Annotated in this window: 51 protein-coding genes and 2 pseudogenes (1 of these 53 cut by a window edge); 27 read left to right on the top strand and 26 right to left on the bottom strand. The window is 70.7% G+C overall.

The features are described from left to right. Both dnaE and AB0N07_RS19730 read left to right on the top strand, forming a co-directional pair. On the top strand, nt 1–2,789 hold the 3' portion of the coding sequence (gene dnaE, locus AB0N07_RS19735; RefSeq protein ID WP_365836632.1) for a DNA polymerase III subunit alpha. The gene continues 664 nt to the left of window position 1, outside the view; 2,789 of the gene's 3,453 nt are visible here — the last part of the coding sequence; the start codon falls outside the window, past its left edge; its stop codon occupies nt 2,787–2,789. Then, a pseudogene (locus AB0N07_RS19730) lies at nt 2,786–3,763 on the top strand (ImpB/MucB/SamB family protein); the annotation flags it as partial. The gene dnaE and the pseudogene AB0N07_RS19730, both read left to right, overlap by 4 nt. Nucleotides 3,764–3,838: 75 nt before the next feature. Here the strand turns inward: AB0N07_RS19730 and AB0N07_RS19725 are convergent. Beyond that, on the bottom strand, nt 3,839–4,213 hold the full coding sequence (locus AB0N07_RS19725; protein WP_365836630.1) for a cupin domain-containing protein: 375 nt from the start codon (nt 4,211–4,213) through the stop codon (nt 3,839–3,841). 93 nt (nt 4,214–4,306) lie between these two features. On the opposite strand from AB0N07_RS19725, the gene AB0N07_RS19720 reads away from it, so the two are divergent. Next, entirely contained in the window at nt 4,307–4,753 is a 447-nt protein-coding gene (locus tag AB0N07_RS19720; protein WP_365836628.1) for a MarR family winged helix-turn-helix transcriptional regulator, read from the top strand. A 173-nt stretch (nt 4,754–4,926) separates the two neighbouring features. Beyond that, complete coding sequence (locus AB0N07_RS19715) at nt 4,927–5,796, top strand: alpha/beta fold hydrolase (protein WP_365836626.1); 870 nt, start codon at nt 4,927–4,929, stop codon at nt 5,794–5,796. A 61-nt stretch (nt 5,797–5,857) separates the two neighbouring features. Here the strand turns inward: AB0N07_RS19715 and AB0N07_RS19710 are convergent, their stop codons facing one another. Next, nucleotides 5,858–6,832: a lytic polysaccharide monooxygenase gene (locus AB0N07_RS19710; protein WP_365836624.1), complete on the bottom strand. Its 975-nt coding sequence runs from the start codon at nt 6,830–6,832 to the stop codon at nt 5,858–5,860. A gap of 181 nt (nt 6,833–7,013) precedes the next feature. On the opposite strand from AB0N07_RS19710, the gene AB0N07_RS19705 reads away from it, so the two are divergent. Further along, nucleotides 7,014–7,463: a GNAT family N-acetyltransferase gene (locus AB0N07_RS19705; RefSeq protein ID WP_365836622.1), complete on the top strand. Its 450-nt coding sequence runs from the start codon at nt 7,014–7,016 to the stop codon at nt 7,461–7,463. 27 nt (nt 7,464–7,490) lie between these two features. Here the strand turns inward: AB0N07_RS19705 and AB0N07_RS19700 are convergent, their stop codons facing one another. Further along, on the bottom strand, nt 7,491–7,625 hold the full coding sequence (locus AB0N07_RS19700) for a hypothetical protein (protein ID WP_099927776.1): 135 nt from the start codon (nt 7,623–7,625) through the stop codon (nt 7,491–7,493). Nucleotides 7,626–7,764: 139 nt separating this feature from the next. Between AB0N07_RS19700 and AB0N07_RS19695 the strand changes: the two genes are divergently transcribed. After that, nucleotides 7,765–8,379: a class I SAM-dependent methyltransferase gene (locus tag AB0N07_RS19695; protein ID WP_365836620.1), complete on the top strand. Its 615-nt coding sequence runs from the start codon at nt 7,765–7,767 to the stop codon at nt 8,377–8,379. A gap of 4 nt (nt 8,380–8,383) precedes the next feature. Here AB0N07_RS19695 and AB0N07_RS19690 read toward each other — a convergent pair whose 3' ends face one another. Together AB0N07_RS19690 and AB0N07_RS19685 are read right to left on the bottom strand one after the other, a co-directional pair. Further along, a complete protein-coding gene (locus tag AB0N07_RS19690) occupies nt 8,384–8,884 on the bottom strand; it encodes a DUF402 domain-containing protein (protein WP_365836618.1) in 501 nt (166 codons plus the stop codon). Continuing rightward, nucleotides 8,865–9,797, bottom strand: a complete 933-nt coding sequence (locus AB0N07_RS19685) for a GNAT family N-acetyltransferase (RefSeq protein ID WP_365836616.1) — start codon at nt 9,795–9,797, stop codon at nt 8,865–8,867. The genes AB0N07_RS19690 and AB0N07_RS19685 overlap by 20 nt, the downstream gene beginning before the upstream one ends. 71 nt (nt 9,798–9,868) lie before the next feature. Here AB0N07_RS19685 and AB0N07_RS19680 point away from each other — a divergent pair, with 71 nt between their 5' ends. Next, nucleotides 9,869–10,237: a GntR family transcriptional regulator gene (locus tag AB0N07_RS19680; protein ID WP_365836614.1), complete on the top strand. Its 369-nt coding sequence runs from the start codon at nt 9,869–9,871 to the stop codon at nt 10,235–10,237. Here the strand turns inward: AB0N07_RS19680 and AB0N07_RS19675 are convergent. Continuing rightward, nucleotides 10,225–11,094 (bottom strand): DUF72 domain-containing protein, encoded by an 870-nt coding sequence (locus AB0N07_RS19675; RefSeq protein WP_365836612.1) that lies wholly within the window; start codon nt 11,092–11,094, stop codon nt 10,225–10,227. The two genes, AB0N07_RS19680 and AB0N07_RS19675, sit on opposite strands and share 13 nt — an antisense overlap. Nucleotides 11,095–11,117: 23 nt before the next feature. After that, entirely contained in the window at nt 11,118–12,212 is a 1,095-nt protein-coding gene (locus AB0N07_RS19670) for a DUF5925 domain-containing protein (RefSeq protein WP_365836610.1), read from the bottom strand. Nucleotides 12,213–12,331: 119 nt separating this feature from the next. On the opposite strand from AB0N07_RS19670, the gene AB0N07_RS19665 reads away from it, so the two are divergent. Continuing rightward, nucleotides 12,332–13,753, top strand: coding sequence for a xylan 1,4-beta-xylosidase (locus tag AB0N07_RS19665; RefSeq protein WP_365836608.1), 1,422 nt, complete (start codon nt 12,332–12,334; stop codon nt 13,751–13,753). 12 nt (nt 13,754–13,765) lie between these two features. Here the strand turns inward: AB0N07_RS19665 and AB0N07_RS19660 are convergent, their stop codons facing one another. The 6 genes from AB0N07_RS19660 to AB0N07_RS19635 all read right to left on the bottom strand — a co-directional run bounded on the left by AB0N07_RS19660 (nt 13,766) and on the right by AB0N07_RS19635 (nt 22,365). Then, the gene (locus AB0N07_RS19660; protein WP_365836606.1) at nt 13,766–17,611 is read right to left on the bottom strand and encodes a lipopolysaccharide biosynthesis protein; all 3,846 of its coding nucleotides are present in this window, start codon (nt 17,609–17,611) and stop codon (nt 13,766–13,768) included. Next, the gene (locus tag AB0N07_RS19655; RefSeq protein WP_365836604.1) at nt 17,604–18,404 is read right to left on the bottom strand and encodes a polysaccharide deacetylase family protein; all 801 of its coding nucleotides are present in this window, start codon (nt 18,402–18,404) and stop codon (nt 17,604–17,606) included. The genes AB0N07_RS19660 and AB0N07_RS19655 overlap by 8 nt, the downstream gene beginning before the upstream one ends. Next, nucleotides 18,401–19,387: a glycosyltransferase family 2 protein gene (locus AB0N07_RS19650; RefSeq protein ID WP_365836602.1), complete on the bottom strand. Its 987-nt coding sequence runs from the start codon at nt 19,385–19,387 to the stop codon at nt 18,401–18,403. Before AB0N07_RS19650 ends, AB0N07_RS19655 begins: the two co-directional genes overlap by 4 nt. After that, nucleotides 19,384–20,205 (bottom strand): glycosyltransferase family 2 protein, encoded by an 822-nt coding sequence (locus AB0N07_RS19645; RefSeq protein ID WP_365836600.1) that lies wholly within the window; start codon nt 20,203–20,205, stop codon nt 19,384–19,386. Before AB0N07_RS19645 ends, AB0N07_RS19650 begins: the two co-directional genes overlap by 4 nt. A gap of 346 nt (nt 20,206–20,551) precedes the next feature. Then, nucleotides 20,552–20,830, bottom strand: a complete 279-nt coding sequence (locus tag AB0N07_RS19640) for a hypothetical protein (protein ID WP_365836598.1) — start codon at nt 20,828–20,830, stop codon at nt 20,552–20,554. Nucleotides 20,831–21,156: 326 nt separating this feature from the next. Next, nucleotides 21,157–22,365, bottom strand: coding sequence for a S8 family peptidase (locus tag AB0N07_RS19635; protein WP_365836596.1), 1,209 nt, complete (start codon nt 22,363–22,365; stop codon nt 21,157–21,159). A 314-nt stretch (nt 22,366–22,679) separates the two neighbouring features. On the opposite strand from AB0N07_RS19635, the gene AB0N07_RS19630 reads away from it, so the two are divergent. Further along, on the top strand, nt 22,680–23,486 hold the full coding sequence (locus tag AB0N07_RS19630) for an SGNH/GDSL hydrolase family protein (protein WP_365836594.1): 807 nt from the start codon (nt 22,680–22,682) through the stop codon (nt 23,484–23,486). On the opposite strand, the gene AB0N07_RS19625 is transcribed toward AB0N07_RS19630, so the two are convergent. The 4 genes from AB0N07_RS19625 to AB0N07_RS19610 all read right to left on the bottom strand — a co-directional run bounded on the left by AB0N07_RS19625 (nt 23,487) and on the right by AB0N07_RS19610 (nt 29,938). After that, on the bottom strand, nt 23,487–25,109 hold the full coding sequence (locus tag AB0N07_RS19625) for a serine/threonine-protein kinase (RefSeq protein ID WP_365836592.1): 1,623 nt from the start codon (nt 25,107–25,109) through the stop codon (nt 23,487–23,489). A 63-nt stretch (nt 25,110–25,172) separates the two neighbouring features. Further along, nucleotides 25,173–26,837 carry a sulfite exporter TauE/SafE family protein gene (locus AB0N07_RS19620; RefSeq protein ID WP_365836590.1) on the bottom strand — a complete coding sequence of 555 codons (1,665 nt, stop codon included), beginning with the start codon at nt 26,835–26,837 and terminating at the stop codon, nt 25,173–25,175. Beyond that, nucleotides 26,834–28,315, bottom strand: coding sequence for a tetratricopeptide repeat protein (locus AB0N07_RS19615; protein ID WP_365836588.1), 1,482 nt, complete (start codon nt 28,313–28,315; stop codon nt 26,834–26,836). Before AB0N07_RS19615 ends, AB0N07_RS19620 begins: the two co-directional genes overlap by 4 nt. Nucleotides 28,316–28,405: 90 nt before the next feature. Further along, the gene (locus AB0N07_RS19610) at nt 28,406–29,938 is read right to left on the bottom strand and encodes a DUF4331 domain-containing protein (protein WP_365836586.1); all 1,533 of its coding nucleotides are present in this window, start codon (nt 29,936–29,938) and stop codon (nt 28,406–28,408) included. Between the two features lie 250 nt (nt 29,939–30,188). Here AB0N07_RS19610 and AB0N07_RS19605 point away from each other — a divergent pair, with 250 nt between their 5' ends. The 3 genes from AB0N07_RS19605 to AB0N07_RS19595 all read left to right on the top strand — a co-directional run bounded on the left by AB0N07_RS19605 (nt 30,189) and on the right by AB0N07_RS19595 (nt 31,945). Then, nucleotides 30,189–30,731, top strand: coding sequence for a sigma-70 family RNA polymerase sigma factor (locus AB0N07_RS19605; protein ID WP_266953822.1), 543 nt, complete (start codon nt 30,189–30,191; stop codon nt 30,729–30,731). Continuing rightward, nucleotides 30,728–31,549: an anti-sigma factor gene (locus AB0N07_RS19600; protein WP_365836583.1), complete on the top strand. Its 822-nt coding sequence runs from the start codon at nt 30,728–30,730 to the stop codon at nt 31,547–31,549. Before AB0N07_RS19605 ends, AB0N07_RS19600 begins: the two co-directional genes overlap by 4 nt. Nucleotides 31,550–31,675: 126 nt before the next feature. After that, entirely contained in the window at nt 31,676–31,945 is a 270-nt protein-coding gene (locus AB0N07_RS19595; protein WP_115909075.1) for a hypothetical protein, read from the top strand. Nucleotides 31,946–32,150: 205 nt separating this feature from the next. On the opposite strand, the gene AB0N07_RS19590 is transcribed toward AB0N07_RS19595, so the two are convergent. Further along, nucleotides 32,151–32,933, bottom strand: coding sequence for an ABC transporter permease (locus tag AB0N07_RS19590; RefSeq protein ID WP_365836581.1), 783 nt, complete (start codon nt 32,931–32,933; stop codon nt 32,151–32,153). Further along, nucleotides 32,930–33,878, bottom strand: a pseudogene (locus AB0N07_RS19585) (ATP-binding cassette domain-containing protein). The gene AB0N07_RS19590 and the pseudogene AB0N07_RS19585 overlap by 4 nt, the downstream one beginning before the upstream one ends. A gap of 63 nt (nt 33,879–33,941) precedes the next feature. Here AB0N07_RS19585 and AB0N07_RS19580 point away from each other — a divergent pair. Next, complete coding sequence (locus tag AB0N07_RS19580; RefSeq protein WP_365836578.1) at nt 33,942–34,661, top strand: TetR/AcrR family transcriptional regulator; 720 nt, start codon at nt 33,942–33,944, stop codon at nt 34,659–34,661. A 12-nt stretch (nt 34,662–34,673) separates the two neighbouring features. Here the strand turns inward: AB0N07_RS19580 and AB0N07_RS19575 are convergent, their stop codons facing one another. Genes AB0N07_RS19575 through hmgA form a run of 3 tightly spaced genes read right to left on the bottom strand, consistent with a single transcriptional unit; the run spans nt 34,674 to nt 38,013 of the window. Then, on the bottom strand, nt 34,674–35,834 hold the full coding sequence (locus tag AB0N07_RS19575; RefSeq protein WP_365836576.1) for a type ISP restriction/modification enzyme: 1,161 nt from the start codon (nt 35,832–35,834) through the stop codon (nt 34,674–34,676). Between the two features lie 40 nt (nt 35,835–35,874). Continuing rightward, on the bottom strand, nt 35,875–36,624 hold the full coding sequence (locus AB0N07_RS19570) for a GntR family transcriptional regulator (RefSeq protein WP_365836574.1): 750 nt from the start codon (nt 36,622–36,624) through the stop codon (nt 35,875–35,877). Nucleotides 36,625–36,651: 27 nt separating this feature from the next. Continuing rightward, on the bottom strand, nt 36,652–38,013 hold the full coding sequence (gene hmgA / locus AB0N07_RS19565; RefSeq protein ID WP_365836572.1) for a homogentisate 1,2-dioxygenase: 1,362 nt from the start codon (nt 38,011–38,013) through the stop codon (nt 36,652–36,654). 157 nt (nt 38,014–38,170) lie between these two features. On the opposite strand from hmgA, the gene AB0N07_RS19560 reads away from it, so the two are divergent. From AB0N07_RS19560 to AB0N07_RS19515, 10 genes are all read left to right on the top strand, one after another. Further along, nucleotides 38,171–38,776 (top strand): hypothetical protein, encoded by a 606-nt coding sequence (locus tag AB0N07_RS19560; protein ID WP_365836570.1) that lies wholly within the window; start codon nt 38,171–38,173, stop codon nt 38,774–38,776. Further along, entirely contained in the window at nt 38,773–39,390 is a 618-nt protein-coding gene (locus tag AB0N07_RS19555; protein WP_365836568.1) for a TetR/AcrR family transcriptional regulator, read from the top strand. The genes AB0N07_RS19560 and AB0N07_RS19555 overlap by 4 nt, the downstream gene beginning before the upstream one ends. A 127-nt stretch (nt 39,391–39,517) precedes the next feature. After that, nucleotides 39,518–41,779 (top strand): molybdopterin oxidoreductase family protein, encoded by a 2,262-nt coding sequence (locus AB0N07_RS19550; RefSeq protein ID WP_365836566.1) that lies wholly within the window; start codon nt 39,518–39,520, stop codon nt 41,777–41,779. A 133-nt stretch (nt 41,780–41,912) separates the two neighbouring features. Further along, nucleotides 41,913–43,325, top strand: a complete 1,413-nt coding sequence (locus AB0N07_RS19545) for a citrate:proton symporter (RefSeq protein ID WP_365836564.1) — start codon at nt 41,913–41,915, stop codon at nt 43,323–43,325. Nucleotides 43,326–43,400: 75 nt separating this feature from the next. Then, a complete protein-coding gene (locus AB0N07_RS19540) occupies nt 43,401–44,645 on the top strand; it encodes an MFS transporter (RefSeq protein ID WP_365836562.1) in 1,245 nt (414 codons plus the stop codon). Between the two features lie 102 nt (nt 44,646–44,747). After that, complete coding sequence (locus AB0N07_RS19535; protein WP_365836560.1) at nt 44,748–45,392, top strand: hypothetical protein; 645 nt, start codon at nt 44,748–44,750, stop codon at nt 45,390–45,392. Between the two features lie 142 nt (nt 45,393–45,534). Further along, complete coding sequence (locus tag AB0N07_RS19530) at nt 45,535–46,176, top strand: class F sortase (protein ID WP_365836659.1); 642 nt, start codon at nt 45,535–45,537, stop codon at nt 46,174–46,176. Between the two features lie 192 nt (nt 46,177–46,368). Next, nucleotides 46,369–47,712, top strand: coding sequence for an ABC transporter ATP-binding protein (locus AB0N07_RS19525; protein ID WP_365836558.1), 1,344 nt, complete (start codon nt 46,369–46,371; stop codon nt 47,710–47,712). 128 nt (nt 47,713–47,840) lie between these two features. Further along, the gene (locus AB0N07_RS19520) at nt 47,841–49,229 is read left to right on the top strand and encodes an aldehyde dehydrogenase family protein (protein WP_365836556.1); all 1,389 of its coding nucleotides are present in this window, start codon (nt 47,841–47,843) and stop codon (nt 49,227–49,229) included. 11 nt (nt 49,230–49,240) lie between these two features. Continuing rightward, nucleotides 49,241–50,323, top strand: a complete 1,083-nt coding sequence (locus AB0N07_RS19515) for a zinc-binding dehydrogenase (protein WP_365836554.1) — start codon at nt 49,241–49,243, stop codon at nt 50,321–50,323. On the opposite strand, the gene AB0N07_RS19510 is transcribed toward AB0N07_RS19515, so the two are convergent. From AB0N07_RS19510 to AB0N07_RS19500, 3 genes are all read right to left on the bottom strand, one after another. Next, complete coding sequence (locus AB0N07_RS19510; RefSeq protein WP_365836657.1) at nt 50,320–51,270, bottom strand: DMT family transporter; 951 nt, start codon at nt 51,268–51,270, stop codon at nt 50,320–50,322. The two genes, AB0N07_RS19515 and AB0N07_RS19510, sit on opposite strands and share 4 nt — an antisense overlap. A 173-nt stretch (nt 51,271–51,443) precedes the next feature. Further along, nucleotides 51,444–52,154 (bottom strand): winged helix-turn-helix domain-containing protein, encoded by a 711-nt coding sequence (locus tag AB0N07_RS19505; RefSeq protein WP_365836552.1) that lies wholly within the window; start codon nt 52,152–52,154, stop codon nt 51,444–51,446. A 47-nt stretch (nt 52,155–52,201) separates the two neighbouring features. Continuing rightward, on the bottom strand, nt 52,202–52,843 hold the full coding sequence (locus AB0N07_RS19500) for a TetR/AcrR family transcriptional regulator (protein WP_365836550.1): 642 nt from the start codon (nt 52,841–52,843) through the stop codon (nt 52,202–52,204). 91 nt (nt 52,844–52,934) lie between these two features. Between AB0N07_RS19500 and AB0N07_RS19495 the strand changes: the two genes are divergently transcribed. The 3 genes from AB0N07_RS19495 to AB0N07_RS19485 all read left to right on the top strand — a co-directional run bounded on the left by AB0N07_RS19495 (nt 52,935) and on the right by AB0N07_RS19485 (nt 55,109). Continuing rightward, a complete protein-coding gene (locus tag AB0N07_RS19495; protein ID WP_365836548.1) occupies nt 52,935–54,086 on the top strand; it encodes an acyl-CoA dehydrogenase family protein in 1,152 nt (383 codons plus the stop codon). 61 nt (nt 54,087–54,147) lie between these two features. Further along, on the top strand, nt 54,148–54,393 hold the full coding sequence (locus tag AB0N07_RS19490; RefSeq protein WP_030946212.1) for a YiaA/YiaB family inner membrane protein: 246 nt from the start codon (nt 54,148–54,150) through the stop codon (nt 54,391–54,393). Nucleotides 54,394–54,485: 92 nt separating this feature from the next. Further along, the gene (locus tag AB0N07_RS19485; protein ID WP_365836545.1) at nt 54,486–55,109 is read left to right on the top strand and encodes a TetR/AcrR family transcriptional regulator; all 624 of its coding nucleotides are present in this window, start codon (nt 54,486–54,488) and stop codon (nt 55,107–55,109) included. Nucleotides 55,110–55,125: 16 nt separating this feature from the next. Here the strand turns inward: AB0N07_RS19485 and AB0N07_RS19480 are convergent, their stop codons facing one another. Beyond that, nucleotides 55,126–55,587, bottom strand: coding sequence for a MaoC family dehydratase (locus AB0N07_RS19480; protein WP_365836543.1), 462 nt, complete (start codon nt 55,585–55,587; stop codon nt 55,126–55,128). 132 nt (nt 55,588–55,719) lie between these two features. Between AB0N07_RS19480 and soxR the strand changes: the two genes are divergently transcribed. After that, on the top strand, nt 55,720–56,190 hold the full coding sequence (gene soxR / locus AB0N07_RS19475; protein WP_351465849.1) for a redox-sensitive transcriptional activator SoxR: 471 nt from the start codon (nt 55,720–55,722) through the stop codon (nt 56,188–56,190). Nucleotides 56,191–56,282: the final 92 nt, after the last annotated feature.

Genomic DNA, 56,282 nt, shown 5'->3' with positions numbered 1-56,282 from the left:
GCTACGCCGACCCCGACCAGCACCGCCTCGCCGATGTCCTGGACGCCGCACGGCTGCTGAGACCGATCGACCGGCGCCACCTGGACACCGGGCAGCGCTGGCTCAAGGACGAGCGAGGAATGGAGACCGTCGCGCGAATGATCGTCGAATGCGCCGGAGGAGACATCCGTCGAACCCGCCGTCTGATGGCGGACACTGCCGCCACGGCGGCCGGATGCACCGTCGATCCGGTGGCGGACCTCGGGCTCGGCGCCAGGCACTTCCCGGAACCGTCCCTCTTCGGGGCGGAGCCCCGAGCGGGCGGCGCGGCGCAGGTGCTGCGCCGGCAGTGCGAGGCCGGCCTGATCCGGCGCGGCCTCGACCGTGACCGGGCGGCACTCGACCGGCTGGACGAAGAGCTCGATGTGATCTCCCGGCTCGACTACGACTCGTACTTCCTCGCCGTCGGCCAGGTGGTCGCCGACATCCGCGCCAAAGGCATCAGGGTCGCGGCACGCGGCTCGGGCGCGGGTTCGATGGTCTGCCACGTGCTGGGTATCGCCACCGCCAATCCGCTCGAACACCGCCTCCTGCTCGAACGGTTCATCAGTGTGCGCCGGGCCTCGCTCCCTGACATCGACATCGATGTGGAATCGGCCAGACGGCTGGAGTGCTATGACGTGATCTTCGAGCGTTTCGGCAAGGAACGGGTCGCGGTCACCGCGATGCCAGAGACCTATCGGGCGCGCAGGGCGCTGCGGGACACCGGTCTCGCGCTCGGGATCGCCCCGGCCGAGGTCGACCGGATCGCCAAGAGTTTTCCGCACCTGCGGGCCTCGGACATCACCGGCGCGCTCGCCGAGCTGCCGGAACTGCGGCAGTTGGCGGCCGAGGCGGATCGGTTCGGACCGCTGTGGGAGCTGGCTGAGGGGCTCGACTCCCTGGTCCACGGCATGGCCATGCACCCCTGTGGCGTGGTCATCAGTGACGCGACCCTTCTGGACCGGCTGCCGGTGCAGCCCACCCCGCAGGGCGACTATCCGATGGCCATGGCCGCGAAGGAGGAGATCGAGGCGCTGGGCAACATCAAACTCGACGTCCTGGGCGTGCGGATGCAGTCCGCGATGGCCCATGCCGTCGCCGAGATCGAACGCACCACGGGCAGCAGAATTGATCTGGACGACTCCGAGCAGGTGCCGCTCGACGACGTCTTCGCCTTCAAACTCATCCAGGACAGCCGCACCCTGGGTCTGTTCCAGCTGGAGTCCCCTGGCCAGCAGGACCTGCTGTCCCGGCTGCAACCGCGCAACGTGCAGGACGTCATCGCCGACATCAGCCTCTTCCGTCCCGGCCCGGTGGCCGGCGGCATGCCCGAGCGGTACATCGCCGCCCGGCACGGGGGCTCGCCGTCGTACGCCCACCCGGACCTGGAGCCGGTGCTCGCCGACACCTACGGCGTGACCATCTGGCACGAGCAGATCATCGAGACGCTGTCGGTGATGACCGGCTGCGACCGCGCACTGGCGGAGATCGCCCGGCGCGCGCTCGGTGAGAAGGAACGGCTGCCCGGCATCAGGGACTGGTTCCACGGCCTGGCACGCGCGCGTGGTTACAGCGCGGCCGTCCGGGACGAGGTCTGGAAGACCGTCGAGGCCTTCGGTGCGTACGGCTTCTGCCGGGCGCATGCGGTCGCCTTCGCCGTGCCCGCCTTGCAGAGCGCCTGGCTCAAGGCGCACTATCCGGCGTTTCTGCTGGCGGGTCTGCTCGAACACGACCCCGGGATGTGGCCCAAGCGTGTCCTGGTCTCCGACGCCCGCCGGGGAGGTGTGCAGGTCCTGCCCGTGGACATCAACCGCTCGAAGGTGAAGCACACCGTGGAGAAGGCCGATGGAGACCGGTGGGCGGTGCGGCTCGCGCTGTCCGAGGTGCGTGGCATCAGCGAGGAGGAGTCCGCGCGGATCGAGGAGGGACAGCCGTACGGATCACTGTCGGACTTCTGGCAGCGGGGCCGTCCCAGCAGGCCGGTCGCCGAACGCCTCGCCGAGATCGGCGCCCTGGACCGTCTCCATGACGGCCGCCTCACTCGCCGCGATCTGCTGCTCCAGATCGCCGAGTTGCACCGGCAGTCCCGCACCCGTTCCGCCCATGAGGGTCAACTGCCCATCGACACAGGCGCAGTTGGCGGTGCTGAGCCGAGCGGGCTACCGGAGATGACCGGACGCGAGGCCCTGAGCGCCGAACTGAGTACCCTCGGCATCGATGTCTCCAAGCACCTGATGGAGCACCATCACCGGCTGCTGCGGGAGATCGGCGCGACGGACGCGGCCCATCTGGCCGGGCTGCGGGCCGGGCAGCAGGTCCTGGTCGCCGGCGTACGCGCCTCGACCCAGACCCCGCCGATCGCCAGCGGCCGGCGCATCATCTTCGTCACCCTGGAGGACGGGTCCGGCTTGGTCGACCTGGCGTTCTTCGAGGACTCCCACCCGGCCTGCGCGCACACCGTCTTCCACAGCGGGCTGCTGCTGGTGCGCGGCACAGTCCAGGTGCGCGGCACCCGCCGTACGGTCGTCGGCACCATGGCCTGGGATCTGGACGAGATCGCCGCCGCCCGCCGCGACAACGGTCCCGAGGCCGCACTCGCCCTCCTCGGCGAGGCTCGCCCGCACCCCACCCCCGCCCAGTCGCACCGCACCCTGGTCAACGGCACCACCGGTGCTCGCCTGCACCCGTACGCCGACCTCCAGCCCGCCGGCACCCGATCGGCCGACCTGAAGAAGTTCGGCCACCGCAGTCCGGGGAGCGCAGGATGAACACGCGTCAGCGGCATATCGCGCACCTCCATCTGCATGCTGCGCTGACCGAGGCACAGTACGGTGACATAATCGAACTGATGTCTGGCATCACGCCCCATGTCCAGGCGGTTCCGCCCAACGCCGTTCAGCTGGACCTGACTTCGGCGCTCCGATATTTCGATCTGGCCCCTTACGACGTGGTCCAACTGGCGAAGATCAGGCTGAAGGCTCTCTACGGCATCGACAGCAGTGCCGGGCTCGCGGGCAACCGCATGCTGGCCTCCATGGCGGCCGACGCGTCCGCGCCGGGAGACACCACCTGGGTCCCGGCCGAGAGGGCCGCCGAATGGCTGTATCCCCGCCCGGTCACCGCACTGCCCGGGATCGGCCGTGTCACGACCAGCGCCCTCGCCAGGTACGGCCTGCACACCATCGGTCAGGTCTCCGACCTGCCCGCCGCGACCCTGCAGCGGCTCCTCGGCGCTGCTCAGGCGCGGCTGTTGGCCGAACGCGCCCGCGGCTACGACCCCCGCCCGGTCGCCCCGAAGGAGCCTGCGGCGCACCTGACCGCCGACCTTGTGCTCGACCGGGACCGTCTCGATCCGACACAACACCACCAAGCCGTCCTGGGACTCGCCGACCAGATCGGCCAACGCCTGCGCGGGGAGAATCAGATCGCGCGGAGGCTCAGTCTCACGGTGCGCTACGCCGACCGCAGCTCCACCACGCGTACGAACACGATGCCGGAGCCCACCAACCACTCACCCGCCATCGCGGCAACCGCCCTGGGCCTGCTGGCCGCACTGGGGCTGCAACGAGCCCGCGTCCGTGCCTACGCGGTCCGCGCCGACGACCTGCTGCCCGTCGGCAGCGCTTACCGTCAGCTGTCCCTGGACCCGGGCGACGACCGGGCCCGCGCAGCAGAGCGTGCCGCCGACCGGGCCCGCCGACGCTTCGGCCCGCAGGCCGTGCGGCCGGCGGCCCTCGCGAATTGATCGGGCACCACCTGCACCCGGACCGTCGGCTTCCTCTGGTACTACGGCATGTACGAGTTCCTGGCACAGGTCTCAGTTGGCCCACGGGGGAGTGATACGGGTGCCGTCGGCGAGCACCGCCTCCAGGCCGATGGACGTGGTGACCCAGGAGATCGCCGTGTGATCGGTGGGGTTCTCGACGCCGAGGGTCGCGCCGGGGTTGACGACGACCGTGTCGCCCGCGGTGATGCGGTCGGTGCGGCCGTCGAGGGTGATGACCAGTTCCCCGATGAGCAGATGGAAGATCTCCTCGCGACTGACGGTGTGAACCGGCGCCTTGGTCCCGGCGGGGATCTCACCGCGCCAGGCGCACAGCTCCTTGCTTCCGGTGAGCGGACCGGCGTACGAGACGAAACGGGCGCCGTGGATCTCGTGGGTGACGGCTTCGGACGTGCGGATGACGGGCATGGCTGACTCCGATCCATATGGTCAAGCTGCTTGACTACTTTCTTCTATGGTCAAGCTGCTTGACCATTCCGTCAAGGGTGTTTCAATGCCTCCGTGCACAACTCCGAGGCCATGGCCCTGTCCGCCGCCCTGCTCGCTGTCGCCGGCGAGCTCACGCAACGCATCAATGAAGGCGTCCTCGCCCGCGGCTTCGAGGGGGTGCGGCCCGCGCACGGCTTCGCCTTCGCGCGGCTCGCCCCGGACGGTGCAACGGTTACCGACCTCGCGGTCCATCTCGGCGTCACCAAGCAGGCCGCCAGTCAGCTCGTCGACGAGATCGTGCGGAAGGGGTACGCCGAGCGCCGGGCCCACCCCGTGGATGCGCGCGCCAAGTTGATCGTGCTGACCGAGCAGGGGTGGGCGTGTACGCGGGCCGCGGAGGATGCTGCCGCGGAGGTGGTGCGGGAGTGGAGTGCCGTGCTCGGTGAGGCTGAAGTGCGGGCGCTGGGCGGGCGGTTGGGGCGTATTGCGCCCTACGGGCCCATCCGGCCTGCCTGGTGAGGGTCCGGACCTCGGCTACTGGCGAGTCAGTTATCACTGGAAGTTTTTACTGACGCGTAACTTCACACTTGCACTACTCGCCCGTAACTTGACGAGTGAACAGCATCCTTCGTGATCCGGATCACAGGGCGTAAGGCCATCGCAACTCCCTTGAGCCGCAAGGAGATCACACGATGCTGCCCTGGAAACGAGTGCTCAGACCCCTGACCGCGCTGCTTCTGACCGCCGCGGTCGCCACTGTCCCAGCCACCGCCGCCCACGCCGCCGACACGGCCGCCACCCCGTCGACCGGCTGGAACGACTACTCCTGCAAGCCGTCCGCCGCCCATCCCCGGCCCGTCGTCCTGGTCCACGGCACCCTCGCCAACTCCGTCGACAACTGGCTGGCCCTGGCCCCGTATCTGGAGGACCGCGGCTACTGCGTCTTCTCCTTCGACTACGGCCAGCTGCAGGGCGTCCCCGTCTTCTACGGCCTCGGCCCCATCGACAAGTCGGCGGAGCAGCTGTCCGCCTACGTCGACAAGGTGCTCGCCGCGACCGGTGCCGCCAAGGTCGACCTCGTCGGCCACTCGCAGGGCGGCATGATGCCCCGCTACTACCTCAAGTTCCTCGGCGGTGCCGCCAAGGTGAACGCCCTCGTCGGCATCGCGCCCGACAACCACGGCACCGACCTCGACGGGTTCACCAAGCTGCTGCCGTACTTCCCCGGCGCCGCGGACCTGATCTCCGCCTCGACCCCCGGGCTCGCCGACCAGATCGTCGGATCCGCCTTCCTCACCAAGCTCAACGCCGGCGGAGACACCGTTCCCGGCGTCCACTACACCGTCCTCGCCACCAAGTACGACGAGGTGGTCACCCCGTACAGCAGTCAGTTCCTGAGCGGTCCCGACGTGCACAACGTGCTGCTGCAGAACCTGTGCGCACTCGACCTCTCCGAGCACGCCCTGATCGGGCTGACCGACCGCATCGCCTTCCACGAGGTGGCGGGCGCCCTCGACCCGGCGCACGCCACCGCCACCACCTGTGCGTCGGCGCTGAGCTGACGCACCTCCCGGGGCCTGTCCGACCTGAGCCGCCGGACAGGCCCCGCGCTCTTCGGCCGGGTCAGCGGCCGTGCCGTCCGCGGCGGACCGAGGAGACCGAGAGGAACAGCGTCGCCGCACCGAGCGCCAGCGCGGCCGCGCCGCCGATGGCGATGTACGAGCTGCTGTCGTCGGCGCCAGTTTCGGCGAGGTTCTCCGACGTCCCGGCCGCCTTGGGCTCGTTGGCCGCGGCAGCGGCGGTCGCCGGGTCCGCCGAGGTGCTCGCGTCGGCGCCACCGTGACCGTGGTGCTCGACCGCCGACTTGTCGGCACCCGCCTCGATCTGCTGGTCGGAGGGGGCGGAGGCGGTCGGCGCCGGGGACGAGCTGCTCGTCGTACCACTGCCGCCGGTGGCACCGCCGCCGAAGCTCACGTCCGAGCAGGAGTAGAACGCCTCCGGGCTGTCCGAGCGCTGCCAGATCGCGTACAGGAGCTGCTTGCCGGAGCGCTGGGGGAGGGTGCCGGAGAACGTGTAGAAGCCGCCCGAGGCGACCGGGTCGGTGGCCGTCGCCACCGGGTGGTCGAGGTCCAGGTCGGACCAGGCCGGCGGGCGCGCCGGGTCGTGGCCGGCCTTGGTGACGTACACCTTGAAGGTGCCTTTGTGCGGGGCGGTCACGCGGTACTTGAAGGTGTACGGACCCGCGCTCACCCTCGTCGCCGGCCAGTCGGCGCGGGGCAGGTCGAGTCCCTTGAACTCCTCGTTGTTCGCGCTGCACAGCTTGCCGTCCGGGATCAGCGTCCGGTGCTGCCCGTTCGCCTCGCCGATCCGGATGCCGTTCCAGTCGTAGAGCGCCTGGGTACCGCCCGCTGCGACCGCCGCCCGGCACGCGTCCGACTTCGGGCTCTCCGGGCCCTCCGCGTAGCACTGCGCGACCCGGCTGACCGGGTCGCCCATGGTGCCGTGCGCGGACGCCGGGGCCGCGGCGAGGGCGGTCAGGGCGAGCGGGGCGACGCCGAGGGCGGTGAGAGCGACGACCTTGCGGCGGCGTGCGGGCATGCGGAATCTCCTCGGAACGGTCCTGATGCGTGGGGCGGATCGCGGGGGCGAATCCCGTGGGGTGCGATCAGAAGCTAGCCCCAAGAAACCGTGAAACCGCCTGCTGGAGGCGGGTGATGGAGATCCTTATGGTGCCGTTAAGGGAGTGCTCAGCCTGGGATCAGGTAATACCGTGCGCGGCATGACCGACCAGGAGATCAGGGCGGCCGTCGCCGCCGACGTACCGGCCGTGAAGGCCGTGACCGACGCCGCCTACCACCACTACATCGAGCGCATCGGGGTGGTGCCGCGGCCCATGGAGGCGGACCACGCCGCGAACGTGGCCGCGGGCCGGGTGTTCGTGACGGGAGACCCCGTGATCGGTCTGGTCATGCTCGAGGAGCGAACGGACCATCTGTTCCTCGACAACATCGCCGTCCACCCCGAGGCGCACGGAAGGGGAGTGGGGCGACGGCTGCTGCAGTTCGTGGAGGCACGCGCGCGTGCGCTCGGTCTGCCCGAGGTCAGGCTCTACACCAACGCCATGATGTGGGAGAACCAGAAGATCTATCCGAAGTTCGGCTATGAAGTCGTCGAGCGGCGGGTGGACGGCCTCTACGACCGCATCCATTACCGCAAGCGCCTGGATTGACTTGACTGATGGGCTGGACCGGCTGTTTCAGCCGTCCGGCCACCACGTCCGTGCGATGTCCTTGCGGACCTCAGGGCGCCCGGAGGGGCGCTCGTCGGCCTCCTCGCGGACCTTGCGGGAGTCCGTCTTCCTCAGGGGCTTCTGCACGGTGGTGCGGCGCATGGCTGCCTCCTTCAGTGCCTACCGGGTTCCGCGTTCTCACGGAGGTAGACCCTTTCGGGGAGAGTGACTCATCGGTCGGGGTCTGTCTGTGGTGGCTGTCACGAATCGACTGTCAGTGGCGGGTGTCACTCTTGGGGGCATGACCAACGACAACGATGCGCTGAGCTGGGCGGCTGTGGACTGGGACGCGGAGGCTGCCTCCTTCGACGACGAACCGGATCACGGTCTGCGCGACCCACGGGTGCGCGACGCCTGGGCCGAGCGGCTTCGCTCCTGGCTGCCGGAGCGGCCGAGCGACGTCCTCGACCTCGGCTGTGGCACCGGCAGCCTGTCGCTCCTCGCATCCGAACAGGGGCACCATGTGACCGGCGTGGACAGCTCCCCGGCCATGATCGACCTCGCGAGAGCCAAGCTGGCCGGACGTGACGCGGCATTCCTGGTCGGTGACGCGGCGGCGCCGCCGGTGGGGGAGCAGCGCTTCGACGTCGTGCTCGTACGGCATCTGCTGTGGGCGCTGCCCGAGACCGGGCGGGTCCTGCGGCACTGGCGGGAGCTGGTGCGCCCCGGAGGCCGGCTCGTGCTGGTCGAGGGCGTGTGGGGGACGGTCACGCCGGCCGGCATACCGGCCGGCGTGCTCACGGGCCTCCTGGCGCCGCTCGCCGCCGAGGTCCGTCTGGAACAGCTGTCGCAGGATGCGCAGCTGTGGGCGAAGGAGGTGACGGACGAGCGGTACGCGGTGGTGGCGCTGGTGTGAGCCCTCAGGCCAGGAGCGCGTCGAAGCCGCCCTCGCGGGCCAGCGACTCCAGCTCGTCCAGGGCGGCGCCGGCGGCGGCCGCGGCCGCCGGGTCCGTCGCTGTCAGGGCGCTCTCGGCGAACTCGTCCTCGTCCAGCCGGAGTACGTCCGTGCCGTCGGCGGACCGCCACAGGTCCAGGTCGAGGTCCTCGACGACCAGTTCGGTGCCGGAGAGCGTGGCCGGGCGGGTGACGTCGCAGTACCAGCCCTTCAGGGTGCCCTCCAAGTCGCGGACCTCCTTCACGGCGTACCAGCGGTCGCGCCAGTAGTACTCCGTGAAGACGTCGCCCTTCTCGAAGCGGACGAAGCCGAAGTCGCGGACGCCGTCGCCCGCCCAGGGCGCACGGACGACGACGCGCGTACCGTCGTCGCCGAGCAGCTCCGCCGCGTAACGGATCTTCGTCCGGCCCGCCTTGACCAGGACGACGTCCAACTTTCGTGGGCCGTCAGGCGAGTTCGCGGACATACCGCACCTCCGATGCGCAGATCTCGTATCCGAACCATTTGTTGATCGCGAGCATGGGCTCGTTCCCGGAGTCGTTGCCCGTGAGTGCCACCGTGTATCCGGCGGCGCGGGCGCGGTGCAGGGAGTCGTTCTTGGCGAGTTTGGCCAGCCCGCGGCCGCGGTAAGCGCGGGCGGTGCCGGTCATGGCGGTGGCGTAGCGGCCGGTGGCGGTGTCCGTCCAGGCCACGCTGAAGGCGGCCGGGCGGCCCTCGACGAGCGCGATCGTGGTCAGCTCCCGGTCGAGCAGCGGGGCCTTCCAGCTCTCCTCGATCCAGGTCTCGTAGTCGCTGAGCTCGGCGTCGACATCGCTCGGTTCGTCCGACGTGGTCGCGGCGTCCAGCTCGAACAGCGGGCGCGGATCGTCCGCGAAGTCGGCCGCGGAGCGCAACTCGACGCCCGGCGGCGCGGACTGGAGCGGCGGGAGCGTCCTGCCGGTCAGATCGAGGCGGAGAAAATGGGCGGAGCGGCTGGCGCGGTAGCCGCGCCGTTCCGCGAAGGCCCGGTTGCCGGGCTCGTCCAGGACCCAGGCGAACAGCCTGGTCGCGCCGTGCTCGGCCAGGTGCTGCTCGGCCGCGCGGACCAGGAGGCCGCCGGCGCCGCGGCGGGTGCGGTCCGGGTGCACATAGATGTTGAGCATGCCCTGGCCCGGCTCCGGGCTGTCGTACGCCAGTTGCACCTGGGCCGTGCCGACGACTTCGCCGTCCTCCTCCGCGACCAGGGATCTGAAGCGGGCGTCTGGGTGGGTGTGGGCGAGGCGGTGGACGATGGCGTCCGGGGTCCAGAGGATGTGCGGGAGGGCCAGATGGCGGACATGGGCGAAGCCCTCGACGTCGGCCCGGTCGGCGGAGCGGAGATCGCGCACGGTCACTGTCACTGGGCGCACGCTACGGGGAAGGCGCACCCGGGTGCCTCTCATTTTCGGGCCCGTGCGGGACAATCGGCAGCGTGACCTTGAAGATCCACATCGACGACAGTGCCGCGCCGTACGAGCAGGTGCGGGTGCAGATCTCCGAGCAGGCGCGGTCGGGGGTGCTGCCGGTGGGGTACCGGCTGCCGACCGTGCGGGGGCTGGCCGAGTCGCTCGGGCTCGCGGCGAACACCGTCGCCAAGGCGTACCGGGCGCTGGAGAGCGACGGGGTGATCGAGACGCGGGGGCGCAACGGTACGTTCGTCGCTGCCGCGGGCTCGGCGGCGGAGCGGGAGTTGGCCTTGGCAGCCCAGGCTTACGTGGAGCGGGCTCGCCGGCTGGCGGTGGGCGAGGAGGCGGCGCTGGCCGCCGTGCGGGATGCCCTGCGGGCGGCTTACGAGGGGTGAGCAGTCCCCCCGGGGGCGCTTCGACTGGCACTGCGGTCGGCCCGTCGATCGTCTACAGGCCCGCTGTGGCTTGTCGCGCAGTTCCCCGCGCCCCTTTCAGGGGCACGTTTGGTGCGGGTCACCGTGAGCCCGGCCCTGTTCGCTGCTCGGCCGAAGGTCGCCGCGTCCTGCACCGCCGCCCCTCCGGGGTCGTTGTTGAAGTATGCGTACACGTCCCGGCGGTCGGACCAGGTGGTGGCGATCCGGTCCACCCAGGTTTCCAGGGAGCGGCGGCCGTAGTGCGGCCACGGTTGGGCGCGGCCCTGGTGGAAGCGGACGTAGCCCCAGTCGGTCGTACGCCACAGCGGAGTGACGGGGCGGGCCTGGACGTCGGCCCAGCACAGGGCGGCGCCCCGGGCCTCCAGGACCTTGCGTACCTCCTTCGTCCACCAGGAGTCGTGACGCGGTTCGACCGCGACCCGGGTCGACGAGGGGAAGCAGGCGAGGCACGCGTCCAGCAGCCCCGCGTCGGCCTTCAGCGTCGGCGGAAGTTGCAGAAGCACGGGCCCCAGGCGGTCGCCCAGGCCCGTCGCGTGGCTCATCAGACGGTCAACCGGCTCCTCGGGGTCCTTGAGGCGCTTGATGTGGGTGAGGTAGCGGCTCGCCTTCACCGCCACCACGAAGTCCCGCGGCACGCGCTCCCGCCACGCCTCGAAGTTCTCCCGTGTCGGCAGCCGGTAGAAAGCGTTGTTGATCTCCACCGTGGCGAAGTGCTCCGTGTACTCCTCCAGCCACAGCCGCATGGGTACCTCGGCGGGGTAGAAGACCTCCCGCCAGTCCTTGTACTGCCACCCCGACGTTCCGACGAACAGGGTCATACGTCCATCAAAACACCGGTCGTCTACAGATACAGCCCGGCGTCCGACCCGTCCCGCGGTTCCGGCAGCGCTGTCGGCGAGGTGCCGCGGCGCAGTGCGTACAGCTCCGCCAGCGTCGCGCCCTCGCGGCCCACGCCCTCCTCCGTCCCCAGCCAGTTCACCGCCTCCGCGCGGGTCAGCTGCCCCACCTCGATACGGGCCAGACAGCGGCCGGGGCGGACCACGGCCGGGTGCAGGCGCTCCAGGTCCTCGTTGGTCGTCACGCCCACCAGTACGTTGCGGCCCTGGCCGAGCAGGCCGTCGGTCAGGTTGAGCAGTCGCGACAGGGCCTGGCCCGCCGTGTGCTTGGCCTCGCCGCGGATCAGCTCGTCGCAGTCCTCCAGGAGCAGCAGCCGCCAGCGGCCCTTGCCCGTCCCGTCCTCCTCGCCGATCGCGATGTCCATCAGATAGCCGACGTCGGAGAACAGGCGCTCGGGGTCGAGCACGCAGTCCACCTGGCACCAGTCCCGCCAGGAACGGGCCAGCGTGCGCAGGGCGGAGGTCTTGCCGGTGCCCGGCGGCCCGTGCAGCAGGAGCAGGCGGCCCGCGATGTCCTCCGGTGTCGTCTTCATCAGGCGGTCCATCGCGTCCGCCACCGGTGCCGTGTAGTTCTCCCGCACCTCGTCCCACATGCCCGCGGAGATCTGCCGGGTGGTGCGGTGCGGGCCGCGCCTGGGGGAGACGTACCAGAAGCCCATCGTCACGTTCTCCGGCTGGGGTTCGGGCTCGTCCGCCGCGCCCTCCGTGGCCTGGTCGAGGACCTTCTGCGCCAGCTCGGCGCTGGTCGCCGTGACCGTGACGTCGGCGCCGCGGTTCCAGCGCGAGATCAGCAGCGTCCAGCCGTCGCCCTCCGCCAGCGTCGCGCTGCGGTCGTCGTCACGAGCCATGCGCAGCACCCGGGCGCCCGGCGGCAGGAGCGTCGCCCCGGAGCGGACGCGGTCGATGTTCGCCGCATGCGAGTACGGCTGCTCGCCCGTCGCGAAGCGGCCGAGGAACAGCGCGTCGACGACGTCGGACGGCGAGTCGCTGTCGTCGACGTTGAGCCGGATCGGCAGAGCGTCGTATGGGTTCGCAGACATGGCGCCCATGATCCGGCACATGGGCGCTCCGCGCACTGGATTTCCCCCGCTCTGTCCCGGGTGTCTGTTTGCTACAACCTCTGCCATACCTGGCATTCCGACGGTTACTGTTGCCCTCGATGGGACGTCATGAGTGGAATTCGGGGGCACGACGGTGGCGGCTCACCGCGCTGCTCGGCGTGGGCGTGGCCGCACTGGCTCTGATCGTGACCCTGATCAACACGCTTCCGGGGGGCGGCGGCAGCACCGCGGGCACCTCGCGCAACGGCGACACGGTGCACGGCACCCCGGTGACCCCGCCCGACCAGGACAGACCCGAGGTCGGCTGGGGCTTCACGCACACCCAGCACAGCGCCGACGAGGGCAGCTCCGCCGCCACCGAGCGGGTCGAGGGGCTGATCTCGGACGCCGGGGGGATGCCGCAGGACCAGGCGGTCATGGGCTGGGGTGCGGACAACCCCGAGCCGGTGAAGGGGCGTTACGACTTCGACGCGATGGACCGCCGTATCGACTTCATCCGCAAGTCCGGCGGCACCCCGGTGGTCACCCTGTGCTGCTCCCCGGACTGGATGAAGGGCGGCAAGGCCGGTGTCGACAACACCAACTGGAGCCAGTCTGCGCTGGAGACCGCCCCGCAGCCCGAGCACTACGCGGACTTCGCCGCGCTCGCCGCGACCGTGGCCAAGCGCTATCCGGACGTACGCCACTTCATCGTCTGGAACGAGTTCAAGGGCTTCTGGAACGACGCCAAGGGCCGCTGGGACTACGAGGGTTACACCAGGCTCTACAACCTCGTCTACCAGGCCCTGAAGAAGGTCGACAAGAACATCATGATCGGTGGGCCCTACCTGGTCATGGACAGCGTCGACCCGCGCGCGAACGAGGCCTCGAAGACCTTCAAGGGGCCGTGGGGTGCGATGGACCAGCGGGTCCTCGACGCCTTCGACTACTGGAACAAGAACAAGGCGGGCGCCGACTTCGTCGTCGTGGACGGCTCCAGCTACACCAACGACGACGAGATGCTGCCCAACGAGTTCGCGGCCACCGACAAGTTCACCGCCGTCGGCAAGTGGGTACGGCAGCAGACCGGCAACCTCCCGCTGTGGTGGTCCGAGTACTACGTCGAGCCCGCCGACGGCAACGACGACCGCAAGGGCTGGTCCGAGACCCGCCGCGTCGCCGTCCAGGCCGCCGGAATGATCGCCATGGTCAGGGGCGGCGCCTCCTCCGGCTTCTACTGGAACCCGCAGGACGAGAAGGGCAGCGACTGCGCGGGCTGCCTGTGGACGCCGACCGACAGCGCGGACGGCGGCAGGAAGTTGCCCATGTTCGACCTGGTCTCCCGCTTCCACCAGGCATTCCCGCCCGACACGAAGTACACGGCCGTCTCCGTCGCCGCGGACGACGTGCCCAATGTCCGCGTCCTCGCCACAGACAGGACCGCCCTGGTCGTCAACACCCTCGACCGGTCGATCAGCGCGAAGGTCGACGGGAAGCGGTTCGAGATGCAGGCGTACGAGGTGCGGTGGCTCACGCGCTGAGCCACCGCACGCTCACTTCATCGTCAGGAACCGCTGCACCAGCGAGGCCAGCAGCACCGCCAGCAGCGGCAGCGAGAACCAGAAGCTGCTCTGCAGCCACCGCAACTGCCGCACACCCGGCCGCACCGCGACCCGCACCACCTCGCGCGCCGTCAGCAGCACGATCAGCGCAAGGGCGGCCAGGGCGCCGACGACCGACCACGGCGTCCAGGTGATCATCGGTCCGATCGGACCGGGATTCGGCTTCGGCACCTTGCCCTCGGGCTGCGTCCTGAGGGCGTAGACGGTGGCGTCGTCGTTGACGTACACCTTCTTCAGCTCGGGCCGCTGGTCCAGGTTCTGGATGAGCCGGGGCTCCCAGGTGTCCGAGTAGCCCACGTCCATCTGGAGATAGGTCGTCTGGCCCGCGTTGACCATCAGATACGAGTTCGGGCCCGCGTCCTTGAGCGCCTTGACCAGGCCCGACACCAGCACCGGGTCGGCGGGCGCCAGCGTGGGCACGTAGTTGACCCGCTCCATGTCCTTCGCGCCCCACGGCATCGCCGGCGTCACGTCGTTGACCGTGTCGTTGCTCAGCCACAGCAGACGGACGGTCGGCTTGTCGTGGGCGTACACGTAGTCCATGGCGGCGACCTCGCCGGGCCGGACCCGCTCGAAGGGCTCGTTGCCCCAACGGGCCACCAGGAAGCCGCCCATGAGGACCAGGCCCGCCATCAGCGCGGCCAGCGGGGCGAGACTCACGCGGTCCTTGTCGCGTTCCTCGGCGGTGACGCCGGTACGCGGGAACAGGGCGAGGCCGCCCAGGAGGGCCGCGCCCGGCACCGCGAACATGAAGACGCGCAGGGCCATCTCGCCGCCGTAGGACTGCATGCCGAAGCCCAGGAACGGCACGAACGTCAGCACCAGCAGTGAGCGCTCCCGGTACTTGTGGTCGCGCCGCCGCCACCAGCCCCAGCAGGCGAACGCCATCACACCGCCGGCCAGCAGCACGCGTGCGTACAGGACGAGCTTGTGGGTCGAGTCGCCGCCCTGGATGCGGCCGGAGACCGAGGTGGAGACATTGCTGCCGACGCCGCCGACCCCGCCGAACAGCTCGTTGAAGTGGCCGGACCAGTACGGCTCGGCCATGAAGCCGATCCACACCGCCACCACCACGGCGAACAGCACGGGCAGACCGCGCAGTTCGGAGCGGCCGACCAGGACGAGCACCGCGAGCACGCCCAGCATCACGAACGGGGTGAGCTGGTGCGCCGGGACGCTCGCCATGAACAGGCCGATCAGCACCCCGAGCAGGACGGCCTTCTGGCGCCGGTCCACCGGCTCGACCTCCGCCTCGCCCGGCCGCTTCTTCGTCCAGATCACCCGCGGCTCACGGAACCACACCAGCAGGATGGCGACGAACGCGAGGTAGAGGAGGTAGGTGAAACCCTGCGGGGAGAAGTAGTCCTGGCCCACCCAGCTGCTGAGCACGAAGATCCAGATGCCGGTCCACTTGGCGCGCCAGCTCGCCCGCAGGGAGCGCACCAGCAGGAACATCGGGGCCAGGTAGAGGAGCTGGATGGTCAGCGGCCACCAGCGGATGAGGTCGGTGAGGTCGGTGACTCCGCAGGCCTTCGTGACGAACGCGGCCACCGCGAAGAAGCCCGGCCAGCTCCACCGCGCGTCCAGGTCCGGTACGGCGGACCCGGTGCGGTCGATGTAGTCGAGGAACCCGAGGTGCTGCCAGGCCGTCGGGAAGCGCGGCTCGGTCTCGATCACCGCGGGCAGCGCATGCAGCGACAGCACGGTCGCCACCAGCGTGACCAGCAGCAGCGCCTTGTGCTCACGGCCCAGCCACAGCAGCGAGGCGAACACCGCGACCAGCAGCGCCGCCCCGACCAGCGTCGGCAGCGGCAGCACCGAGATCAGGCCGAGCCCGCCCATCCGGTCCAGGTCGGCCTCACCCAGACGCAGCGCGGGCACCCAGTACAGCAGCAGCGCGGCCACCAGCAGACAGCCGAGGACGACTCCGAGGCGGCTGGGCTGCAGCCGCTCCCGCCAAGAGCGCGGCGGCGCTTCGGACCCTCGTAGGGGCGCCTCCTCCGGCACGAGCGACGCCTCCGCCTCTCGTACGACCTTCTCGCCCGCGTCGAAGCCCTTGTTGAAGCCCGCGGCGAAGCCGGGCTCGAACTCGGTCTCGAAGGGCGCGTCCACCTCCGTCTCGGCCGGTCCCAGGGAGGCCTCGGAACCCGGTTCGCGCTCTTCGACGGGCAGCCCGACCTCCGGGTTCTTCGCCCAGGCCGGCCGGTGGTCGACGCGTACCACGGGCGTGCCGGTGGGCGGGGTGCCCGGGCCCGGGCGGACGTCGGGACGGCGTTCCAGGTGGTCGAAGTCGACGTGGATGCCGAGAGCGAGGGTGTCCGTGTCCAGCGCCCAGGCGGGACCCCTCCTGCGGGGCTTCTCGACGGCCGGGACCTCGTTCGCCCCCAGGTCGGCGAGGTCCCCGTCGGGCGCCGCATCCTCGGGGACGGCATCGGCCGGCGCGGCCCGGACGGTCCGGTACAGCCTGGGGGCCGCGATGGTGACGATCACCGCGAGCGAGGAGATCTCGGCGACGCCCGCACCGGTCAGCCCCATGCGGGGGAGCAGCAGCAGCGTCAGACCGAGCACCAGGACGCACAACAGACCCTGCAGCCAGGCCAGTCCTGCGGTGCGGCTCTGCGCGCGCAGCACCGCGAAGTACGTCTCCATGACGACCCTGAGCAGTGCGCCGACCGCGAACCAGCGCAGCAGCGGCGTCGCCGCGTGCGCGTAGCCCTGACCGAAGACGCCGAGGATCCACGGTGCGCCGATGAACAGCAGCCCGCAGATCGGCAGCATGATCCGCGCCATCCGCTTGAGCGCCGCCCGGGTGTTGGCGGACAGCCGGCCCGGGTCGTGCGAGCCCTCGACGGTCAGTGAGGCGCCCATGTTGATGGCGAGCAGATTGACCGTGCCGCCGATCGTCGTGGTGATGTAGAAGTACGCGTTGTCCTCGGAGCTGACCTGCGAGGCGATGATGACCGGGACGAGGTAGACCACGGCGAGCGAGAACAGCGAGCCGGTGTAGTCGCCGGCGAGGAACCTGCCGATCTCCTTCAGGCTCGGCGGCTTCGCGTGGTCCGCCGTCGCCTCGATGTGCCGGGGGACCAGCTTTCGGAACACCAGCAGGCCGAGCGGCACCACGGAGGTGGCGATTGCCAGCACCCAGGAGACGAACACACCGGTCGTGGGCATGCTGACGGCGAGGGCGACCAGCAGCGCCAGCTTCACCGCCGAGAACACCGTGTTGCCGACCGGCACCCACGGCGCACTCCGCAGCCCGGTCAGCACCCCGTCCTGCAGCGTCAGCAGGTTCCAGGAGGCCACGGCCATGATGAAGCCGAGGCCCTTGATCGGCCCGTGCAGGAAGTGGTACGACGGCCCCCAGGTGCTGAGGGTCAGCAGGAAGATCCCCGCCGCGAACGACACGACGACACAACTCGCCGCGTACGTACGGAAGACGAGTCGTCCGGTGGCGCGCCCGGCGACCGGGATGAAGCGGGCCAGGGCGCCCGTCAGCGTCACCGCCGTCAGCCCGGCCAGCAGTTTCATCGCGGCGATCGCGGCCGAACCCTGGCCCACCGCGGACTCGGAGTAGTAGCGGGCGGCGATCAGCCAGTAGCCCAGGCCCAGCACCGCGGAGATGCCGGTGTTGAGCATCAGGGCGTAGGCGTTGCGGAACAGCGGGCTGCCGCCCTTGGACCCGCCCAGCCCGGGCAGCCGAAGACGGCGCCCCGACTGCTCGGGCGCCTCGGTCGCGGGCTGCTTCGCCTCGGTCGTTGTGGTCGTGTCAGACACGGGAACGGATGGCCTTCCGGCGGACCTGTCGTGCTCTGCGGACCAGGGCGTACCCCTTGGTGAGGGCACGGTCCCCGGCGAAGGTGCGGGCGATCGAACGGCCCTCGACCAGCCGCTCGAACTCCTCGATGCCCGTGCTGCGGCGCACGGTCACACGCTGCAGGGCGTACGGCCCCTGCCGGCGGCGCGCGAGGCCGTTGCCGACGGCGAGCGCCTGGGCGTACCCCGTCTCGCGGACCGCCTCGCGCACCCGGCGGCTGGAGTAGCCGTAGGGGTAGGCGAAGGAGGCCGGGACGCTGCCCAGCTCGTCGGCGACGATCTCCTTGCAGTGGATCAGCTCGTGCCGCAGCGACTCGTCGTCGAGCTGGTCGAGCTGTGGGTGGGTGTGGCTGTGCCCGCCGATCTCGACGTCCGCGGCGGCAAGTTCGCGCACCTGCTCCCAGTCCAGCATCGTGTCGAGTCCGCCCCCGGTGTCGTGCGCGCCCTTGATCCAGCCGGTGGAGACGAACAGCGTGGACGCGAAGCCGTGCTTGGCGAGGACCGGCAGGGCGTGCCGGTGCACGCCCTCGTAGCCGTCGTCGAAGGTGATCAGCACCGGACGCGGCGGCAGCGAGCGGACCGACCGCCAACTCGCCGCCAGATCGGCCGTGTTGACCGGGGTGAGGCCCAGGTCGCCGATCATCGCCATCTGCTCGGCGAACGCCTCGGGCGCGACCGACAGCGCGCGCGTGGCGTCGTTCGGCGCGGTCGCGACCGAGTGGTACATGAGAACCGGTACGGGCGCTTCGCTCATTGAGATCCCCCCTCGATCCCGACCACGGAGAACGTGGCACCGCCCTTGCGGGCCCGGACGCTCCCCACGACGTACCCACCCGCCGCCGTCAGCGCCCCGGCGACGATCGCACCCGCCCGCCCCGCACCGCCCGGCCGGGCCAGCACCGCGTCCCGCAGCCCCCGCACCACACCGGCCGGCAGCACCCGTGTGGTGTACCGGCGCTCGGACTCAAGTCCCTTGTCCGCTCCCACACTTCGCGCCACCAGCGCCTTGGAGAGGCCCTCGGCGTATGCGCGCGTGCGGAAGTACCCGAAGTGCTCGCGCGCCTCTGGCACCCGGTGATGGATCACCGCACGGTCGTCGATCAGCAGGACCGCGTCCGGTCTGGCGCGGGTGAGCCGGATGCACAGCTCCGTCTCCTCGCAGCCCAGCGGGCGCTTGTCGCCGTCCCGTCCGATACCGGTCGCGAAGCCGCCCGCGGCGTCGAACGCCGTACGACGGAACGAGGCGTTGCCGCCCAGGACGTTGCGCACCCGGACCAGGCCCGGCGGCAGCCCCTTGTACGTACAGCCCACCACCCAGTCGAACTCCTCCGGGAACCACGCAGGACGGCGGCCCGAGGCCCAGATCGGCATCGTGCGGCCGCCGACGGCCATCACCCGCGGATCCGCGTACCCCTCGGCGAAACGGCGCAGCCACTCCCGCTCGGCCACGGCGTCGTCGTCGAGGAACGCGATCACCTCGCCGCGCGCCGCCGCGATACCCGTGTTGCGCCCGGCGGACAGACCGCGAGGCCCCGCGTTGGCGAGCACCGTGACGTCCTCGGCCTCCTTGTACTCCTTGCCCAGCCGGTCCAGCAGAGCCGGATTGTGGTCGACGACCAGCAGGGTCTCCAGTGCGGGGCGGGACTGCGCGCGCACCGAGGAGACCGCCGCGAGGATGTCCTCCCAGCGGTCCTCGGTGTAGACGCAGATCACGACGGAGATGTCGAGATCGCTCAAGACACCTCTCCCCGCACCGAGTCGAGCATCGGCGAGTGGTGTTCCTGGCTGCGCAGCTCGCGCCGGTTCGACCGCTCCTTGAGGATCACCTTGAGCACCCGGAACCCGTCCCGCACCGCCCGCAGATTGCTCGCGCCATGGATGCGGAGGTACTCGTAGCTCGGGATCTCCTGCACCTTCAGCCCCGCCTTGACCACTCTGATGTTGATCAGGGTCTCGATCTCGAAGCCCGTGCAGTCCAGGGAGATCTTGTCCAGGCAGTGCCGCCAGAACGCGTTGTAGCCGTAGCACAGATCGGTGTAGCGGGCGCCGAACTTGCGGTTGACGATGGTGCACAGCGCCCAGTTGCCGAGCTTGCGGATGAACGTCATGTCGTCGGTGCCGCCGCCGTTGGCGAAGCGGGACCCCTTGGCGAAGTCCGCGCCGGAGACCAGGGCGGACACGTACGACACGATCTCGTTGCCGTCGGCCGAGCCGTCCGCGTCGACCATCACGATGATGTCGCCGGTGCACGCCTCGAACCCCGTGATCAGGGCATCCCCCTTGCCCTTGCCCTGCTGCTCGACGACCTTGACGTTCGGCCACAGGTCACGGGCCACTTCGACGGTGTCGTCCGTGGAATTGCCGTCCACCAGAACGACTTCGTGTATCCAGTCCGGAAGTGTCTTGAACACGTACGGGAGATTCTCCGCCTCGTTCATGGCGGGAATCACCACACTCACCGGCGGCGCGATGGCCAGGTGAGAGGAGATCGGCCGGTATTGGCCGGCAAGTGACGGACCTTGGTCCGTGGCCGCCGGCCGCAGAACAGAACTCATGAGTCTGGTCCCTCTCGTCCGGTGGACCGCCCGCCCCTGGGCGGCCCGGTTATGTGTCCGGTTCGAAAGGGGGGTTTCACGCCTGTGGCAATGACGAAATGGATCTCCGTGCACGCCGACGGCGAGCTGGCAAAGCTGCCCGGCTGCCGTTCCACGGCAGCCGGTCGCGCGGCACGACCCGGTCACAAGTGCGGTCACCGAGCACGGCACCCCCCTACCGCGCCCCACGCCGGGAACCATCGCGGTCCTGAGCCCTCCCCTGGGCCGCTCGATGATGGACCGATGCGGGTGAGATATACAACGGTATTGACGATTGAACCTGTATGGCAAGACCTGGAACGAGGCCTCACCTTTTTGTTGGTTTGACCGTTACACAACTTAGAAGAAGTAGGAAACTGATCACGGTCATTGCGATGATTCCGCCACGCACCGACCACCGGTGAACGGCCAACATGCCCTGTGCCACCAGCATGTTGAGAACGATTGCGCCCGCGACGGCGGCGAGTGTGCGGCCGAAGGGCTCCAGTCCGCGCAGCGCGGCCCCGATGGCCGTGGCGGGCGCGGCGAGCAGAAAAAACAGGGTGAGCGGCCCGCGCAGGGGCGAGCCCGAGTCGGCCAGCGCCAACAGCGCGCCGAATCCCCCCACGGCCGTCGCGGCGCCCGCGAGCAGTGGCGACAGGTCCCTCCCCGGTCCTGGTCGCGTCCGCTCGGCGCCGTCTGCCGGCGATCTGCCGTCCGTCGGAGGTCTTTTGACGAGTCTCTTGATACGGATGGTCTGCATTGGCGACTTTGCCCCCCAGCGCGCCGGATGCCGGGCTTCAATGTCGCGCAGCGCCCGAGGGGGCGTCAAGAGACGGAACCCTCCCGCACTCGTTCTCATCCACCTTTGAACATGCGTTCCCCGGAGGCGCCGACCGCCTCCGGGGAACCGTGATTCAGGCCGAGCCGGTGCTACGGCACGACCTTCAGGAGCTTGTTCGGCGAGCCGGAGCCCGCGCTGGTGACCACGCCGGAGGTGGCGCCGTTCACCAGGGCCGTGGCGACCTGGGCCGGGGTGGCCGAGGTGTGTCCCGCGAGGTAGACAGCCGCGGCGCCCGCGACATGCGGGGTGGCCATCGACGTACCGGAGATGGTGTTGGTCGCGGTGTCGCTGGTGTTCCAGCCCGCCGTGATGGAGGAGCCGGGCGCGAAAATGTCCAGGACCGAGCCGTAGTTGGAGTAACTGGCCCTGGCGTCCGAGCTGGTGGTCGCGCCGACCGTGATCGCGGTGGCGACCCGGGCCGGGGAGTACGAGGAGGCGTTGGCGGAGCTGTTGCCCGCCGCGACCGCGTACGTCACGCCGCTGGATATGGAGTTGGCGACCGCCGTGTCCAGTGAGGAGGACGCGGAGCCGCCCAGCGACATGTTGGCGACGGCCGGCGTGGTGTGGTTCTCGGTGACCCACTCGATGCCGTCGATGACGCCCGCGGTGGTGCCGGAACCGCTGTTGTCGAGCACCCGCACGGCCACGATCTTCGCCTTCTTGGCGACGCCGTAGGTCGACCCGGCGATCGTCGTGGCCACATGGGTGCCGTGGCCGTTGCCGTCGGAGGCGGTGGTGTCGCCGTCGACCGCGTCGTAGCCGTAGGAGGCCCGGCCGCTGATCTGGGTGTGGGTGATGCGGACGCCGGTGTCGATGACGTACACGGTCACGCCGCTGCCCGCGCTGTCCGGGTATGTGTAGGTGCCGGAGAGCGGGAGCGCGGTCTGGTCGATGCGGTCCAGGCCCCAAGGGGCGCTGGACTGCGTGGTGTCGGTCAGCCGGACGCGCTGGTTCTGCTCGACGGAGGCCACCGACGGGTCGGCCGCGAGTCTCTTCGCCTCGGTCGCCGAGAGGGTGGCGGTGTAGCCGTTGAGCACGGTGTCGAAGGTCTTCCCGACCGTGCCTCCGTACTCCTTGATCAGGCCCTTGCCCGCGCTGGAGGCCGCCTTGAGGCCGGCGCTCTTCTTCAGCGTGACGATGTAGCTGTCCTTGACCGCGGTGGGGGAGCCGGCGGCCAGGACCCTGCCCTCGGCCGGGGCGGCCTGGGCGGGGAGGGTGGTGAGTCCGCCGACCAGGGCGGCGGTCGCCAGGCCGGTGACGGCGGCGAACCGGAGCTTCCTGCTACGCAGTTGTGCCATTACGAGGGAGTCCTCCTCCAGGCGGCGCGCGCCTGGGTCGGGCGCACGACTGTGGGGGTGCGCGCGAGGTCGCACGCACGGCCCGGAACGTCGCGTTCCCGTCCCAAGCCGAAGTAAAGAATGGGTCATCCGTCGGTGTGGAACAAGGGGGTTGAGGGGTCGTCAACAAATCTGTCATGGGCACGTAATCAAAGAGGCCGTGAAGCGATGGTGATGACCTGTCAGGGACGGAAAAGCCTTGACATGAACACTTCCCATCGACACGTGTCATTGGTACGACGGTTACGGCAGAGATCCTGCTAAAGGGAGGTTCCATGAGACGTTCCCGAATTGCCGTTTTCGTGAGCTCGATCCTCCTCGCCGTCGGCACGGCCCTCACCGGGGCCACGACGGCGCAGGCGTCCGGGCAGGCCGCAGCCACCGGTTATGTGGCCCTCGGCGACTCCTACTCCTCCGGGGTCGGCACCGGCAGTTACATCAGCGCCAGCGGCGACTGCAAGCGCAGCACCAAGGCCTACCCCTACCTCTGGGCCGCCGCCCAATCACCCTCGACCTTCGACTTCACCGCCTGCTCGGGCGCCCGTACGGGTGATGTTCTGTCAGGTCAGCTGAGCCCGCTCAGCGCCTCCACCGGCCTGGTCTCCATCACCATCGGCGGCAACGACGCCGGCTTCTCCGACGTCATGACGACGTGTGTGCTCCAGTCCGACAGCGCCTGCCTCTCCCGGATCAACACCGCGAAGGCGTACGTCGACTCGACGCTCCCCGGACAGCTGAACAACGTGTACTCGGCGATCACCGCCAAGGCCCCGAACGCCCATGTCGTCGTCCTCGGCTACCCCCGCTTCTACAAGCTCGGCACCACCTGCCTCGGCCTCTCCGAGACCAAGCGCAAGGCCATCAACGACGCGGCCGACTACCTGGACACCGCCACCGCCAAGGTCGCCGCCGACCACGGCTTCACCTTCGGCGACGTCCGCACCACCTTCACCGGCCATGAGATCTGCTCCGGCAGTTCATGGCTGCACAGCGTCGAGTGGTTCAACATCGGCGAGTCGTACCACCCCACCGCGGCCGGCCAGTCGGGCGGCTATCTGCCCGTCCTGACCAGCGCGGCCTGATCACCCGGAGGGTGACGGCGAAGTACTGGAGGAGGCCCCGCCCGTCGGGGTCTCCGACACGCAGGTCACCGAGAACGGAACCGAGTCGGACGTCGCCTGCTTCGGTGAGCGCACCTCGACGCTGATCGAGTTCCGGAAGGTCCCGGTGTTGTTGTACGTCGTCACGAACGCCTTGTCCTGCTTGGTCTTTCCGCCGCCCTCGGGGAAGGACAGGGTCTTCCATCCCGGATCCATGATCTGCCCGTCCTTCGACAGCCAGCGGTAACTGACCTCCGCCGGCAGCTTCCCGACCGTGAAGGTCGCCGTGAACTCGGGCGCGTCGCTCCGGGCGGGCGGACAGGTGCCGGAGTAGTCGGTGTGGGAGCCGGACAGGGTGACGCTCACCGTCTGGGGGGCCTCCTTGGAGGCGCTGCTGCTCGGACTGGGCGTCGGGCTCGTACCTCCGCCCGGGTTGCTGTGCGTGGCGGTCGACGGAGTCGCGGTGTCCGAACGGGGGGTGTCGGCATTGTTGTTCCCGCCGCCGTGGTCGCGGTTCAGCAGCGCGTACGTCAGCCCCCCGATGGCCAGGGCGAGGACGACCACCCCGACGAGCAGGACGAGGCCGGCCCGGCGGTTGCGCTCCGGTGGCGGTGCGGCCGTCGCCGTCGTCGCGGGGCCCGGCGCGGGCTGCGTGTATCCGGCCGGGTACGGCATCGGAGGCGTCGGCGACTGACGCTGTGGGAACGCCGCGACCGTCGGTGCGTACGGCGACGCCTGCGCGCCGTACGCGGGGGGCGTGCCTCCCCCAGAGGGGGTACCCCCAGCTGCGATGATCCGCAGGTCCTGCTCGGCCCGGTCGGCCGGCAGCCGCTCGGCCGGGTCCTTGCGCAGCAGCCCCTCGATGACGGGGGTCAGCGGACCGGCCCGGTGCGGCGACGGCAGCTCCTCGTCGACGATCGCGCGCAGGGTGCTGAGCGGGGTGTCCTGGCGGAACGGGGAGTTGCCCTCGACCGCCGCGTACAGCAGCACGCCGAGCGACCACAGGTCGGACTCCGGGCCGGGCGTGCGGCCCAGCGCCCGCTCCGGCGCCAGGAACTCCGGCGAGCCGATCACCTCCCCGGTCATCGTCAGTGCCGAACTGCCCTCGACCTGTGCGATACCGAAGTCGGTGAGCACCACCCGGTCGTCGTTCGACAGCAGCACATTGGCGGGCTTCACATCCCGGTGCAGCACCCCGGCCTCGTGCGCCGCCCGCAGCGCGGCGAGCACCTCGGCACCGATGTGCGCGGCCCGCCGCGCATCCAACGGGCCCTCGGCGTCCAGGAGTTCGGCAAGGGAGATACCGCGGACCAGCTCCATCACGATCCACGGCCGGCCGTCCTGCGTCGCCACGTCGTACACCGTGACGACATTGCGGTTGGCGACCCGCGCGGCCGCCCACGCCTCGCGCTCCAGCCGGGCGTACATCCGCTCCACGTCCGAGGCCGGCAGACCGGCGGGCGCACGCACCTCCTTGACGGCGACCTCGCGGTGCAACACCTCGTCCCGGGCGCGCCACACGGTTCCCATGCCGCCCTCGCCGAGGGGGGACAGGAGACGGTAGCGGCCCGCGATCAGACGTTCACTGCCCGATTCTTCGGACACGGGGGTCCCCCATTCGCATCCGCGTGCTTTCTTCACTCCGCGCGTTTTCTTCCCAAACGTAGCTCAGCCGAGTGCGGATGCGGCCCCCTTGAGCACCAGTCCCACCCCGAGAGCCACGACGAGGAACGCCGAGCCCAGCGGCGCGGTCCTGCGGACGAGGGCCGCCATCGGGTGGGTGGTCCAGCGGGGGCGCCTGTCCAGCACACGGTTCATCCCGGTACCCAGCTTGACCACGGCGAACCCCGCCGCGGTGAGGGTGAGGGCGAGCCCGACGCCGTATGCGACGACGAGCAGCAGCCCGAACCATGCCTGGCCGAGCGCGGCCGCGCCCACGAGCACCACGACCGCGGAGGGACTGGGCACGAGGCCACCGGCGAAGCCCAGCAGGATCGTGCCGCGCAGGGTGGGGGCGACGGAGTGGGTGTGGGTGAAGCCGCCGTGGGTGTGCTCGACGGTGTGGGGGTGGGGGTGGGGGTGGTCGGAGTGGTGGGTGTGGCTGTCGTCGTGGTCGTGGCTGTGGGGGTGGTCGTGGTCATGCTCGTGTGTGTGGCCCGGGGAGTGCGTGTGGGGGTGGGCTTCGGCTGACGTCGAGGCGGTTTCGGTGTGGGCGGCGACCAGGACCAGGGCGCGTTCCTCGGGCTCGGCGGTCTCGTGCGGGTGGGTGTGCCCGCCGGGGCCGGGTACGGGTCCGGGGCCGCGGTTGCGCCAGGCCCGGCGTACGAGCGTGGCGCCCGCGCAGGTCACCATGACGCCGCTTGCGATGCCCAGCCAGATGATCACCGAGGGGGCCGCCGCCGAGCCGGCCGTGACCAGCAGGCCGAGGGCTACCACGCCCAGGGTGTGGGTGACCGTGACCGACGCGGCCAGGGGCATGACGTCCTTGAGGCGGGCGCGGCCGCCGCGGGCGGCTGCCGTCGCGGCCATCAGGGTCTTGCCGTGGCCCGGGGCGAGCGCGTGCAGCGCGCCGAGGACGACCGCGATGAGCAGCGAGAGCGCGGCGAAACCGAAGGTGAGGTGGTGACGGGCGACCAGGTTGTTGAGGGCCTGTGTCCAGCGGTCGGCGCCGCGTGGCAGCACGGAGGCGGCCGGGGCGTCCTGCCGCTCCTCGACCAGGGCCGGTCCGCCGGGGCGCACGCGCAGGGAGGCGGTCGAGGTGTCGGCGGGGGAGGAGAGCAACTCCTTCGGGTAGCTGGTGAGTTCGTGGGAGACAGACGTCCTGGGTACGTCCGTCGCGGTGAGCGTCATACGGTCGCCGCGCGCGGTGATCTCCCGCCAGCCGGGCCCGGAGGTGGCGCCCTCGCTGTGGAAGCCGAGGGCCACGGTGTCGCCCTTGGGGAGCGGCGCGGTCAGCCGGCACTCCACCCGGAGCGTGTTCAGCCCGGCCTGCCCGGGCCGCAGCTGCGCCTTGCTGCTTCCCACGGTCAGTGCGGTGGCCCGCCCGTCGACGGTGACCCTGCTTCCCTCGGCCGCCTTCGCGCACCGCTCCTTCGCCCACTCGCTCATGCCGAGCCGCCTGATGTCGGGCTTGGCCTGGGTGGCCGGGATCTCGGCGAGGTCCTCGACGTGGTCGACGCGGAGCTTGTCGGGTGCGGCGACCAGGCCGTCGTAGCGGTTGACGGTGAAGTTGCCGAGGGGGTGCGCGCTCGCGCCGGTGGAAGGTACCAGCGCGAGCGCGCAGGCCGCCGTGAGGACGGCCCCGGTGGAGGCGAGCAATCGACGGGGGTTCACTTCGCCGCCTCCAGGTCTGCGAGTGCCTTACGGGCTTCACGGGCGCCCAGCGGTGAGAAGCCGGGGTTGAGTTTCAGCGCCGCTTCGAGGGAGTCACGGGCGTCCTTGGTGTGGCCGGTGGCGCGTTCGATCATGCCGCGGTGGTAGAGGAACGAGGCGTTGCGGTAGCCGGTGGCCGTCGCCTGCCGTGCGTACGGGAGGGCCTCCGTGTCCTTGCCGTTGACGTGCAGCGCCCAGGCCAGGGCGTCCGCGGTGTGCACGGTGTGGCGGCGGGCCCACTCGGCGCGGGCGGCGCGCAGGGCCGCGGCCTTGTCACCGTGGTCGGCCGCCGCGAGGGCGGTGTCGAGGTCGGCGTTGACGCCGTTGGCGCGGGCCAGGGCGATCCAGGCGTCGACGAGGTCGTACTGGTCACGGGCCTTCGCCTCGTCGCCGACGGCGCCGCGGTCCTCGTACATCTCGCCGAGTTCCACGAGGGGCTGGGGCAGCGGGTAGCGGGCGACGAGCTGCTCCATGTCCCTGAGCCCGGTCGCCTTGTCGCCGCTCGCGTACTCGGCGCGGGCACGGCCCTCCAGCGCCGGCAGGTAGTTGTCGTCGGCGGCGAGGGCGCGGGCGTAGTAGCTGACCGCGGTCTTGTAGTCGCCCTGGTTCCAGGCGAGTTGGCCGAGCTGGAAGGCGACGTAGGAGATGTCGCCCTTGGTGCTCGCGGTGCCGAGGGCCTGCTCCAGGACCCGGCGGGCCGTCTGCACATCCCCGCGCAGCTCGTGCACATACGCGTACCGGGTGAAGACGGGGATGCCCGGGCGCCGCGAGTCCGCCGTGTCGGCCGCCTTCGACGCGTCGGCGTAGCGGCCGAGTTCGACGAGCGCGTCGATACGGGACGAGAGGGCGCTTTGGCTGTAGGGGTTCTCCTTCAGGACCAAGTCGGCGTGGTTCAGGGCGTCCTTGAAGTCGTGCCGGGCCGCGGCGAGGGCGGCCTGACCGGTGATGGCCTGCTCGTTGCCGGGCTTCACCTCCAGGGAGCGCTTCAGCGCCTTGTCGGCCTGCGGATAGCGAGAGGGGTCACCCTTGGTACGGGCCTGCTCGACATACGCCAGCCCAAGACTCGCCCAGCTTCCGAAGTCCCTGGGCTGCGCCTTGAGATGGGACTGCAGGGAGAGGATGCTCGCGTCGATGTCCCCGCTGTTCAGCAACGCCGGCGACAGCGCACTGGGCGCGTCGGCGACGGCTGTGGTACCACCGTCCCGGATGGCGCCGTACGCAATGGATCCACCGGTCAGCGCAACGGCCAACAGGGCGGCGATTCCCGTCAGTTGTCCGATGTGCCAACGCCGTCCCGCGGCAGCGACGCGACGCACGGCGGCGACTCGTTCGTCGGTGGAGGCCGTGGGCGCGACCGGCCCAGACGAGCCTGCAGACGAGTCAAGATCTTCCGTGGCACTCTCCGCGAAGCCTTCGTTGTCGTCAGTGTCCGGGGCCATGCCCTCTCCTCGTAGGTGTTTGGGCCGAAGCCCGCGGACCGGGCGGTGCCGCTCCGAAGAAGCCGCCCGGTCCGCCGGTTTGGGTGCGGACTAGTACGCGCGGCTCCGCATCCGGCGCCACCACATGAGGCCCGCGCCGATCAGCGCGATGCCGGCGGCTCCGCCACCGGCCGAGGCCGCGATCAGCGTGGTGTTGTCCATGCCGCCGGCCGACGCGGGCTGCAGCGCGTCACCGAGCTGGCTCTTGACGTCGCTGCCGCTGCTGACGCCCTTGGCGGTCGCACCGCGTGAACCGGACGTCGGGTCGGCCAGGTACGGGAAGTACTTGCCGAAGCCCTTGTCGTTCTTGTCGACCGCGTCGCCCAGGTCGTTCTTGGAGCCGACCAGTTCGCCCTCCATGACCTGGAGCGCCTCGTCGATCACGTCGTCGGTGAGCCGGCGCCCGTTCGGGAAGCCCGCGTTGTCACCGTCGAGGACGCCCAGCCGCTTCGGGGAGGCGGCCGGCTTGATGGAGGTGTTCAGGCGCAGCTCCTCGGCAGGGCGCACGTACGGCGGCTGGTTGAGGCCCTTGACGCCCTTCAGGAACACGTCGACGAGGTCGTTGCGCGGCTCCGACGGCGCCTTGATCTTGTAGATCGACTCGATGAGCTTCGGCAGCTCCGGGTTGGTCACGTTCTTCAGGAACTGCGCGTCGTACCGGGGCGACGACGCGTTGAACTTGTCCTTGTCCTTCAGCGGGTTGACGACCTCGTTGACCAGCGGGTTGCCCAGGCGCGAGACCTGCTCGTAGTAACCCCGGGTGTTCTTGCGCGAGACCGTCGACCAGACGCCGATGATCGGCTGCTTCCTGGACTCCGTGAGCATGTCCGTGGGCAGCTGCAGGGCGATCGAGTTGACGTTGTAGCCCGCGAGAGTGTCCCGGCCGACCTCGGAGAGGTTCCCGCCGTACAGCAGGTCGAAGACACGCAGGTCCGCGAAGAACGGGTCGTCGGCCTGGCCGGCGAAGGTCTGGCCGCCGTTGGGGAGCTTGTAGATCGCCTGGTCGCGCAGCTTGCCGTAGTCGGGCATCGACGCCTTGCCGACGTCCGACGGTGCCACCGGAATGTCCTCGGCGAGCCTGGTCTTCGAGACGGCCCTCCCGTACTTCAGCTTGACCAGGTCGACGTTGTACGTCTGCGTGATGTTCAGATCCGGGTCGGTCAGGTTGCTGACCACGCCCGTGTTGTACAGGAACGACTTCTTGTTCTTCGTCTGGGTGCGGAACGTGTAACGGAGCAACAGGTCATCCTGCGCGTCACCGTTGTTGTCGATGTGGATGTCGTACTGGGCGTCGTCGCCGAACTGGTAGAAGTTCGGGCCGCCCGCCGGTTCCTCGAACGGGATGAAGTTCGCGATGAGCGTCGTGGTGTCCGGCCTGTCCGGGCTGACGAACGCGTACAGGTCCGTGTTGTCGTACTGGGGCTGCCCCGAGATCAGCGGGGCCTCCCGGTGGCTGGAGGCGGAGGCCGCCCCCGGTTCCAGCGTGGCCACGCCGGCGGCCGCGAGCCCGCCGGCGGCCAGCGCACCAGCTATGAGGGTCGCGATGCTCCTGCGTCCCGCGCCGCTCCTGGAGTCAGATGTCATGCCGTCCGTCCTCAGTCCCAACTTGCCTGACGAACGCTGATTCGGAGCGGTCGCCGGAGTGGATTGGTGGAATCTCAAACGTCTTTACGGCGAACCCCTGATCTTGTTTCAGTCGAGCGGCGAAACTTCTTTGGTGCGGCGCCGACCCGCGTTTCGGGCGCGCTGATCCGTACCCCATCCGGAGGTGCGTTCGTTGCGAATGCCTGGTGTGACGGGACGGGGCCCATGCGGGCGGGGAAAGGGGGACCGAGTGGAGGCGGACGAGCTTCTGGTACTCGTGGCAGGCGGCGACCAGAAGGCATTCGAGGAGCTGTACGGCCTGGTGTCCGGTCCGGTGTTCGGACTGGTCCGCCGGGTGGTACGCGACCCCGCGCAGTCGGAGGAGGTGGCCCAGGAGGTGCTGCTCGAACTCTGGCGGTCCGCCGCGCGGTTCGACCCCGGCCGCGGCAGCGCCCTGTCCTGGATCCTCACCCTCGCCCACCGCCGCGCCGTCGACCGGGTGCGCAGCGCCCGCGCGGCCGTCGACCGCGAACAGCGCGAGGCACGCCGGGCCCACCACCCCGCCTTCGACCAGGTCACCGAGGAGGTCGAGGCGGGCCTCGAACGCGAGTGGGTGCGCCGCTGCCTGGACCGCCTCACCACTCTGCAGCGCCAGTCCGTCACCCTCGCCTACTACGACGGCTACACGTACCGTGAAGTGGCCGAGCGGCTCTCGCTGCCGCTGGGCACGGTCAAGACCCGGATGCGCGACGGACTCACCCAGCTGCGCAAGTGCCTGGGAGGTGTCGCATGAGTGTCGTCGCCCGACTGCTCGGCCGCGGGGATCTGCACTCGCTCGCGGCTCCCTATGCGCTCGACGCGCTGGAGCCCGCTGAGCGGGTCCGCTTCGAGCGGCACCTGAAGAACTGCGAGCGCTGCGCTGCCGAGGTGCGCGCCCTTGCCGAGGACGCCGTCCGCCTCGCCTGGTCCACGGCGGCCCCACCGCCGGCCGCGATGCGCGACCGGGTGCTGGCCGCCGTACGCACCACTCCGCAGGAGGCGGGGCCGGTGGCGAGGGAGCACACGCCCCAGCTGCCGCCGCATGTCTGGGGCACGCAACCGCCGCCGGGACGCTCCCGTGCGCCGCGCGAGCGCCGCCCCTTCTTCGTGCCGTTCGCCACGGCGACGGCCGCCGCGGCCCTCGTCGTCGCCTCGCTGTTCGCCGTCCAGGCGAACCGGACCCAGGACAGGCTGGACGCCGAGCGGGCCCAGGCACGTGAGATCGCCCACGTTCTCGCAGCTCCCGATGCGCGTGCGACCACCCGCAAGGACCCCCGGGGCCGAAGTATCGGAGCGGTCGCCTCCGCATCGGAGGGACAGGCGATCGTCACGCTCAGCGGATACGACGCCCTGCCCAGCGGACGCGTGCACCAGCTCTGGCTCATGCGCCCCGGTGCGCAACCACGCTCCCTGGGGCTCTTCGGGGGCGGCGACACGCCCTTGGTCGCGACCGACCTCAGCAGTTCGGCCACGTCACTCGCAGTGACCGTCGAACCCGACGGTGGCTCACCACAGCCCACCAGCCAGCCCATTGTCCAACTCGCCCTGAAATCGGTTGGATTCGGAGAGTGACCATGGAGGAGTTGTCAACACCCTTATGGGGAAGGTGAATCCTGTGACCGGGATACACGCGTGCCCCGAGGGAGCGATAGGGTTACCCTGCCCGGGCCGGGTGGACTCGTACGGGTGGGGAGTGACATGGAACAGATAACAGTGCGCAGCAGGGCCAGGGTGCCTGCTATCACCTGCGGGAGCAGCGCGACCAGTTCGCGTCTCGACCGCCATCTCTCGGTGCTGGGCGGCCCGGCCGTACCGCAGCGCGAGACGGCCGAGGCGACCTCGCTGATGCGTGAGTTGACCGCGCGTGACACCCCACGTGAGCGCAGTGCCAGCGGCAACCGGATCAGCCGTGTGCTGCTGTTCGCGCCGCTGCGTCGACTGCGTCGTTCGCTGTTCGGCGGGCGCTGAGCGAGACCGGCGCTCGTTCCGCAAGAGGCCGCGCCCGGGGCACCGCGTCGTCCGGCGCAGCGCTGCGATCCCGTCGCCCGTCATCCCCACGGCATGCAGCGACACCCGGGCGTTTGCCCGGGCGTGGCCACGTCCCCGATCCTCCGGTACGTCCCACCCGCTCCGTACCCCGAGGCAGAACCGCTCGCGTCACCGGCCGTCGAGGTCACCGCTCCCCGCGCGCGTACCTCCGCACCGCGAGCGGCAGGAACACCCCGATCAGCACGGCACACCACAGGAGCGACCCGGCGACCGGGTGTGCCACCGGCCAGGCGGCGTCCCCCGGCACCGGCGCATTGCCGAAGAGGTCCCGCAGGGCCGTCGTCACCGCACTGATCGGATTCCACTCGGCGAGCGTGCGCAGCCAGCCCGGCAGACCGTCCGTCGGGATGTACGCGTTGGACAGCAGCGGCAGCACGAACGTCGAGGCGCCGAGCTGCCCGGCCGCGTCCTCGCTCCGGGTGAGCATCCCTAGGAAGATCCCGATCGAGGTGCACGCGAACCGGAACAGGAGCAGCAGCCCCACGGCGCCCACGGCCCGGGGCGCGGACCCCTCGACCCGCCAGCCCACCGCGAGGCCGACCAGGAGCAGCGGCACCGTCCCGATCGTCGTGACCACCAGGTCGGCCACCGCCTGCCCGAGCGGCACGGCGGCCCGGCTCACCGGCATCGTCCTGAAGCGGTCCATCACGCCGCGGTGCGAGTCGGCGGCCGCCTGGAACATGCCGGTCATGAGGCCGCCCGCGGCCGTCGAGACCAGTAGCCCCGGCACCAGGAAGGACCGGTACTCGCGGCCGGGCATCGCGAGGGCGCTGCCGAAGACGTAGCCGAAGAACAGCAGCATGTTGATCGGCATGACCTGGGTGAGGATCGCCAGCCCGGGACTGTTGCGGACCCGCCGCAGCTGCCGGCCGACCATCGCGATGCCGTCGTACGCCAACGTGCTCATGCTGCGGGCTCCTTCATGTCGGTCGTCAGTCGGATGAAGGCCTCGTCGAGCGTCGGCTGCCGCAGGCTCGCCTCGAAGCAACGGCACGCCCGCCGCGTCGAGTTCGCGCACCAGACGGGGCAGGGTGAGCGTCCGGTCCCTGGTGACCGCGCCGACGGCGTTGCGTTCACGGTCGAACGACGGCTCGGCGCCGGTGAGTTGATCGAGCACTCCGGCCGCCTTCACCATCACGTCCGCGTCCGCGACGACGACCTCGGCATAGGCCCCGACCAGCGCCTTGAACTGGGCCGGCGAGCCCGTGTGCGCCACCCGTCCCCGGTCCACCAGGGCGATGTCGTCGGCGAGTCGGTCGGCCTCTTCCAGGTACTGCGTGGTCAGCAGCACCGTCGTGCCGTCGGCCGTGAGTTCGCGCACGGCCGTCCAGATCAGATTGCGGCTGGCCGGGTCGAGCCCCGTCGTCGGCTCGTCCAGGAACAGCACCTCGGGCCGGCGGATCAGGCTCGCCGCCAGGTCCAGCCGGCGGCGCATCCCGCCGGAGTACGTCGACGCCGTCCGGCCGGCGGCCTCGGCCAGCCCGAACCGCTCGAGGAGCTCGTCGGCGCGCTGCCCAGGCGCCCGCACCCGGTGCAGCCGCGCGAACAGCTGCAGGTTCTCGCGGCCCGTGAGGTCGCCGTCGACCGACGCGTACTGCCCGGTGACGCCGATCCTGCGCCGGACGGCCGCGGGCTCCCGGACGAGGTCGTGCCCCGCGATCCGCGCCGAGCCCGCGTCCGGCCGCAGCAGCGTCGTCAGCAGCCGTACGGCCGTCGTCTTGCCCGCCCCGTTCGGCCCGAGGACACCGCAGACCGTGCCCTGGGCCACCGCGAGATCCAGCCCGCGCACCGCGTGCACCTCGCCGAACCTCTTCTCCAGCCCTTCACTAAGTACAGCGTACGTAGAAGTCATGTCACGACCATAGCGCACTACGTACGCTGTACGTAACTAGCATGGTGTCCGAGGTGATGATCGATGGCGGGCCGAGCGGCGGTACCCGAAGTGATCTGGGCGCGTCCCGAGCGGACGGGCCGGGGGCCGAAGCCGGCCTACACGCGTGCCGACATCGCGGCGGCGGCGGTGAAGGTCGCCGACGAGGGCGGTCTGGACGCGGTGTCGATGCGGCACGTCGCGGCCGAGCTGGGCTGCGGGACCATGTCGCTGTACAACTACGTCCCCCGCAAGGAGGACCTGTACGAGCTGATGGTGGACGCGATCAGCGGCGAGCACGAGGTGTGGGAGCCGTCGGGGGACTGGCGGGACGACATGATGAGGGTGGCTCGTCAGACCCGCTCGCTGATGCACCGGCATCCCTGGCTGCCGCGGCTGATGTCACCCGTGTACGGGTTCAGCCCGAACGCCCTGCGGTACCTGGAGCACTGTCTGGCCTGTCTGGATCCGCTCGACGGCATGAAGTACGGCATGAAGATGCAGTTGGTCGGGCTGCTCAACGGCGTCGTGACGATGTACGTGGCCAATGAACTGGCCACGGCCGAGCGGACGCGGAACCTGCCGTGGTCGGAGGAGCAGGAGAACGCGGTGCGGATCGCGTATCTGGGAGGCCAGGTCGCGAGCGGGGCGTATCCGCGGATGGCCGCGGCGTTCACGGAGGATCCCGGGCCGATCGATCTGGACGCCGTCTTCGAGGTGGCGCTGGAGCGGGTGCTCGACGGGTTCGATCCCGAAAGGCGCTAGATCAACACGGCGCTAGACCAACGCGAACTGGCCTTCCGGGCCTTCCTCATGGTGATCGAGGACGGATGCCGGCTTCCGTGCCGCCTCCGTCGGGGGGAGTACCCCTGCCTTGTGCAGCTCGCCGACCGTGATCGGGGCGGTGACCGTCAACTCGTCCTGCTGCGGCCGCAGTTCCGCCAGCAGTGCCAGGACCGTGATCAGTTCCAGCAGCTCGGAGGTCCATGCCTGGGGCCAGGCCGACGGGCGGATCGCCGTCAGGGTACCGGGCTCCGGGTCCGTCGTCCGTGCCGTGAACCAGTGCTCCAGGACCCGGACGCCAGACGCCTCGAAGTCCCAGGCCTCCGGTGGTACCGGGGAGATGCGGCCCTCGTCGAGGAGCAGGGTTTCCTCGTCGCGGTCGTAGGCGATCGTGAGGGGGCGGGAGGGCAGTGGGGCGCGGACGTATGGGCGGCGGCCTCCCGGGAGTTTGGGGCGGTCGCCGTTGCGCCGCATCAGCCAGAGGATGCGACGGCCCAACTCCACGCCGTGCGACCAGAGTTCGGTGTCCTCGGTGAGCGGGACCGTCAGGTCCGGGCGTACCGTCGCCAGGGTCCAGGCGAGGAGGTCCGGCGGGGTGGGGGAGTGGCCGAGGCGGGTGCTGAGGTGGTCCAGCAGGCCCGGGGCCAGGTTGGGTTCAGTGCCGCCGGGGCGGCGGTAGAGGGGGCGGATGCGGCCGGGGCGCAGGAGGGGGAGGTGGGAGGTGGCCAGGAGGTGCGGGCCGGTGCTGTCCGTGGCCGTCTCGGTGACGAAGACCTGGTGTTCGTCCGCCACCCGCCACAGCTCGGGGCGGGCCGCGTCGATCAGGCGGTGGTCGGGGACCAGCCACTGTTCGTCGAAGGGGGCGTGCAGGACGCGTACCGGCTCGGGGCAGGGGCCCGACGTGTGGATCAGTTTCTCGGTGCCGCTCGACTGGCCCGGCAGCTGGCCGACCGCCGAGCGCAGGGTGCGTGAGCGGGTCGACTCGAACAGGGCCTCACGGTCCGGGCCCCCGGCCTTCATCAGGGCGTCCCAGCGGGCCTTCAGGGATGCGGCGTCGGGGCCCGTCGGCCACCCCCGGCCGAGCCGCGGCGGTGCGACGGACCACGGCATGAGGTCCGCGAGCAGCGGAGCGTCGTCGTGCGTCACGCTGGGCATCGTACGACCTTCCGCCGACAGGCACCGGGGGCCGGTGACGTCATGTGGCGTCCAAGGTCACCGTGAAGGAGAAGCGGTCGCCGCGGTAGTGGATGACGGCCACGTCCAGGACGCGTCCGTCGCCGTCGTACGTGACGCCCGTGTAGTGCAGGATCGGGCTGAGCAGCGGGACTTGGAGCAGACGGGCCGTCTCCGGGTCGGCCAGCCGGGCCTCCACGGTGTCCGTGATACGGCTGATGTCCGCCCGGACGATGTCGCGCAGCACCCTGGTCATCGGCCGGCGCACCAGGTCGGCCGGGTCGAAGCGGGCGGCCAGTTCGGGACGGACGTAGTTGCGGGCGTGGTTGGTCGGCTCGCCCGTCTTCTCGTCGCTGCGCAGCCGGTGGTACGTGGCCACCTCGCCGGTCTGAGGGAAGTACTCGGCGAGTTCGGGCGGCACGGGCGCGCTGCCGTGGTCCAGCAGCTCCGTCACCATCCCGGACTGCTGGGCCACGATCGCGTCCACCGAACCGAGCAGCCGGACCGGGGCACCCCGCAGGGCGTCGGGCTCGATGAACGTGCCCCGGCGGCGGTGGCGCGTGATCAGGCCCTCGTCCTCCAGCTCCTTCAGCGCCTGCCGCATGGTCAGCACGCTCACCCCGTAGTGCCCCGCCAACTGCTCCTCGGTGGGCAGTCGCAGCGGGTCCTGGGGTGAGCGGCCGAGTATCGAGGCGCGCAGGGACTGCGACACCTGGTACCAGAGCGGCAGCTTGCGGTTCAGGACGATCGAGTCCGGGGCGAAGGAGGTCACGGGCCTATCCGTACCGGTCGTACGCGATCAGTGCAACGGGCGGAAATGCCGCTCGAGGCCCTGCCACACGTCGTCGTAGCGCTGCTGCAGGTGCTCCGCGTCCGCCGCGTGCGGGGTGAGCGTGACCGGCCAGCGGGTCTCGAACATGAACGCCAGCCCGTCGTCCACCTTCTGCGGCTTCAGCTCGGCCGCGCTCGCCCTGTCGAAGGTCTCCCGGTCCGGACCGTGCGCCGACATCATGTTGTGCAGCGAGCCGCCGCCCGGCACAAAGCCCCCTGGACCAGCAGTCTTGGCGTCGTAGGCGCCCTCGATCAGGCCCATGTACTCGCTCATCACGTTGCGGTGGAAGTACGGCGGCCGGAAGGTGTCCTCGCCCACCAGCCAGCGCGGCGCGAAGACGACGAAGTCGACACCGGCCAGGCCCGGGGTGTCGGACGGCGACGTCAGCACCGTGAAGATCGACGGGTCGGGGTGGTCGTAGGAGATGCTGCCGATGACGTTGAAACGGCGCAGGTCGTAGACGTAGGGGACGTGGTTGCCATGCCAGGCGACCGCATCGAGCGGCGAGTGGTCGTAGACGGCCGTCCAGAGGTTGCCGCAGAACTTGTTCACCACCTCCACGGGGCCCTCCACGTCCTCGTAGGCGGCGACGGGAGCCTGGAAGTCGCGGGCGTTGGCGAGGCCGTTGGCGCCGATCGGGCCCAGGTCGGGCAGTTGGAAGGGCGCGCCGTAGTTCTCGCACACATAACCGCGGGCGGAGGGATCCAGCAGCTCCACACGGAAGCGCACCCCACGAGGAACCAGCGCCACATGTCCCGGCTCCACATGCAGCAGCCCGAACTCGGTGCGCAGCAGCAGCCCGCCGCGCTCCGGGACGATCAGCAGCTCGCCGTCCGCGTCGCTGAAGACGCGCTCCATCGAGGAGTTGGCGTGATACAGGTGCACGGCCATTCCGGTGCGCTGGGTGGCGTCACCGTTGCCGCCCAGGGTCCACAGGCCGGCCAGGAAGTCCGTCCCGGCCACGGGCTCGGGCAGCGGGTTCCAGCGCAGGCGGTTCGGGTCGGGGACCGACTCGGTGAACGGGGCGGTACGGATCGCGCCGTTGTCCGTGCGCGTGAACGCCGGGTGCGCGGCCGACGGGCGGATGCGGTAGAGCCAGGAACGGCGGTTGTGGGCCCGCGGCTCCGTGAACGCCGTACCGCTGAGCTGTTCCGCGTACAGCCCGAGCGGCGCACGCTGTGGTGCGTTGCGGCCCTCGGGCAGGGCACCGGGCACGGCCTCGGAGCTGTGCTCGTTGCCGAAACCGGAGAGGTAGGCCAGCCCTTCGGCCGTCTTGCGCGCTCCCCCACGCTCGAACCCGCTCGCGCGGGAGGTACCCCCATCGCTCATCATCGCTCCCTCGCGACTGGCTTCTGATTCCTATGTAACACCGTAGGATTGCGGTTTCGCGTGCGCAAGGGGGTCCTGGGGCCTCCTCATCAGGGAGGAACGGGAACCAGACTCCAGGGGGATCCGAGTGTCGGAGGGGTGTTCTAGTCTCCCGGGCATGTCGTGGACGCGGGGTCTTCCAGTCGCGCTCGCGGTCTGTGTCCTGCTGTTGACCGGATCCGTGAGCTGTGGCTCCAGTCATGCGCACGAGGGGAAGGACGGCGATTCCATCTCGCCGGTCGGCAAGCTCCTGGACAACACGGACAAGCAGGGGCGGCACTACCGTGAAGTGAAGAAAAAGGGTGCTCCCGAGGTCGGGATCGAGGTGCAGCCGGACTCCGGCAAGACCTGGGACGTGTATCTGACCGTCCACAACTTCCGCTTCTCGCCGCGCGGTGCCACGTCGCGCGCGACGGCCGGCCGCGGTCTCGCATACGTCTTCGTCGACGACCGGCTCGTCACCCGGCTCCGGGGCCTCACCTGCCGTCTCCCGGCCAGGTTCGTGCCGCGCGGCACGCATCACGTCACCGCCCGGCTGTACGCCGACGACGGCACCGTATGGGCCGTGCAGGGCCGCCCCGTGGAGAGCACGGCCGACATCACGGCCTCGGAGGCGGCGGGCGCGCCGAGCGCCACTCCGGGGGCGACCGCACCGAGTGCATCCGGCACCCATGTGCATGCCGGGGGGCGAGGTTCACCGCAGCGCTCCGGAACGGCATCATGAAGCCTGTGCCCCACGCGACATCGCTACGCCGAGCCCCCGTGCAGCGACGCAGTGCCGAACGGCTGACCCGGATCCTCGACGCCTGCGCCGACCTCCTCGACGAGGTCGGCTACGACGACCTGAGCACCCGGGCCGTGGCCCTGCGTGCAGGAGTCCCCATCGGCTCGGTCTACCGCTTCTTCGGCAACAAGCGGCAGATGGCCGACGCCCTCGCCCAACGCAACCTCGAGCGCTTCACCGAGCAGGTCACCGAGCGGCTGAAGACGGCCGGCGACGGAGGCTGGCGCTCGGCGATGGACGCCGTCCTCGACGAGTACCTGGCCATGAAGCGCACCGCGCCCGGCTTCTCCCTCGTCGACTTCGGCAACCAGATCCCGGTCGGCGCCCGCAGCGCGGAACCCAACACCCGTGTCGCCGACCGCCTCACCGATCTGCTCTCCGGCTACCTCGACCGGGAGCCGGACGACGATCTGCGCCGTACCTTCCTGATCGCCGTGGAGACCGCCGACACCCTGGTCCACCTGGCCTTCCGGTTGGCCCCGGAGGGCGACGAGAAGATCATCGAGGAGGCGCGGGAGCTGCTGCGGGCGTATCTGGTGCGCGTGCTGGACTGAGATCCCGCAGGGCCGCGGCCCGCGGATTTCCGACCTCACCCCCGAAGAGGCCTCCCCTCCATGCATACCGGTCGGTATGCTCGGCCGCACAGTACGAGCGTCACCGTCGCCGCCACCGGGAGGACCCGTGTCCCGCACCGCCCTGCGAATCTGCCCCCTGTGCGAGGCCACCTGCGGGCTGACCCTCACCATCGAGGGCACCCGTGTCACCGGCGCCCGCGGTGACCGCGAGGACGTCTTCAGCAAGGGGTTCATCTGCCCCAAGGGCGCCTCCTTCGGTGCCGTCGACGGTGACCCCGACCGGCTGCGCACTCCGCTCGTGCGCAAGGACGGCGAGCTGCGCGAGGCCACCTGGGAGGAGGCCTTCGACGCGGTCGCCGCCGGGGTCCGCACGGTCGTCGAGCGCTACGGTCCGAACGCGGTGGGCGTCGTCCTCGGCAACCCCAACGTCCACACCATGGCCGGTGCCCTCTACCCGCCGGTGCTGCTCGCCGGCCTCGGCACCCGAAGCGTCTTCACCGCGTCCACGGTCGACCAGATGCCCAAGCACGTCTCCAGCGGACTGCTCTACGGCGACGCCAACGCCATCCCGGTGCCGGACCTGGACCACACCGACCACCTGCTCCTGATCGGCGCCAACCCCCTGGAGTCCAACGGGAGTCTGTGCACGGCCGCCGACTTCCCCGGCAAGCTCAAGGCCCTCAAGGCCCGCGGCGGCACCCTCACCGTCATCGACCCGCGCCGCACCCGCACCGCCAGGCTCGCCGACCGCCACATCGCGATCCGCCCCGGCACCGACGCGCTGCTCCTCGCGGCGATGGCGTACACCCTGTTCGAGGAAGGCCTCGTCGACACCGGGGAGTTGACCCCGCACCTCGAGGGTCTGGACGAACTGCGCGCGGCCATGGAGGACTTCAGCCCCGAGGCCGTCGCGGGCGCCTGCGACGTGGACGCCCCCACCATCCGCATCCTCGCCCGCGAACTCGCCGCCGCCCCCACCGCCGCCGTGTACGGCCGGATCGGCAGCTGCACCGTCCCGCACGGCACCCTGGCCAGCTGGCTCGTCGACGTCCTCGACATCCTCACCGGCAACCTCGACCGTCCCGGCGGCGCCCTCTTCCCGCAGGCGGCCACCGACCGCACAGCCCGCCCGGCCGGACCGAGCCACGGCTTCGCGCTCGCCCGCTGGCACTCCCGGGTGAGCCGACACCCAGAGGCGAAGGGCGAGTTGCCGCTCTCGGCGCTCGCCGAGGAGATCGACACCGCGACCGAGGAGGGCGAGCCGATCCGCGCCCTCATCACCTCCGCCGCCAACCCCGTGCTCTCGGCGCCCGACGGCGACCGCCTCGACAAGGCCCTGGGCTCGCTGGACTTCATGGTCAGCATCGACCCGTACCTGAACGAGACCACGCGCCACGCGACCGTCGTCCTGCCGCCGCCCCCGCCCTCGCAGAGCCCGCACCACGACTTCGCGTTCAACACCCTCGCCGTACGCAACCAGGTCCGCTACACCCGCCCCGCCGTCCCCCTGGAGCCCGGCCGCCTGCCCGAGACCGAGATCTTCGCCCGGCTGATCCTGGCCGCCACCGGCATGCACGGCGCCGACCCGTCCGCCGTCGACGAACTGGTCATCGGGCAGACCCTGGGCAAGGCGGTCAAGGAGCCCTTCTCGCCCGTCCACGGCCGCGACCCGAAGGAACTGGCCACGCAGCTCACCGGCGTGAGCGGTCCCGAGCGGCGGCTCGACATGATGCTGCGCCTCGGCCCCTACGGCGACGGCTTCGGCGTACGACCGGACGGGCTGAGCCTGGAGCGGCTGCTCGCGCATCCGCACGGCATCGACCTCGGTCCGCTGCGGTCGCGTCTGCCGCAGCCCCTGAAGACCAGGAGCGGCAAGGTCGAGCTGCTGCCCCAGCCGATCGCCGACGATCTGCCGCGACTGCGGGCGGCCCTGGACCGGCTCCCGGACGAACTCGTCCTCGTCGGCCGCCGGCATCTGCGCTCCAACAACAGCTGGATGCACAACGTCCCGGCCCTCACCGGCGGCACGAACCGCTGCACGCTGCACATCCACCCGGAGGACGCCGAGCGGCTCGGCGTGCGGGACGGGGCGGCCGTACGCGTGAAGGGCGCCGGGGGAGAGGTGACCGCCCCCGCCGAGGTCACGGACGCCGTACGTCCGGGCGTGGTGAGCCTGCCGCACGGCTGGGGCCACGACCGGCCCGGCACCCGGATGAGCCATGCCGCCACCGACCCCGGGGTCAACGTCAACCAGCTCCTCGACGGCAGCCTGCTCGACCCGCTGTCGGGCAACGCGGTCCTCAACGGAGTGCCCATCGAGGTCGCCGCAGTCGCCGCCGTGTCCGAAAAACTCAGCCCGGTGACCTGAGCGAAGCCGTGACCTGGGATTTTGCGCTTATTGCTCGCAGGTCAACGTCTTGTTAACGCCGTTTGAACGGACCTAACGTCGTCGCACCGCCTGCCCGGTGGGATGTTCAAGGGCGAACGTTAGGTATCCACTCATGCTGACCATCCTCGGCTTCGCCATGATCGCGACCTTCCTGGTCCTGATCATGCTGAAGAAGATGTCGCCGATCGCGGCGCTCGTGCTGATCCCGGCACTGTTCTGTGTCTTCGTCGGTAAGGGCGCGAAGCTCGGCGACTACGTCATCGACGGCGTCACCAGCCTCGCGCCCACCGCGGCGATGCTCATGTTCGCGATCGTCTACTTCGGTGTGATGATCGATGTCGGCCTCTTCGACCCGATCGTTCGGGGAATCCTGAGGTTCTGCAAGGCCGACCCGCTCAGGATCGTCGTCGGTACGGCCGTCCTCGCCGCGATCGTGTCGCTCGACGGCGACGGCTCGACCACCTTCATGATCACCGTCTCGGCGATGTACCCGCTGTACAAGCGCCTGAAGATGAGCCTGGTCGTGATGACCGGTGTCGCCGCCATGGCCAACGGCGTGATGAACACCCTGCCGTGGGGTGGCCCGACCGCCCGCGCCGCCACCGCGCTGAAGCTCGACGCGAGCGACATCTTCGTCCCGATGATCCCGGCGCTCGCCATGGGCCTGCTGTTCGTCTTCGGTCTCGCGTACGTCCTGGGGCGCCGCGAGCGGGGGCGGCTCGGTGTGCTGACGCTGGACGAGGCGTTGGTCGAGGAGAAGGAGACCGAGACGGTCCTGGTGGGCGCGGGCTCCGGCTCCGGATCCGGCAGGGACGCCAAGCGTGCCACCGGCGGGTCCGGCTCCGGGACCGAGGCGGACCTCCCCGCGGACGAGGACGACGGCCTCCAGGGCCTCGACCCCGACCGGCCCACCCTGCGCCCCAGGCTGTACTGGTTCAACGCGCTGCTCACGGTGGCCCTGCTCACCGCCATGATCATGGAGTGGCTGCCGATCCCGGTGCTGTTCCTGCTCGGTGCGGCCCTGGCACTCACCGTCAACTTCCCCCACATGCCCGACCAGAAGGCCCGTCTCGGCGCCCACGCGGAGAACGTCCTCAACGTCTCCGGCATGGTCTTCGCCGCCGCCGTCTTCACCGGCGTCCTCCAGGGCACCGGAATGGTCACCAGCATGGCCAAGTGGCTGGTGGACAACATCCCGGACGGGATGGGCCCGCACATGGCCTTCGTCACCGGCATCCTCAGCATCCCGCTGACGTACTTCATGTCCAACGACGGCTTCTACTTCGGCATCCTCCCCGTGCTCGCCGAGGCCGGCCAGGCCCACGGGGTCTCGTCCCTGGAGATCGCCCGCGCCTCCCTCATCGGGCAGCCGCTGCACATGTCGAGCCCGCTCGTCCCCGCCGTGTACGTCCTGGTCGGCATGGCCAAGGTGGAGTTCGGCGACCACACCCGGTTCGTGGTCAAGTGGGCCGCGCTCACATCACTCGTGGTCCTCGGGGCAGGGATCCTCTTCGGCATCATCTGACCTTCCGGCAAGAGAACTCAGCTTCCGGGCAAGGAAATCCAGCTTCCAGGCAAGGGAATTCAGGAGGATCCGCACATGGGGCCCGGTAGGAACCGCGGCTGGCTGCTCCGCCTCGTCATCGCCTTCGGCTTCGCGCAGGGGGCGGTGTCGATGGCCCGGCCCGCCGTCTCCTACCGGGCCCTCGCGCTGGGTGCCGACGAGCGGGCGGTCGGCGTCATCGCGGGCGTGTACGCGCTGTTGCCGCTCTTCGCCGCGGTGCCGCTGGGCCGCCGCACCGACCACGGCCGCTGCGCACCCCTGCTGCCGGTCGGCGTGGTCCTGATAGCGGGCGGCTGCGCGCTCAGCGGACTCGCGGGTTCCCTCTGGGCGATGGCGGTCTGGAGCGGGGTGATGGGCCTCGGCCACCTCTGCTTCGTGATCGGCGCCCAGTCGCTCGTCGCCCGCCAGTCCGCCCCGCACGAACAGGACCGCAACTTCGGCCACTTCACCATCGGCGCCTCGCTCGGCCAGCTGGTCGGCCCGATCGCGGCGGGCGCACTGATCGGCGGCCCGGACATGGCGGGCACCAGCGCGCTGGCCCTCGTGGTGGCCGGTGCGGGAGCCGCGGTCGCGTTCACCTCGCTGTGGCGCATCGAGGACCGTACGGCCGTCAAGTCCCGTACCGCACAGGGCGATCAGGTCCCCGTCGGCAGAATCCTGCGGGCCCGGGGCGTACCGGCGGGCATGCTCGTCAGCCTTTCCGTGCTGTCCGCCACCGACATCCTCACCGCCTATCTGCCGGTGGTCGGCGAACACCGGGGCATCGCGCCCTCGGTGGTCGGTGTGCTGCTCAGCCTGCGCGCGGGCGCCACCATCGCCTGCCGGCTCGTCCTCACACCGCTGCTGCGGCTGCTCGGCCGGCCGCTGCTGCTCACCGTGACCTGCCTGCTGGCGGCCGTGCTGTGCGCCGGGATCGCGCTGCCGATGCCGGTGTGGACGCTCGGCCTGGTGCTGGCCGCCCTCGGGTTCTGCCTCGGCGTCGGGCAGCCGCTGTCCATGACGACCGTCGTCCAGGCGGCCCCGGACGGCGCCCGCTCCACGGCCCTCGCCCTGCGTCTGACCGGCAACCGCCTCGGCCAGGTCGCCGCGCCGGCCGCCGCGGGTCTGGTCGCGGGGGTCGCGGGCGTTGCGGCGCCCTTCGTGATGCTCGGGGCCCTGCTGCTGTTCTCGGCGGCCAGCGCCCTGCGCGCACCGGCCGCTCCCGGCGGCGGTCAGGTGGCCGGGGCGGCTCCGGGCGGGCGCCGGGCCCGCACTCCCTTGCGCCGGTCGAGGGATATCTGACGGCGAGTCGGGTGGTGCTGCCGCAACACGCCGGGCGGATGTGAAAGAGAGTCAGATGAAAGAGCGATTTGTATGAAAATCGTCTGACTCGGAGGAACGTCCATGCCCACCTTGCTGCCCCCGTCCGCAGGCGCCCGTCTGGGAGCCGCGGCCCTCACCGTACTCACCGCGGCCGGGGCCTCCTGGTCCGCGACCTCCGCCGCTCTTGCCGCCCCCGGTGACGGTGCCGACATCAGGATCCACAGTGAGCGAGTGCCCTACGGCATCTCCAAGGACGACCCCGTGGTCTGCCGGTTCTACCTCGACGCCGTGAATTTCGGCGACCTGACGTCCGTCTCCTACACCATCACGGCTCAGCCCCCGCTGCCCACCGCGGCCACCGTGAGCGGCACGATCTCCCTGGCCGGCGGTGCCGGGCACACCGACATCCTGGGGCTGGCCGACGGCAGATACACCCTCCAGTGGATCATTCCGCCGACCGTGCCGCCCACGCCGCCCGTCGCGCCGAAGGAGAAGGTCTTCTCCGTCGACTGCCACGGCAGACACGACCGGGGGCAGGCGGGCCCGAGCCACACGATCGAGGACCACGGGCCGAAGGGCGGCGTCCACGCCGGCGGCGGCGGCCTCGTCGACACCGTGCAGGCATACACCCCGCTGAGCGCGGCCGGAGGCGTCGGACTGGTCGCCGTCGGCGGAGCCATCTACGTCCGGACGCTGCTGCGCCGCCGCTCCCACGGTGCCGAGTAGGACCTGTCCGGCGCCCTCCTCCGGGGGAACGCGTGCCAGACCCCACGGCGCCGGCACGGTCCGCCGGGCGGCTCCCGCGCGCAGGAGACGCAGGCCCTGGCACCGGACCCGCGCCTACCGCCTCACCAGGACGGCCGTGATCGTGGCCGTCCTGGTGACGGTCTTCCGGTACGGGGGGCATCACCACCACCCGGCCGAGTCCGTCCGGGCCGGGGGCCCGGCGCCCGTCGAGGCGCCCGCCGAACCGGCGCCCGGCCCCGCCGACGGGCGCCCCCGGGCCGCCGAGTCGGCTGCGCCCGCACGACCCGCCACACCGCCCCCGCCACTGCCCCGGTCACCCGCGGCCGCCCTGCGCGTACCGTCCCTGGGCATCGACGCGCCGGTCATCGGCGTGCGGGTCGGCGCCGACCGGCAGCTGGAGACCCCGCCGCTCGACAGGCCCAGGCTCGTCGGCTGGTACCAGGACGGGCCCGCACCGGGCGAGACCGGCACCGCCATCGCCGTCGGCCACCGCGACACGAGGACCGGCGCCGCGGTCTTCGCCGCCCTCGCGCAGGTGCACCCCGGGGCCCGGATCGAGGTCCGGCGCGCCGACGGCCGCACCGCCGTCTACACGGTGGACCGCGTACGGATCTTCGACAAGGACCGCTTCCCCGACAAGGAGGTGTACGGCCCGAGTTCACGCCCCGAGCTGCGGGTGCTGACCTGCGGCGGCCTGTTCACCCGCAGGACCGGCTACAGCAGCAACGTCGTCGTGTTCGCCCATCTGACGGCGACCCGCTGACCCGCAAGGCGCCCTGCGCACCTCCGCGTCCGCTTTCTCACTGGGCGGAACGAAGCACCGGATTCCGTCACGTGTCTTCCCTGGAGCGCGTACGGTCCGTTAACTTCCGTGACTCACAGCCCGTGCGACCCGTACGGGCCGTTCGACCGCGGAGCCTCAGGACTCGCTCAGTACGCCCCCGGGGGCAGTGCCATGACACGCGCCATCTCTCTGCACGACGTGAGCAAGACCTATACGCGAGGCGTTCGCGTGGTGGACCGGCTGTCGCTGGACATCCACCCCGGCGAATTCCTCGTGCTGCTCGGGCCGTCCGGCTGCGGCAAGTCCACCGTGCTCCGCATGATCGCCGGGCTGGAGGAGATCACGGAGGGCCGGCTGCTGCTGGACGGCGAGCACTCCAACGAACTGCTCCCGTCCGAGCGGAACATGGCGATGGTGTTCCAGAACTTCGCCCTCTACCCGAACATGACCAGCCGCGGCAACATCGGCTTCCCGCTGCGCGTCGAGAACCCCGGCGAGGACCCGCGTCCGCGCGTGGACGCCACCGCCCGGATGCTCGGCATCGAGGACCTCCTCGACCGCTTCCCCAGCCAGCTCTCCGGCGGCGAACGCCAGCGCGTCGCCATGGGCCGCGCCATCGCCCGGCACCCCTCGGCCTTCCTGATGGACGAGCCGCTGTCCAACCTCGACGCCAAGCTCCGCAACCACCTGCGGGCCGAAATCTCCAAGCTCACCCGCGAGTTGGGCGTCACCACGGTCTACGTCACCCACGACCAGGCCGAGGCCATGTCCCTCGGTGACCGGGTCGCCGTGCTGCGCGGCGGGGTGCTGCAGCAGCTGGACACCCCACGCATGGTGTACGCCCTGCCCCGCAACGTCTTCGTCGCCGCCTTCATCGGCACCCCGCGCATCAATCTGCTGCGCGGCCTGGTCCGCGCCCCGCTGGACGGTGCGATGACCATCAGCCTCGGCAAGCAGTATCTGCGGCTGCCAGAACCGCTCTGTCTGGACCACCAGTTGCTGCGGGTGCAGCAGGGCCGGGAGGTGATCGTCGGGCTGCGCTCGGAGGCCGTACGCATCGCCAAGCACTCCTCCGCCCGCCCGGGCGAAGTGCCTCTCACGGGCCTTGTGGAGCACGTGGAGTTCCAGGGTCACGAGATCCTCGTGCACTTCAACACCGGCTCCCGGCCCGCCGTCGTGCCGGACCTGGAGGCGCCGCGTCCCGGTTCGCGCCCGTCCCGGCGCCGTCGGCGGGAGGGCGGTCCGACCGTGCTGGAACGTCTGCGGGACCGGGCGGGGGCGCTCCGCGCGGGGCCCGTGGTGGTCATGGACGACCCGGAGGCCGGCCCTGCGGAGGCCGCGTCCACCGAGGCCCGCCTCCCGGGGGACCTGGTGGTCCGCACCACGCCCGACATCGAGTTGCGGCACGGGATGCAGGTGCCGCTGCTCGTCGACATCGCCCATCTGTTTGTGTTCGACCAGCATGGGGAGCGGATCTGTCCGGCGCCGGCGCGGTTGCCGGATTTGGAGGACTGAGGCTCCGTAGGGGGTGCCGGGGCCCCTTCAGGGCGGTGTCGATCTGGCGGCTGAAAACTAACGTCGCTAGTTTATGTGTCTGTCGGTAGGTTTGACGCGGACGACGCACCCCGCCCCGGAGGAGCACCATGAAGGCACACGACGGCCTGTACATCGACGGCGCCTGGCGGCCCGCCGCTGGTCAGGACGTGATCGATGTCGTGAATCCCGTCGACGAGCAGGTCATCGGGCGGGTCCCCGCAGGGACGGCAGTGGACGTGGACACCGCCGTACGGGCCGCCCGCGCCGCCTTCCCGGCCTGGGCCGCGACCCCGCCCGTCGAGCGGGCCGCCCGGCTGGGTGCGCTGCGGGACGTCCTCGTGGCCCGCAAGGACGAGATCGCCGAGACGGTGACCGCCGAGCTCGGTTCGCCGCCGGCGTTCTCGCAGAACGTGCACGCGGCCGTGCCGATCGCGGTCGCGGGCTCGTACGCCGAGCTGGCGGCGACGTACGCCTTCGAGGAGAAGGCCGGGAACTCGACCGTCTACCTGGAGCCGGTCGGGGTGGTCGGTGCGATCACGCCCTGGAACTACCCCCTGCACCAGATCGTTGCCAAGGTCGCCCCGGCCCTGGCGGCGGGCTGCACGGTGGTCCTGAAGCCCGCCGAGGACACCCCGCTCACCGCCCAGCTCTTCGCCGAGGCGGTCCACGAGGCGGGCGTCCCCGCAGGTGTCTTCAACCTGGTCACCGGCCGCGGCCCGGTCGCGGGCCAGGCCCTCGCCGAGCACCCGGGCGTCGACCTGGTCTCCTTCACCGGCTCCACCGCCGTCGGCCGGCAGATCGGCGCGACGGCGGGCGCCGCGGTCAAGAAGGTCGCCCTGGAGCTGGGCGGCAAGTCCGCCAACGTCATCCTGCCGAGCGCCGACCTCGCCAAGGCGGTCAACGTCGGCGTCGCCAACGTCATGTCCAACTCCGGCCAGACCTGCAGCGCCTGGACGCGCATGCTCGTCCACCGGGACCAGTACGAGGAGGCGGTCGGGCTCGCCGCCACCGCCGCCGCCAGGTACGGCGACCGCATCGGCCCGGTGGTCAACGCCAAGCAGCAGGCGCGGGTGCGCGGGTACATCGACAAGGGCGTGGCGGAGGGCGCGCGGCTGGTCGCCGGAGGCGCCGAACCCCCGCGCGAGCAGGGCTACTTCGTCTCCCCGACGGTCTTCGCCGACGTCACCCCCGAGATGACGATCGCGCAGGAGGAGATCTTCGGCCCGGTCCTTTCCATCCTCCGCTACGAGGACGAGGAGGACGCCCTGCGCATCGCCAACGGCACGGTCTACGGCCTCGCGGGCGCCGTCTGGGCGGGCGACGAGAGCGAGGCGGTCGCCTTCGCCCGCCGCCTGGAGACCGGGCAGGTCGACATCAACGGCGGCCGCTTCAACCCCCTTGCCCCCTTCGGCGGTTACAAGCAGTCGGGCGTCGGCCGCGAACTCGGCACGCACGGCCTGTCCGAGTACCTCCAGACCAAGTCCCTGCAGTTCTGAGGAGCGCATCCATGGTTCGCGCAGCAGTCCTTCCCGCCGTGGGCGCCCCGCTGGAGATCACCGGCATCGACCTCCCGGAGCCCGGCCCCGGCCAGGTCCGCGTCCGTCTCGCCGCCGCCGGGGTGTGCCACTCCGACCTCTCCCTGTCCAACGGCACCATGCGGGTGCCGGTCCCCGCCGTCCTCGGCCACGAGGGTGCCGGCACGGTCGTCGCCGTCGGCGACGGCGTCGCACACGTCTCACCGGGCGACCAGGTCGTCCTCAACTGGGCGCCGTCCTGCGGCAGTTGTCATGCCTGCACGCTCGGTGAGGTGTGGCTGTGCGCCAACGCCCTGAACGGCGCCGCGGACGTGTACGCCCACCGTTCCTCCGACGGCTCCGATCTCCACCCCGGCCTGAACGTCGCCGCGTTCGCCGAGGAGACGGTCGTCTCGGCGGGCTGTGTCCTCCCCCTCCCGGAGGGCATCCCCCTCACGGACGCGGCCCTCCTGGGCTGCGCGGTCCTCACCGGCTACGGCGCGGTCCACCACTCGGCGCAGGTCCGGGAGGGCGAGACGGTCGCGGTGTACGGCGTCGGGGGAGTGGGCCTGGCCGCGCTCCAGGCGGCGCGGATCGCGGGCGCCGCACGCATCGTCGCCGTCGACGTCTCCCCGGAGAAGGAGGAGCTGGCGCGCGGCGCGGGCGCCACGGACTACGTCATCGCCTCCGACACGACGGCCCGCGAGATCCGCGGACTGACGGACAAACAAGGCGTGGACGTGGCGATCGAATGCGTGGGCCGCGCGTCGACGATCCGCACGGCCTGGGACTCCACCCGCCGCGGCGGCCGCACGACGGTGGTCGGCATCGGCGGCAAGGACCAGCAGGTCACCTTCAACGCCCTGGAGATCTTCCACTGGGGCAGGACCCTGGCGGGCTGCGTGTACGGCAACTCGGACCCGGCGAAGGACCTCCCCGTACTGGCCGAACACGTACGGGCGGGCCGCCTGGACCTGGGCGCGCTGGTGACGGAACGGATCGGCCTGGACGGCATCCCGGCCGCCTTCGAGAACATGCTGGCGGGCAAGGGCGGACGGGCGCTCGTGGTCTTCTAGCCGGCTGATTCCGAGGCGGCCTCGGGCTGCGGCTCCGGAGTGCTCCCCGGCGTCGCAGCCCGCACGGCCGCAGCCCGCGGCCGCGACCGCGAGACCGCCACACCTGCCAGACACAGCACACCGCCGCCCAGCGTGAGCAGCCCCGGCACCTCGCCGAGCGCCAGCCACGACATCAGTACGACCAGCGCGGGCACCGCGTACGTGGTCGCCCCCATCCGGCTGGCGGTCGTACGAGCCAGGGCGTACGCCCAGGTGGTGAAGGCGAGCGCGGTCGGAAACACGCCCAGGTACACCATGTTGAGCGTCGACGACACCGGCGCGTGGGCCGCCTCGCTCACCAGCTGCCCGGCGAACGGCAGACACCCCACCGCCCCGACGAGACACCCGAACGTCGTCACCTGCAGCGCACTGGCCGTCGCCAGCGCGGGCTTCTGCGCGACGACTCCACCCGCATAGCCGACCGCCGCAAGCAGACACAGCACCACCCCGAGCACCGACGACCCGCCGCCCCCCGACATCGACAGCCCGACGGCCACCGCCCCCGCGAACGACACCGCCATCCCCGCCAGCAGCCGCGGCGGCATCGGATCCCCGAGCAGCCGCGCACCCAGCAGGGCGATGAGGATGGGCCCGGTGTTCACCACCAGCGCGGCCGTACCGGCGTCGACCTGCTGCTCCCCCCAGTTCAGGACCACCATGTAGAACCCGAACCAGAGCACCCCGGATATCCCGATCCCCCGCCAGGCGCCTCGCGGCGGCAACCCTTCACCGCGCACGACCAGCAGCACCCCGAGCACCAGCGCCCCGGACAGCAACCGACCGAGTGCCAGCGCCCCGGGCGAGTACGCGGCCCCCGCGCTACGGATCGAAACGAAGGCGGAGGCCCACAGCACCACGGTGACCGCTGCGGCGGCGGGGGCGAGCAGGTCGGGTCGACGGGAGTTCATCATGCTCCAGAGGCTAGAAGGGGAGGGGAACCAGGGCTCGCGAATTTCAGACGGTGTACTGCAGCGCCCCGACAGGGGCGCGGGGCCCCGCCGCGGCAGCGGCTGATGTCACAGCCGATATGCGGCTCCGCCGCGTTGGCGCGACCAGCCACGACGTAGCCGCAGGTGCATGACTAGCGCAGTGAATCGGCCTCGATGCCCAGCAGGTCATACAGCGCCCGCTCACCCGACGGAGTCACCCTTACCGCCCGCTCGGACCCGATCCGCACACACCACCCGGCATCCATCACGTGCCGACAAAGCGCCGCCCCCGCAACCCCCGCCAAATGCGGCCGCCGCTCGGTCCAGTCGAGGCACCCACGGGCCAACGGCCGCCGCCCCCTGCGATCGAGGGAGATACCGGCGGCCCCGAACCACCGAACCCCGGCCTCCGTCAGGGCGAACCCCGCGTCCTGACGCAACAGCCCCCGCATGGTCAACCCATCCGTCACCCCAATCCCCAGCCGCCCCGCCAGATGGTCGTAACAGGTCCGCCCCCGCGCCATCGCCGCCCCGGCGCTCGACTCCCGCAGCCCCCGCGGCCGTACGGCGTCCCCCGGCCCCACCTGCGCGGCCAGATCCTCCACCAGCTGCGCAACCGCCGCATCGGCGAGCCGCACATAGCGATGCCGGCCCTGCCGTTCCTCGGCGAGCAGGCCGCCCGCGACGAGCTTGCCCAGATGTTCGCTCAGCGTCGACGCGGCGACCCCCGCATGCCGCGCCAGCTCACTCGCGGTCCACGCCCGCCCGTCCAGCAGCGCCAGCAGACACGTGGCCCGCGTCTCGTCGGCGATCAGCCCGGCGAGCCGGGCCAGCCGCGGTGCCCGGGGTTCCCTGGTGGTCATGCATCCCAGCATGGGACACGGACACTTCGGCGGCCGCCGAACTGTCGCTAGCCGGCCCGCCGCGCCTGCTCATACTGCTGCACCAGACCGTCCAGCAGCGCCGTGAGACCCGTCTCGAAGGCCCGCTCGTCGATCTTCTCCTGCTGCTCGGCGAGCAGGTGCGCCTGGCCCAGGTGCGGATAGTCGGCGGGGTCGTACGCGCTCTGGTCGTCCACGAAACCCCCGGCGAAGGAGCCGAGCGCGGAGCCCATGATGAAGTACCGCATCAGCGCGCCGATGGAGGTGGCCTGCGCCGGTGGCCAGCCCGCGTCGACCATCGCGCCGTAGACGGCGTCCGCGAGGCGCAGCCCGGCGGGACGGCGCCCCGGCCCCTGGGCGAGCACCGGGACGATGTTGGGGTGGTCGCGCAGCGCGGCCCGGTAGGAGACGGCCCAGTCGTGCAGCGCGGTACGCCACTCGCGGCCGTCCTCGAACATCGACAGGTCGACCTGCGCGCTCACCGAGTCGGCGACCGCCTCCAGGATCTCGTCCTTGGTGCGGAAGTGGTTGTAGAGCGAGGGCCCGCTCACCCCCAGTTCCGCGGCGAGCCGACGCGTGGAGACGGCCGCGAGGCCCTCCGCGTCCACCAGCGCACGTGCCGTCTCGACGATGCGGTCGGTGCTGAGCAAGGGCTTGCGCGGTCGGGCCATGGCGCACATAGTAGGGCTGCACGGCCGAAACTAGCAGTGCTAATTTAAATGTGCAGGATTGTGCAGGATCTCGCGAGTGGGGTGACCGGTCATGAATCTGGAGCTCAGTGACGAGCAGGAAGCCGTCCGGCGGCTCGCCAAGGACTTCGTGGACCGCGAGATCGCCCCGAACGTCATCGCCTGGGACCGGGCCGAGGAGGTCGACCGGTCGATCGTGAAGAAGCTCGGCGAGGTCGGTTTCCTCGGACTGACCGTCGACGAGGAGTACGGCGGCTCCGGCGGCGACCATCTCGCGTACTGCCTGGTCACGGAGGAACTCGGGCGCGGTGACTCCTCCGTGCGCGGCATCGTGTCCGTGTCGCTCGGGCTGGTCGCCAAGACGATCGCCGCCTGGGGGAGCGAGGAGCAGAAGCGGCAGTGGCTGCCCGGGCTCACCTCCGGCGAGTACGTCGGCTGCTTCGGCCTCACCGAGCCGGGCACCGGCTCCGACGCCGGCAACCTCTCCACGCGCGCGGTGCGCGACGGCGACGACTACGTCGTCAACGGCGCCAAGATGTTCATCACGAACGGCACCTGGGCCGATGTGGTGCTGCTGTTCGCCCGCTCCACCGACGCCCCCGGCCACAAGGGCATCTCCGCCTTCCTCGTCCCGGCCGACACTCCCGGTCTCACCCGCCGCACCATCCACGGCAAGCTCGGCCTGCGCGGCCAGGCGACCGCCGAGCTGGTCCTAGAGGACGTCCGCGTGCCCGCCTCCGCGATGCTGGGGGAGGAGGGAAAGGGCTTCTCGGTCGCCATGTCGGCACTGGCCAAGGGGCGGATGTCGGTCGCGGCGGGCTGTGTGGGCATAGCCCAGGCCGCGCTGGACGCGGCGGTGAAGTACGCGGGCGAGCGCGAGCAGTTCGGCAGGTCCATCGCGCATCACCAGCTCGTACAGGAGCTGATCAGCGACATCGCCGTCGACGTGGACGCGGCCCGGCTGCTGACCTGGCGGGTCGCCGACCTGATCGACCGGGGGCAGTCCTTCGCCGTCGAGTCCTCCAAGGCCAAGCTGTTCGCCTCGGAGGCCGCCGTCCGCGCCGCCAACAACGCCCTCCAGGTCTTCGGCGGCTACGGCTACATCGACGAGTACCCGGCGGGCAAACTGCTGCGCGACGCCCGCGTGATGACCCTCTACGAGGGCACCAGCCAGATCCAGAAACTGCTCATCGGGCGTGCCCTGACGGGTGTTTCGGCGTTCTGAGTACCTCAGCTGAGTATCTCGGCGGATGTGGTACCGGCCACATCCGCCGACGCTTGGCCCCATGAGTGACACATCCGGCAAGCAGCAGAACACTGCCGCCTTCTACGGCCAGGCCGTCGCGTCCTTCGCGATCGCCATGGCCGCGACCGCCATCGGCATCTTCCGGCTGAACGCCGACGCCTGGGTGCGGGCGTTCCTCGGAATCGCGGTCCTGTACCTCGTCACCTCCGCCTTCACCCTCGCCAAGGTGATCCGCGACCGGCAGGAGGCGACGGAACGCGCATACCACCCCTTCGAGAAGCTCTGAGCCCCTCTGAAAGCTCTGAGCGGGGACTCTAAGCGCTCGCTCACCTTCGGCGGTATGGTGGGGTGTCTGTCTGCGAGAGGGGCGAGCGAGCGATGAGTACGGCGGAGGAGACGGCCGGTGGCGAGACGTCCGCGTGGGGCGAGGTCACGCCCGACGCGGCCCGACGGCTGCTGATCGCCGCGGTGGAGGCCTTCGCCGAGCGCGGGTACCACGCCACGACGACCCGTGACATCGCGGGCCGCGCCGGCATGAGCCCTGCCGCGCTCTACATCCACTACAAGACCAAGGAGGAGCTGCTCCACCGGATCAGCCGGATCGGCCACGAGAAGGCCCTGGAGATCCTGCAGACGGCGGCCCGGCGCGAGGGCACCGCGACCGAGCGGCTCGCCGACGCGGTGAGCTCCTTCGTCCGCTGGCACGCGGGCGGCCGCACCACCGCCCGGGTCGTGCAGTACGAGCTGGACTCGCTCGGTCCGGACGCCCGCGAGGAGATCCTCGCGCTGCGCCGGCAGTGCGACGCCGAGGTGCGGGGGATCATCGAGGACGGTATCGCCTCCGGCGAGTTCGACGTGCTGGACGTCAAGGGCACCACCCTCGCCGTCATGTCGCTCTGCATCGACGTCGCCCGCTGGTTCAACGTCGACGGCCCCTGGACGCCCGAGGAGGTCGGCGCGCTCGACGCCGACCTCGTGCTGCGCATGGTGGGGGCCAAGTAGCCCGCCGGGCCACTGTTCAGACGTAGAAGCGGGCCACCGACTCGGCCACGCACACCGGCTTGTCCCCGCCCTCGCGCTCCACGGTGTAGGCGACGGCCAGCTGGACTCCGCCCGGGACGTCCTCGACGCTGCTGATCCTCCCGGTGGCGCGCAGGCGCGAACCGACCGGCACGGGGGCCGGGAAGCGGACCTTGTTGGTTCCGTAGTTGACGCCCATCTTCACGCCCTCGACGCTGATCAGCTGAGGGCCGAAGAGCGGCAGCAGCGACAGGGTGAGATAGCCGTGCGCGATCGTCGTCCCGAAGGGGCCCGCCGCGGCCTTCTCGGGGTCGACGTGGATCCACTGGTGGTCGCCGGTGGCCTCCGCGAAGAGATCGATCCGCTTCTGGTCGATCTCCAGCCAGTCGGTGTACCCCAGCTGCTCGCCCGCCGCCGCCTTCAGCTCGTCGGCGGAGGTGAAGATCCTCGGCTCTGCCATGTCCCGGCCTCCCATGCCTCGCTCATGTCCTGAACATCGTGAACACTATGTCTAAGCAACTGCTTAGCATGGTCCTCCGGGAATCCAATGTCAACGGACGTCGGCCGGGCACGGATGGGTAGGGTTCGAGGGGTGCCCCAGATTCCAGAGAAGATCCACGAGCTCACGGTCGGCCAGCTCGCCGCGCGCAGCGGCGCCGCCGTCTCCGCCCTGCACTTCTACGAGTCCAAGGGCCTGATCAGCAGCCGGCGCACCGCGGGCAACCAACGCCGCTACCACCGCGACACGCTGCGCCGGGTCGCCTTCGTACGCGCCGCACAGCGCGTCGGCATCCCCCTGGCCACCATCCGCGAGGCGCTCGCCGAACTCCCCGAGGAACGCACCCCGACCCGGGAGGACTGGGCCCGGCTCTCCGAGGCCTGGCGTTCCGAACTCGACGAACGCATCAGCCAGCTCAACCGCCTCCGCGACCACCTGACCGACTGCATCGGCTGCGGCTGCCTCTCGCTGGACGGCTGCGTCCTGTCCAACCCGGACGACGTGTTCGGCGAACGGCTGACGGGGTCGCGGCTGATGGTGGAACGCAGGGGGAAGCGGGCTTAGCGCAGCCCCGTAGCTGCGGGCAGTCGTGGGGGGCGGGGGGGGGCCCCCGCCCCCGCAAACGGCACCCCCCCCCGCGCGGGGCGCGCGCGACC

The organism is Streptomyces sp. NPDC051172, from assembly GCF_040682555.1.
Classification (GTDB): Bacteria; Actinomycetota; Actinomycetes; order Streptomycetales; family Streptomycetaceae; genus Streptomyces.
Note: the sequence above shows the minus strand (reverse complement) of the source record. Positions and strands in the feature narration are given on the sequence as shown.

Coding starts and splice junctions, on each gene's coding strand:
- AB0N07_RS19725 (WP_365836630.1), bottom strand. CDS start 4,213: ATGCCCGTCATCCGCACGTCCGAAGCCGTCACCCACGAGATCCACGGC.
- AB0N07_RS19715 (WP_365836626.1), top strand. CDS start 4,927: ATGCTGCCCTGGAAACGAGTGCTCAGACCCCTGACCGCGCTGCTTCTG.
- AB0N07_RS19710 (WP_365836624.1), bottom strand. CDS start 6,832: ATGCCCGCACGCCGCCGCAAGGTCGTCGCTCTCACCGCCCTCGGCGTC.
- AB0N07_RS19705 (WP_365836622.1), top strand. CDS start 7,014: ATGACCGACCAGGAGATCAGGGCGGCCGTCGCCGCCGACGTACCGGCC.
- AB0N07_RS19700 (WP_099927776.1), bottom strand. CDS start 7,625: ATGCGCCGCACCACCGTGCAGAAGCCCCTGAGGAAGACGGACTCCCGC.
- AB0N07_RS19695 (WP_365836620.1), top strand. CDS start 7,765: ATGACCAACGACAACGATGCGCTGAGCTGGGCGGCTGTGGACTGGGAC.
- AB0N07_RS19690 (WP_365836618.1), bottom strand. CDS start 8,884: ATGTCCGCGAACTCGCCTGACGGCCCACGAAAGTTGGACGTCGTCCTG.
- AB0N07_RS19675 (WP_365836612.1), bottom strand. CDS start 11,094: ATGACCCTGTTCGTCGGAACGTCGGGGTGGCAGTACAAGGACTGGCGG.
- AB0N07_RS19670 (WP_365836610.1), bottom strand. CDS start 12,212: ATGTCTGCGAACCCATACGACGCTCTGCCGATCCGGCTCAACGTCGAC.
- AB0N07_RS19665 (WP_365836608.1), top strand. CDS start 12,332: ATGGGACGTCATGAGTGGAATTCGGGGGCACGACGGTGGCGGCTCACC.
- AB0N07_RS19655 (WP_365836604.1), bottom strand. CDS start 18,404: ATGAGCGAAGCGCCCGTACCGGTTCTCATGTACCACTCGGTCGCGACC.
- AB0N07_RS19645 (WP_365836600.1), bottom strand. CDS start 20,205: ATGAGTTCTGTTCTGCGGCCGGCGGCCACGGACCAAGGTCCGTCACTT.
- AB0N07_RS19635 (WP_365836596.1), bottom strand. CDS start 22,365: ATGGCACAACTGCGTAGCAGGAAGCTCCGGTTCGCCGCCGTCACCGGC.
- AB0N07_RS19630 (WP_365836594.1), top strand. CDS start 22,680: ATGAGACGTTCCCGAATTGCCGTTTTCGTGAGCTCGATCCTCCTCGCC.
- AB0N07_RS19615 (WP_365836588.1), bottom strand. CDS start 28,315: ATGGCCCCGGACACTGACGACAACGAAGGCTTCGCGGAGAGTGCCACG.
- AB0N07_RS19610 (WP_365836586.1), bottom strand. CDS start 29,938: ATGACATCTGACTCCAGGAGCGGCGCGGGACGCAGGAGCATCGCGACC.
- AB0N07_RS19600 (WP_365836583.1), top strand. CDS start 30,728: ATGAGTGTCGTCGCCCGACTGCTCGGCCGCGGGGATCTGCACTCGCTC.
- AB0N07_RS19595 (WP_115909075.1), top strand. CDS start 31,676: ATGGAACAGATAACAGTGCGCAGCAGGGCCAGGGTGCCTGCTATCACC.
- AB0N07_RS19590 (WP_365836581.1), bottom strand. CDS start 32,933: ATGAGCACGTTGGCGTACGACGGCATCGCGATGGTCGGCCGGCAGCTG.
- AB0N07_RS19580 (WP_365836578.1), top strand. CDS start 33,942: ATGGCGGGCCGAGCGGCGGTACCCGAAGTGATCTGGGCGCGTCCCGAG.
- AB0N07_RS19575 (WP_365836576.1), bottom strand. CDS start 35,834: ATGCCCAGCGTGACGCACGACGACGCTCCGCTGCTCGCGGACCTCATG.
- hmgA (WP_365836572.1), bottom strand. CDS start 38,013: ATGAGCGATGGGGGTACCTCCCGCGCGAGCGGGTTCGAGCGTGGGGGA.
- AB0N07_RS19560 (WP_365836570.1), top strand. CDS start 38,171: ATGTCGTGGACGCGGGGTCTTCCAGTCGCGCTCGCGGTCTGTGTCCTG.
- AB0N07_RS19555 (WP_365836568.1), top strand. CDS start 38,773: ATGAAGCCTGTGCCCCACGCGACATCGCTACGCCGAGCCCCCGTGCAG.
- AB0N07_RS19545 (WP_365836564.1), top strand. CDS start 41,913: ATGCTGACCATCCTCGGCTTCGCCATGATCGCGACCTTCCTGGTCCTG.
- AB0N07_RS19540 (WP_365836562.1), top strand. CDS start 43,401: ATGGGGCCCGGTAGGAACCGCGGCTGGCTGCTCCGCCTCGTCATCGCC.
- AB0N07_RS19535 (WP_365836560.1), top strand. CDS start 44,748: ATGCCCACCTTGCTGCCCCCGTCCGCAGGCGCCCGTCTGGGAGCCGCG.
- AB0N07_RS19525 (WP_365836558.1), top strand. CDS start 46,369: ATGACACGCGCCATCTCTCTGCACGACGTGAGCAAGACCTATACGCGA.
- AB0N07_RS19520 (WP_365836556.1), top strand. CDS start 47,841: ATGAAGGCACACGACGGCCTGTACATCGACGGCGCCTGGCGGCCCGCC.
- AB0N07_RS19515 (WP_365836554.1), top strand. CDS start 49,241: ATGGTTCGCGCAGCAGTCCTTCCCGCCGTGGGCGCCCCGCTGGAGATC.
- AB0N07_RS19510 (WP_365836657.1), bottom strand. CDS start 51,270: ATGAACTCCCGTCGACCCGACCTGCTCGCCCCCGCCGCCGCAGCGGTC.
- AB0N07_RS19505 (WP_365836552.1), bottom strand. CDS start 52,154: ATGACCACCAGGGAACCCCGGGCACCGCGGCTGGCCCGGCTCGCCGGG.
- AB0N07_RS19500 (WP_365836550.1), bottom strand. CDS start 52,843: ATGGCCCGACCGCGCAAGCCCTTGCTCAGCACCGACCGCATCGTCGAG.
- AB0N07_RS19495 (WP_365836548.1), top strand. CDS start 52,935: ATGAATCTGGAGCTCAGTGACGAGCAGGAAGCCGTCCGGCGGCTCGCC.
- AB0N07_RS19490 (WP_030946212.1), top strand. CDS start 54,148: ATGAGTGACACATCCGGCAAGCAGCAGAACACTGCCGCCTTCTACGGC.
- AB0N07_RS19485 (WP_365836545.1), top strand. CDS start 54,486: ATGAGTACGGCGGAGGAGACGGCCGGTGGCGAGACGTCCGCGTGGGGC.
- AB0N07_RS19480 (WP_365836543.1), bottom strand. CDS start 55,587: ATGGCAGAGCCGAGGATCTTCACCTCCGCCGACGAGCTGAAGGCGGCG.